The following is a 46,163-nucleotide window of genomic DNA, read 5'->3' on the forward strand; positions in this document are numbered from 1 at the left end:
AGCGTGCTTTGCCCACGATCCAGCCCCTCAACGAAGCGCTTCATCCGATTCCCCCGCAAATCGCGTGAGAATCATACTCCGAGAATCACTTCAATCCGCGCGTTTTCACACAGCCAGGGTCATTCGCTGACATCGACGGTTGTCCGAGCCATGTCTGCTCTACCCCCGAAAGCGGCCATTCCATAACCGCTCAGTGCGTGAAGGAGCGCGCCTGAGCTGTCTTGGCGCCATCATCAAGCGCACAAGAAATCGTAAGGGCTCGAACCTGGAACCCGCTGATTAAGAGACACTCTCTTCGCATTGATATCTCACGGAAATTTTCCAACTGAGTCAAATGCGATCACGCGGGCGAAGGGCTCCTACAGGTAACGGAAGAATTCGCCGTGCAGACCTGGCGCGGTAACGAGTTGCGGAAATTTCTTCCCAGGCAAATGAAGGCTGAGCCCTACTCCGGCAGAAACGCCTGGTCGCCGCCGGCGTCGGTCAGGCGCTGAATCTTCGCGCCATAGAGCGCCGAGAGATTACCGAGCGTCAGCACGTCCTTTGCCGGGCCCTCGCCGATCACGGCGCCCTGGCGCAACAAGCATGCGCGGTCGGCAGCGCGCATGGCGTGGTTGGGATCGTGCGTGGTGAAGAGCACGCCATGGCCGGAGGCGCCGAGGGCGCGGATCTCGCGCATGACGCGGCCCTGGTTGCCGAAGTCGAGGCTCGCGGTCGGCTCGTCCAGCACAACGAATTGTGGCTCCTGCGCCAGCGCACGCGCCAAGAGCGCAAGCTGGCGCTCGCCGCCGGAAATCATGGTGTATGGACGGTCGGCGAGATGCGCGATGCCGAAGCGCTCGAGCATGCGCGCCACCACCGCGCGATCGGCCGCGGTCGGCCGGCTGAACAGGTTGCCATGCGCGCTGCGGCCCATCAGCACCACCGTCTCGACGGTGAAGGCAAAGGTCGCGGCATGCGATTGCGGTACATAGGCGATCAGCCGGGCGCGCTCGCGGCTGGAATAGCCCGCCAACGACCGGTCGCCGAGCCGAACGTCGCCGGCCTTGGGCGCAAGCAGACCGAGCAAGGTTTTCAGGAGCGTGGTCTTGCCGCCGCCATTGGGGCCGAGCAATGCCAGCACCTCGCCGGTGCGCAGACCCACGTTGAGCCCGCTGCCGACCAAGCGGTCGCGATAGCCGATGGTGAGACTGCGGCCTTCCAGCATCATGGCGCGGACCATTCTTTGGAGACGCTGGCGAGCAGCCAGATGAAGAAGGGCGTGCCGACGAATGCGGTGAGGATGCCGAGCGGGATCTCGATCGGCGCCATGGTGCGGGCCAGCGTGTCGATTGCGAGCAGAAAACCGCCGCCGATCAGCGCGGCGGCCGGGATCAGCCGGCCGAAATCCGGGCCCACCAAGGTGCGGGCGATATGCGGTACGACGAGGCCGACCCAGCCGATGATGCCGGCGGTCGCGACACTGGCGGAAGTAACGAGCGTTGCCGCCGCGACGATGGCAATGCGCAGCGGGCCGGTGGGCACGCCGAGCGCCTTCGCCTCCTCGTCCGGCAGCGACATCACGTTCATGCGCCAGCGCAGCGCCAGCAGCGCGATGGTGCCGAGCGCGACGGGCCCGAACAGCGGCACGAGGTCGGCAGGGCTGACGGCGGCGAGGCTGCCGAGCAGCCAGAACGTCATCGCCGGCAGCTGATTGTAGGGATCAGCCAGATATTTGAGTAGGCCAACGCCCGCACCAAGCAGCGCGCCGATCACGACGCCGGCGAGCACCAGCACCAGCACGGGATCGCGCGCCCGCGCCGCGGAGCCGATCATGTAGACGGCCGCGACGGCGACGAGGCCGCCGGCAAAGGCCAGCGCCTGAATGGCGAAGATGCCGAGCGAGAAGAAGATGCCGAGCACGGCGCCAAGCGAGGCGCCGGAGGACGCGCCCAAAATATCGGGCGACACCAACGGATTGCGGAACAGGCCCTGGAAGGCGGTGCCGGCCACCGCGAGCGCCGCGCCGATCAGCATGGCTGCCACGACGCGCGGGCCGCGCACCTGCCAGATCACGGTTTCGACGGCGGGCGCGACTTTCGCGGAAGTGCCCGTGAGCTTGGCCGCAATCACTGCAAAGACATCGCCGAGGGAGACGGCGAAGCGGCCGGCGGTGAAGGCGAGCAACAGCCCCGCAACGAGAATGAGAGCCGAGATCAGGAGGCCGGGGACGCTGGAGCGAGCCATCGCGAAAGCCTATCACTCCCTCCCCGCCAGCACACGGTCGAGATCGGCGTCCGAAGGCGTCACATGATAGAAGCGCGTGTAGAAGTCGCGCGTCAGCGTGCGGATGTCTTCCTGGAAATGATCGGGATAGAAGATCTGCGCCAGCCACCACAGCCCGATCAGGCGGTTCACCGAGGGTGGGAAATCGACCCAGCCGAACGGCAGCTTTGGTGACAGATGCACGCGGCCGGAGCGTACCGCGGCGACCTCCCTCCACAGGGCATCGCTACGCACATTGGCCGCGAAGTCGCGATCGATGGTGACGATGACATCGGGATTCCACAGCAGCACCTGCTCGATCGAGACCGTGGTGAGTCCGCCCTTTCGCTCGCCCGCGACGTTGCGCGCGCCCAGATATTCGATGGTTTCGACATTGATGGACCCACCGAGCCCGGTTTCCAGCCCGCGCGGCCCGCGGGCGTAGTAGGCGCGCGGCCGTTCATTTTCGGGAATGCGGTTCACGCGCGCCTGGATCTTGACGAGCGTTTCCTCCGTGTATGCCGCAAGCGGCTCGGCATCGCGGAGCGTGAGCTTGCCGAGAAGCCGGTAGGTCGCGGGCATCACCTCGAAGCGGCCGTCGAGCAGCGCATAGGGAATGCCGGTCTGCTCCTGCACGCGCGCGGCCAGGGAGACGAAGGTCGGCGCGGTCGAGCCGACGTCGAGGATCAAATCCGGCTTCAGCGCCAGCACGGATTCGAGATTGGCTGTGTTGCCGCGGCCGGTGAGACGGCCGACTTCCGGGCGCGTGCATACGTTCGGCAGCATCAGCGTGCATTCTTCCGCGCGGTTGGCGCGCGGCCAGCCGAGCAGCAGCTCCGGCGCCAGCGTATAGAGCATGATCGCGGCAGGCGGCCCGGCCGGAAACACCCGCGTGACGCGATCGGGTACCTCGATGCTGCGCCCGGCGGCGTCCTGGACCGTTCCGGCCGCCCGCGCGCGCGGCGCGGCCAGCGCCGCAAGCACCCCGCCCGTGAACGCGCGCCGGTCAAGCCCCGTCAATCGATCGCCACCATCACGTCGGAGGCCTTGATGACGGCATAGGCCTCCTGCCCCTTGGCGAGTTTGAGCGCATCGACCGCCTCGTTGGTGATCGCCGAGGTGACGATCTGCCCGCCGATGTCGATCTTCACATGCGCGGTCGTTGTGCCCTGGGTCACGTCGACGATCTTGCCCTTGAGCATGTTGCGCGCGCTGAGTTTCATCGCTGTTCTCCCTGGCTGAGGGCGGGCACGGAAAATCCGTGCTTCGCCAGTATCTGCTGTCCTTTAGCGGATACGATGAACAGCGCAAGGCGGTGCGCGGCAGGCGGGCTGTCATTCATGACGGTCATGCCGTAGTCGGCGCCGACGGCAAGCGGCTCCGGCAGACTCACAATCTGTTGCCCGGGACTTTCCCGCTGCGCCACCAGCCCCCCGGTGCAGTAGGTGAGGAAGATATCGGCGCGGCCTTCCGCCACGTGCCAGCCATAGACGCTGCGGCCGGCAGGTCCGGGGGCGCTCGACGGCCCGCCGGTGAGTTGCTGGGCCTTCTGCTCGAGGGCCTTGCGACTTCCGGCCTTTAACGCTTCTGCCTTGGCGAACACGCCGAACGCATAGTCGCCGGACGGATCGGCCTTCGGTGTGGAGGTACCGAGCTTCACATCTTCGCGCAGCATGATCTCGAGCAGTGTCTCCGGCGTAACGGACAGACCCGGCTTCACCAGCGCGCAGAGCCGGTTGCGTGCGAACAGCACGACCGGGCTGCTGCGGCCAGCGGTGGCCAGAGACTGCGGATGTTCCATGTTGGCGGACGCAAACACCTGCGCGCGGCTGCCGGCGGCGATCTCGTCGCGCAGCGTTCCCGACGGTCCGTATTTCGCTTCGACCTTGGTGCCGGTATCCGCGGCGAAGGCTTCAGCGACCTCGGTGAGCGCCCCGCGCAACGAGCCTGCCGCATGCAACAGCGCCGGCTCGTTGGCATCAGCCGATGTCATGGCCATGCCGATGATCGCAGCCGCTATCGCGCATGCCCGCCGCGAACTCGACGCCATCACGCGCCCGGCACGTCAGCGTTCGGGAAGAACAGCTGCTGGCCGTTGATCTTGTGCTCCGCGATGGCCTTCTGGCCTTCCGAGGAGACCAGCCAGTCGATGAACGCCTGGCCCAGCTCCTTCTTCACATGGGCATGCTTGTCCGGGCTGACCAGCATGACGCCATACTGGTTGAACAACCGCTTGTCTCCCTGAACGGCAATGTCGAGCTCGCCGCGGTTCTTGAACGACAGCCATGTGCCACGGTCGGCCAGCACATAGCCGTTCATGGCGGACGCCGTGTTGAGCGCCGCGCCCATGCCCTGCCCGATCTCGCGATACCACGGGCCCTTGTCAGCGCCGGCGATATCGATGGCGGCCGCCCTCCACAGCGCAAGCTCCGCCGCATGGGTGCCGGACTTGTCGCCGCGCGACACGAAAGGCGCGGCCTTGTTCCTGATCGCGGTCAGTGCGGCGACGATGTCCTTGCCGCCCTTGACGCCGGCCGGATCGCTGTTCGGGCCAACCAGGATGAAGTCGTTATACATCACCGCGAAGCGCTTCACGCCAAAGCCGTCGGCGACGAATTTCTCCTCCTGCGGCCGGGCGTGCACGAACACGACGTCGGCATCGCCGCGCCGGCCGGTATCGAGCGCTTGCCCCGTGCCCTGAGAGATCACCTTCACGCCAATGCCAGTCTTGGCCTTGAACAGCGGCAGGATGTGATCGAACAGGCCGGAGTCCTGGGTGGATGTGGTCGACGCCACAATGATCGATTTTTCTTGGGCAAGCGCGGGCGCGGCGAAGGCCAGAAGGATCGCGAGAAGGAAAATGCGTCGGTTCATGCAGAGTTTCCTTGTTTGGGCCGGGATCGCGCAAATCTTTGTCATAAGTGGACAAATCCGCAAGGTGGCAATGGCGCCCTCCCTAAAAATATAGCCTGAGGCTATAGCAATGAGTCCCAAATGGCTTCCTTCTATTCTAACTGCGCCGTAACCGCAAAGATGTAACGCTCATTCCGGTTTCGCATCGCCTGATCATATGCGCTTATTGATCGCTCTTCCGTATCGCAACATGAGACAGCTTTATTGATATCTGGAAGATTTCCACGTCTCATCAGGACGAAACAACCTCTGAATGAGAACGCGGATGACACCGGTTTACGAACCATGGGATTCAAAGCGCGCCGCCGAAATCATCGCTGAGCATGACGGCATCGAAGGCGCGACGTTGGTGATCCTGCATGCGTTGCAGGAAGCGTTCGGATATGTGCCGGAGCCGGCGATCCCGATGGTCGCCGAAGCGCTCAACCTGTCGCGCGCCGAGGTGCATGGTGTCTTCACCTTCTATCATGACTTCCGCAAGGAGCCGGCCGGCCGGCACGTGCTGAAATTGTGCCGCGCCGAGGCCTGTCAGGCCGCCGGCGGCGACGCACTCGCCGCGCGCGCGGAAGCCAAGCTCGGCATTTCACTCGGCCACACAACGGCAGACGAGCGCGTTACGCTGGAGCCGATCTATTGCCTCGGTCTGTGCGCCACCGCGCCGTCGGCGATGCTCGACGGCCGCGTGGTGGGACGGCTGGATGAGGCGCGCCTCGATGCGCTGGTCGCGGAGGCGCAGCGATGACGATGCGTATCTTTGTCCCGCGCGATGCCGGCGCGGTTGCCGTCGGTGCCGACGACGTCGCACTGGCGCTGGCGCAGGCCGCCAAGGCGCGCAACATCGCGGTCGAGATCGTCAGGACCGGCTCGCGCGGCCTGTATTGGCTGGAGCCGATGGTCGAGGTCGCAACACCGCGCGGACGCGTTGCGTTCGGTCCGGTCAGTCCTGCGGACGCAGCTTCCGTGCTCGAAGCGATGGCGACCGACGCGCCGCATCCCCTGCGACTCGGTATTGCGGAAGATATCCCATGGCTGAAGCGGCAGACCCGACTGACTTTTGCACGCTGCGGCGTGATCGATCCGCGCTCGGTCGAAGACTACTGCGCCCATGACGGCTACAAGGGCCTGGAGCGCGCGCTGACGCTGGGCACAGATGGCATCCTCGCCGACGTCACCGCCTCGGGGCTGCGCGGCCGCGGCGGCGCCGGCTTTCCGACCGGCATCAAGTGGAAGACGGTGGCGCAGGCCTCGGCCGACCGCAAATTCATCGTCTGCAACGCCGACGAAGGCGACAGCGGCACGTTTGCGGATCGGATGATCATGGAAGGCGATCCCCTCGTGGTGATCGAAGGCATGACCATTGCCGGCATCGCCGTCGGCGCCACCAAGGGCTACATCTACATCCGCTCGGAATATCCCCATGCCGTCATCGCGATGAGTGAGGCGATCGCCGCGGCGAAGCACGCCGGCTATCTCGGCGAACGCATCGGCGGCTCCGCGCACGGCTTCGATCTGGAGGTTCGCGTCGGCGCCGGCGCCTATGTCTGCGGCGAAGAGACCTCGCTGCTGGAAAGCCTCGAAGGCCGCCGCGGCATCGTGCGCGCAAAACCGCCGCTGCCGGCGCACAAGGGCCTGTTCGGCAAGCCGACCGTGATCAACAACGTGCTGTCCTTCGCGGCGATCCCTTTCATTCTCGACAACGGCGCCAAGACCTATGCCGATTACGGAATGGGACGCTCGCGCGGCACCATGCCGATCCAGCTTGCCGGCAACATCAAATACGGCGGCCTGTTCGAAACAGCCTTCGGCATCACGCTTGGGGAACTCATCGACGACATCGGCGGCGGTACATTTACCGGCCGTCCCGTTCGCGCCGTGCAGGTCGGCGGTCCGTTGGGGGCCTATTTCCCGCGCGCACTATTCGATACGCCGTTCGACTATGAGGCCTTTGCGGCGCGCGACGGCCTGATCGGCCACGCCGGCGTCGTGGTATTCGACGACAACGTCGACATGGCAAAACAGGCGCGCTTTGCGATGGAGTTCTGCGCCGTTGAATCCTGCGGCAAGTGCACGCCGTGCCGGATCGGCTCCACCCGCGGTGTTGAGACCATCAACAAGATCATCAGCGGCGAGCGCGTCCCGGAAAACCTCGCCGTGGTCGAAGACCTCTGCAACACCATGAAGTTCGGCTCGCTCTGCGCGCTTGGCGGCTTTACGCCCTATCCCGTGCTGAGCGCGCTCAAACACTTCCGGGAAGACTTTGGCCCGGCACCGGCTCATCTCGAAGCCGCGGAATAAGGAGAACACGATGTCGCTGATCCAGGAAACCGATTTTGGAACCCCGCGGTCCAAATCCGAAAACATGGTCACGCTGACCATCGACGGCCAAAGCGTCACCGTGCCCGAAGGCACCTCGATCATGCGCGCGGCGATGGAAGCCGGCACGCAGATCCCAAAGCTCTGCGCCACCGACATGGTCGACGCCTTCGGCTCCTGCCGGCTCTGCCTAATCGAGATCGAAGGCCGCGCCGGCACGCCGGCCTCATGCACCACGCCTGTCATGAACGGACTTGTGGTGCATACCCAGACCGAGCGGCTGAAGAAGCTGCGCAAGGGCGTGATGGAGCTCTATATCTCCGACCATCCACTGGACTGCCTGACCTGCGCGGCGAACGGCGATTGCGAGCTGCAGGACATGGCAGGCGCCGTCGGCCTTCGCGACGTCCGCTACGGCTATGAGGGCGAGAATCATGTGTTCGCCAAATCCAACGGCGTACCCAATGCTGCCTGGCTGCCGAAGGACGAATCCAATCCCTATTTCACCTACGATCCCTCAAAGTGCATCGTCTGCTCGCGCTGCGTCCGCGCCTGCGAGCAAGTGCAGGGAACATTTGCGCTGACGATTTCCGGCCGCGGTTTTGACAGCCGCGTTTCGCCCGGCATGAACGAGAATTTTCTCGGCTCCGAATGCGTGTCCTGCGGCGCCTGCGTACAGGCCTGCCCGACCGCGACGCTGACGGAAAAATCCGTGATCGAGATCGGCCAGCCTGAACATTCCGTGGTGACGACGTGTGCTTACTGCGGCGTCGGCTGCGCCTTCAAGGCGGAAATGCGCGGCGAGGAAGTCGTGCGCATGGTGCCCTACAAGGACGGCAAGGCCAATCGCGGCCATTCCTGCGTCAAGGGGCGCTTCGCCTGGGGCTATACCACACACAAGGAGCGCATCCTCAAACCGATGATCCGCGAGCGGATCGAGGATCCCTGGCGCGAGGTCTCGTGGGACGAGGCATTCAGCTTCGCCGCGGCGAAATTCAAGGGCATACAGAAGAAGTATGGCCGCGATGCGGTCGGCGGCATCACCTCCTCCCGCTGCACCAATGAAGAAACCTATCTGGTGCAGAAGCTGATCCGCGGCGGATTCGGCAACAACAATGTCGACACCTGCGCCCGCGTCTGCCATTCGCCGACCGGCTACGGCCTGTCGACGACGTTCGGTACCTCGGCCGGCACGCAGGATTTCGATTCCGTCGAGCATACCGACGTCGTCATGGTGATCGGCGCCAATCCCGCCTCCGCCCACCCCGTATTCGCCTCGCGGCTGAAGAAGCGGCTGCGCGAGGGCGCCAAGCTCATCGTGGTTGATCCGCGCCGTACGGAGATGGTGGAAGCCCCTCACCTCAAGGCGTTGCATCTGCCGCTGATGCCCGGCACCAACGTTGCCGTGCTCACGGCGTTGGCGCACGTCATCGTTACCGAAGGCCTCGTCGATGAAGCCTTCGTGCGCGAGCGCTGCGACTGGAGCGAGTTCGAGGAGTGGGCCGCCTTCGTGGCGCTGTCGAAGAACAGCCCGGAAGCGACCGCGATCATGACCGGCGTCGATCCGAAGGTGTTGCGCGAAGCCGCGCGGCTGTTCGCCACCGGCGGTAATGGCGCGATCTATTACGGCCTTGGCGTGACCGAGCACAGCCAGGGGTCGACCACAGTGATTGCGATCGCCAACCTCGCGATGGCGACCGGCAATATCGGCCGTCCCGGCGTCGGCGTGAACCCGCTGCGCGGCCAGAACAACGTGCAGGGCTCCTGCGACATGGGCTCGTTCCCGCATGAACTCCCCGGCTACCGGCATATCTCGGGCGACGCCGTGCGCGACCAGTTCGAGGCGATGTGGAACGTCAAGCTCAATCCGGAACCGGGCCTGCGCATTCCCAACATGTTCGACGCTGCGATCGAAGGCACGTTCATGGGCCTCTACGTGCAGGGCGAAGACATCCTGCAGTCCGACCCCAACACCAAGCATGTGGTGGCGGCGCTGTCGTCGATGGAATGCGTGATCGTGCATGACCTCTTCCTCAACGAGACCGCCAACTATGCCCACGTCTTCCTGCCGGGATCGACCTTCCTGGAGAAGGACGGCACCTTCACCAATGCCGAGCGGCGCATCCAGCGCGTCCGCAAGGTGATGACGCCGCGTAATGGACTTGCCGACTGGGAAGTCACCATCGGGCTTGCCAAGGCGATGGGCTTTGAGATGCGCTACACCCACCCCTCCGAGATCATGGACGAGATCGCGGCGCTGACGCCGACTTTTGCCGCCGTCTCCTATGCCAGGCTGGAAGAGCTCGGTTCGGTGCAGTGGCCCTGCAACGACAAGGCGCCGGAAGGCACGCCTGTCATGCATATCGACGGCTTCGTGCGCGGCAAGGGCAAGTTCGTGGTCACCGAATATATCCCGACCGACGAGCGCACCGGGCCACGATTCCCGCTGCTACTGACGACCGGCCGCATCCTCAGCCAGTACAATGTCGGCGCACAGACCCGCCGCACCGACAACGTCGTCTGGCATGCCGAGGACCGGCTGGAAATCCATCCGCACGACGCCGAGCAGCGCGGCGTGCGCGACGGCGACTGGGTGCGGCTGGCGAGCCGCGCCGGCGAAACAACGTTGCGCGCGGAGATCACCGACCGCGTGGCGCCGGGCGTGGTCTACACCACCTTCCACCACCCGGACACGCAGGCCAACGTCATCACGACGGAGTATTCGGACTGGGCTACCAATTGTCCGGAATACAAGGTCACGGCGGTGCAGATTTCCCCGTCCAATGGTCCAAGTGACTGGCAGAAGGCCTATGACGAGCAGGCTCGCCACTCCCGCCGCATCGCGCCGGCGGAAGCCGCGGAGTGACGATGCGCGATCCCGTCTACAACGCTGAGCGCAAGGTCTGGCGCGACGGCAATTTGAGCAATGGCGTGCGCCTGATCCCAGAGGAGACGGCGCTGGCGCTGACCTATAATGGCGGCACCTATGCCGTGATGATGGGGACGCCCGAGGACCTCAGCGACTTTGCCATCGGCTTCTCCTTGAGCGAAGGCATCGTGCAGTCGGCGGACGAGATCGAGACGCTCGAGATCGTCGAGCTCGATGACGGCATCGAACTGAGGATGTGGCTGGCGCCGGCGAAAGCGCAGTCGATCGGCGAACGGCGGCGGCATATCGCTGGCCCCACCGGCTGCGGCATCTGCGGGGTCGAGTCGATTGCCGAGGCCGTCAGGCCGGCGGCAATCGTGCCTGATGGACGCGCCTTCTCGCCGCATGAGATCATGAAGGCGATGGCTGTGCTCACGCCGCTGCAGGAGATCAACCACCAGACCCACGCGGTGCATGCCGCCGCGTTCTGGACGCCAGGACGCGGCATTATCGCGCTGCGCGAGGATGTCGGCCGTCACAACGCACTGGACAAGCTCGCCGGCGCGCTGGCGCGGGACAAGGTCGCGGCCGGCGACGGTGTGGTGCTGCTCACCAGCCGTGTTTCGGTCGAGATGGTGCAAAAGACCGCCGCGATCGGCGCGCCGCTGATGGTGGCGGTGTCGGCGCCGACCGCGCTCGCGGTGCGGATAGCGGATGCCGCCGGCATCACGCTCGCGGCGATCGCGCGTTCGGACGGGTTCGAAATATTCACGCATCCGGAACGGATTGCGGCCCCTATCGAGGTTAAGGAAGCTGCCTATGTCGTCGTCGCCTGACAGACTGGTCTACATGGCCAACCAGATCGGGAAATTCTTCCAGAGCCAGGGCCATGACAAGGCGGTGCCTGGAATCGCCGAGCACATCAAAAAATTCTGGGACCCGCGGATGCGGAAGCAGATCTTTGCTCATCTCGACGCCGGCGGCGCGGGGCTTGATCCGTTCGTGCGCGATGCGATCGAAAAGCTGCGGAACAGCTAATCCGAATGCTGATGGTTATGAACGGAGAACCATGGTCTTCCAATCGTATGTCCGCTCGGGGTCACAGGCAGAAGTCGGCGCCTGAAAAAGCTTGGTCTGCTTTGCATCTAACACCTGACCAGCTGAGCCGGGGACTGATAGCCAGTGTCAGGCATTCTGTAACGGGCTCATTGCGCGAAGACTGGTCGACGAACGGGAAGCGTCTTGCCTACGGAACGGTCCGAGAGCGCTACCACCAACCCTTGATAATCGTAGTCGAGCGTAGGAAAGAGTGGGAAGGCGTAGAGGGGGAGCGCTACCGACCCACACCGGCCAAGGTCCCACCTCCTCTAATCTTCAACGTGAAGTTAGCGGCGCGCTCAAACCGATCAGGATCGCAGCTGCAGCTACAACACTCCGTGGTGGCCGAAAGCAGCATGAAGCCTGATATCATGCGCTAGGGAGCGCTCATGAATGGAGCAGTACTACATTTGGTACGGCATGGTGGATCGAGCGTGGGCTTAAGTGCTGATTGTGCTTGGCTTCTCGAGAAGGTTCAATCCATCATGAGGAAGCTTGAGCTAGGTCCAGCCAATGAGAGATGGCCAGGTCGAATATCTTCCAACGTCCGCTGTGCGCCAAAAGCGGCCGATCGCGAGCACACTGGTGGGCAACGCTTGAATGCTCAGTCAGCACTAAAGTCATTCGCTCGCGATAGAGCGACGCGGAGGGCGGGATGGCGGAGGATCCCGTATGCCCGCACGCCCCGTCGGTCGACGCCAACGGCCTTGGAACAAAGGATTGCTCGTCGGCCAGAAGAAACCTCTTGAGCCCAAGCATGTATGGTCAATTCGAGTCCGCCTAGAAATCGCGGGGTCAAAGCGTGACCTTGCGATCTTTAACTTAGCAATCGACAGTAAACTTCGCGCCTGTGACCTGGTCAAACTGCGACTGGAGGACATTTGCTTGGGAACAAATGTGCGGCGTCGAGCGACTATTGTCCAAAAGAAGACAGGACGACCGGTTCAGTTTGAGATCTCGGAGCAGTCGAGGAATTCAGTTGAAGCCTGGCTGCCAACGCTGCGGGCCACTGGCTCCCGATACCTCTTCCCAACTCGAATTCATGCTAGTCCTCACATTTCAACCCGCCAATATTCCCGGCTGGTGCATCGCTGGGTTAAAAGCATCGGCTTAGAGTCAGCATCTTACGGCACGCACTCGATGCGCCGCACGAAGGCTGCCCAGATTTATCGGAAAACTGGTAACCTGCGTGCAGTCCAACTTCTCCTCGGTCATACCAAGTTAGAAAGCACCGTCCGATATCTCGGAATTGAGGTAGACGACGCCTTGAATATGGCAGAACAGATTGAGCTCTGATCGTCGACCACCGGCTTCCACGCCCGGTGGTCGCTTTCGCGCCAGAAGCGGACTACCCAGGGTCAGCTTTTACTAAGCTTTGGCCGGCGGAAGCTTAAATGAGAACACGGCTCCGCGGGTACGGTTCTCAGCCCAGAGCTCGCCGCCGTAGCTTTCGAGGATCGTTCTCGCGATTGGGAGTCCCAGCCCCGTCCCTTGCGGTTTCGTCGTGACGAATGCATTGAAAATGCTGGCCAGCTTGTCGTTGGGGATACCCGTGCCGGAGTCGGATATTCGGGCCTCGACGTCGCCGGTATCAGCCAGATTTGTTCGGATCGTCAGATTATGCGGGTTGGCCACCTCTTCCATCGCGTCAACGCCATTCATCACGAGGTTGATGATGACTTGCTGCAGATGAATCGGATCGCAGCGCACCCGTAATGGCTCCGTGGCAAGAATGGTACGTAAAATCACTCCCCGCCTTGTGACTTCAGGAGACACAATCTTGACGACGTCGCGCACGGTATCGTTCAAATCGAGCGTCTGCAGATCGGATTCCGTTCTGTTGTTGAGCAGATTCCGCAGGCCGCTGATGATCTCGCTCGCACGTTGCTCATCCCGGACGATATCGGAAAGGATCTCGCCGAGCTGCGCCATGTCGAGCGGATGGGCCTTGAGCAACATCTGCGCGGCCTCGGTATTGCTCAAGATAGCTCCGAGCGGCTGATTGAGTTCATGCGCGATCGATGACGACAGAACGCTTGCGGTCGTGACCCGATTCAGACGAACGACCTCGTGACGACGACTGGTCGCCTCCGCTTGGGCGACAAGGCGTCGCCGCCGCTCGACGAGCAGCAATGCAATGATGCCTGCCTGCAGCAGGATTGCCGCCATAACAGCCGTTAGTTGCGGGCGATACTGCTCCCAGAGGCTGGGCACGCGAAAGACAACTTCGCTGCCTGGCGGCAACTGGCTTTCGCTGATATTCCAGCGCTTCAGCTCCCTCCAGTCATATCTTGGCGACGCCGCTGGGATTGGAGGCGTCTTGATGCTGCCCGGCGACTCTCCGCCCAGAATGCGCACGGCAACTGCGGCGGTCTGGCGGCTGACGTCGGATATGTTCGTCATCCGGCCGCCGACGATCCCTCGGCCGAAGAACGTGTCCTGCTCCGAAAAGATAGGCGCATTGGCGACCGCGTGAATCCGGTCTATGGCTCGACCGCCTTCGTGCACGACGCCGGCGGCGTCCACCAACATCTGCGCGTACACGATGAAGGTCCCGGGTGGCAGAACAGCCACTCGCTTGAGTATCTCTTCCAGCGACAGTTCATTGGAATAAGTGATCTCGAGCCGGTTTGTCAGCGGTTGGAACAGCTTGCGCATCTCCTCCAGCCATCGCTTCTCGATCGGAGAACTTCCGACCACGACGAATACCTTGGTCGTCTCCGGAATCAACTTCAGTATCTGGTCGAGAGTGCCTAACACGTCGATGGATACGGAAACCATCGCATCGGTCGCCGGAGCGTTCGGAGAAATCCGCTGCTCGAGGGCCGCGTACAAGGTTGGGATCGACGGAAAAATCCGCTGACGGTTTTGCTGAAAGAATCGCGCCGCGGGACCGCCAATCGTCATGATCAGGTCGAGCTTGCGTTCGGAAAACACTGCATTCAAATAGTCGACAAAGGCGTCCTCGTTCCCGTCAGGGAAGCGAGCCGTCGACAGCGAAGCCTCAAAAATATCGATGGGATCTTTCGACTGAAGCCTCAACTCTTCGCGAATCTTTCTTGCGTAGTCATCCCAAGGCGAAAAATCGCGACCGACGGAATGAACAATTAGCACCCGCTTCGGCTGGGAGAACGCCGCGGCGGTCATGGCGAAAAGCAGGACGACTGCGCTGAGAAGTATGCGGGATACCATGCTTTTGCTTAGCTGTTGGCGCGTTCATTTTGAGCGTCGCCCACTACTGAGAGTTTCTTCCTGTGTCCGGTATCCGACTCTACCCGAATTGTGGGCGACGCGGGAGATTTATTGTCCGTTGCACGCAGTGGCTGTGTCGTGATTTCGGGCGGATTTAGTTAGGTTACTGGGTTAGTTGCGGGATGCAGTCACGCAATGCCATTGATTGCGTCAATGAGCAACTTTGACAGAAAGGGCTTCTTCAGATAGGCGATGCAGCCCGCATCAAAAGCCTGCTGGCGGGTCGCTTCATTATCGATCGCGGTCATGAAAATCACAGGCAGATCGATCCCCAACGCCGTCAGCCGCCGCTGGAGATCGATGCCCGACATTCCACCGAGATGAATATCGAGTAGCAGGCAGTCAGGCTCGCATTTGGCAATACCAACGAGAAATGCTTCCGCCGACGTAAATGTCAGGACGTAAAAACCGTGCGCCGACAAAAGGCGGTTGATACCCTGCAACATACTCGGGTTATCATCAATGACAACTATGGTGCGCATGCGCATCGCTCATCCATGTCGGCCCGGCCGGAAACACCTTTGAGCAATGGCAAACGATCATTTTCGATTTGTGAGCACATAACTCCGCTAGAACAGCTGCGTTCCAATCCTGCCTGCGGCGCTTCCGGCACTTCAGACTTCGCCAAAGGCGAAGTTCGATCACTGCTTCATTTTGATGCCCTTCTCGGCCCTGTACTCCTTGAAGACTACGTCGATGGCTTCAATTACTTTCTTCCCGGGATTTGCCTTGCAGTGGACGATGACCTCGTGCTCAAGGGATTTCGCGCGGTCGACCTGCATCATGTGCTTCTTGGCGAGGCCGTTGTACCAGCCGCTGTACCAGACGGTGAGGTAATCAGCGTCTTCCTGGAATGTGTTCGCCAATTGGGCGCAGGTCAGTTTCTGGACATCGACATACCCGTCGCGGTCCGCATAGGTCTTCAGTTCGACCTGGGCCAACGCTGGTCCCGCCATAATAGCCGTCGCGCAACACAGGATGAGTTTCTTTGCGATCATTTGGATGGTTCCCTTGCTGTTCTGACTTCGCAACGATCGATCATGGCGAGCCACAGAAGCAGGCGGCTGCGCGCGTTCCCTTGAACATGATCGTCGCTCCGAAATGTTGATTGAAATGATGGAGCGCGACGCTACCGCGCTCCGAAGCGGCATTCCCGGCAAGCGGTGGTCAAAGTGACCTCGACAATTCTATCGCCTGCCAACTCGATTGACCGGACCACCACGATTCATCGGTGTTCCCGGTCGCACACCCACACCCGGGGCGCCGACGCCGGGGGTCACCACGGCGCGCGCGACCGGCCGCGGCCGCAGCACGACACCGGGCCTGACGACGCAACCAGCAGGATACGAAATGTACTGACAGTAAACTACGGCGCTGGCCTGTTCACTGCTGGCCGTCACGAATCCAGCCGTCAGCAGGGCTGATAGTACAATCGAACGCTTCATGATTGCCTCTCCACTTGATTGATCGTCAGAACTCGTCGCTCGGCCGCTGAATTGAAGCGGGGGAAGCCTGCTTCTCCCGTCTCCTCTCTATCTCAGTAACAGGGCGGATAGGGGTAGTAGCCGCACACAGGCCGCGCGTACGGATACGGCGCGACGTAAGGCGCAGCGTACGCGGCCGCGCCATAGGCGGCGGCACCAACGGCACCGGCATACATCGCGCCCCGGAATGCCGAACGCCGTGCGACGCCGGCAAACGACATTGGCGTGAACGGCCGGCCGATGATGTCAATGAACAGCGCCGCCCCACCGTCCGCGCCGGCGATATCCCCTTCGAGGGTCTGAACGGCAAACGTCAGCTTATCGCCCTCGAGCTTCGGGTTCTTCAGCACCACGACTGCGTCCTTCACGGCGCCGTCCTTGCCGAACACGGACAAGGTCGCATTCGGAGGATTCTTGGTAAAGCTATCGTCGCCCGATCCCCATTCCGCGATGACGTCGGCGGTGGGCTGATGGCCAGCGGATCGCACCGGGCGGTCGGCAAATATGATGGAGTTTGGGGCAACGCCCATCAGCACCAACGTGTCACCCTGCAACGTCGCCGCACGGGAATTGAGCACGAACAGCGAGGGGACAATCTCAGGCTTGGCTGCTGCGGCCGGAGCACCAATCGTTTTCAACGCGGACGGGGCCTGTGCGGTTTGGGCACTGGCCGTTGCCATGCTGCCCAGTATCGCCGTTACGGCGAGCAGTCCGGCCATCTGAACAAGTCTTGCACTCGTCATGTCTACTTCTCCGTTGGGATTCGGGTTATCGCTAATATGCCGTTGGTCGCGGGGACTATGGGTGCCTGATGAAGGGTGGACTATGCAAAAACGAACCGACCGATAAACATAAAGCGAGTCGCCGTCAGTACCGGACGACGCATTCGAAATCCGACATGGCTTGTCAGCATATCGACAGCTTCGATATGCCTGCGGCATGCAAATGTCCGCGTTGCCGAACCACAACGATTTTCACGACTGGTGCTTGAGCTCGGGCGTGACTCATCACGCGTAGCCGGCTTTTGATTGTGCGAGTTTGAGGAACGTCAGATAGTTGGCTGCGAGCTTGTCCCACCGGGCAGCGTACTCACGCTCTGTGGTATCGCTCACGATACCCCTTGCCGATTGCTGCTTCAAAACCTGTGAATCACGCCCGAACTCGCGTCGGCCAAAAAGAGGTCGGCATGAGTTCGAGCGCTAAGTTACTTTCCAGGCAGCATGATCGGTCCAAGTACCATCAAACCCGCTTGATACCGGGCGGCTGCCATGTCCCTTCGCCCGCGGGCAGAATCGACGGCGGTGTGGGCTTCGGCCAATACAGACGCATCACGAGATAGATCTTGTCATCTGGCGCCGGAAGCCAATTGGCTTCCTTGTCGGCGCCGGGGCTGTCTTTTTGAATGTACAGGGTCAGCGAGCCGTCTGCGTCCTTTTTCATCGCCGGCAACATCGGAGAGTTGATGAGGTAGCGATTGATCGGGTTCTTGACCAGGAGCTGGCTCTTGCCGTCGTACATCGTCACGGACCAAAACGCATTCACTGGCGGCAATTGGCCGGGCGGGAATGTGATTGTATACTTGTGCTTGCTGCCGTCGAGCGGCTCACCGGTCGCGTCCGTTCGGGTATAGGGGTACATGGCTTCTACGGCATCGTTGCCCAAGAGACCGCCCTTGGCAGATCCGGCCCGCATCACCCAATCACCGTTGTAGAAGGCCTCGTCGCCAAAGAACGAGCCGACGTTCCAGCCGTTGATGTTTTTGTTTCCGCCGGCCAGCCATTTGTCGACCTTGGCGTCGCCCTGCTTCATGCCCACCAGGATTTCGGCTTTATGTTCGAGCGATAGATCCTTGAACACGAAGGTCTTGCCGGGACCGATACCAATCTTGGCAAGTTTCGCGCGGATCGCCTTGTCCCTTGACGTCTCAGGGACGAATTGCAGGGCTGCGTCGAGATATTGAAAGAAGTTATCCTTAATCCCGGCCGTGGTGGCGGGCAGGAAATCGATCTTCGGCGCGGCAGGCGGGGCCGGACGCTTAAGAAAGCCGGAAAGCGGCTGCGCCTTGTAGCCGGCCTGAATTTTCTCGACGTTCGGCATGTCGCCGGGATTGAAAAGTTGAGTACGGATTAGAGCAAGCGAGAACGGCGTCGTAGATCGAAAGACCTTCTTGATTCCGGGAGGCGTTTCACCTTTCCAGTCAGGAGCGACCACCAGATAGTCGCCCGACTCGGCCCCCGTGGCGCGGGTACCGATGTAGCCATAATTATAGGTATTGCCGTCGATGAGCTGGACCGCGTAGTAGCGGGCCCTATCTATCATCGGCACCGAGACAACCATCGGTTCAGCGCGCAAATCCAGCCACAGTATTGAGTACGGGGTGTCGCTGTTCGGCGTGATGACTGCCGTATCCGCGGGGGTGGCGACATGGTGGTCATTGTGAATCACGTTGAACGGCGCCTTGAACTGGCTGCCCTTTGTGTCCACAGCGAACTCATTCATGACAGCGTAGTTCATCACCAGCGGTAAGCCGTAGATGAAGCCTTCTTCGGCAATGTCCTTGGCCTCAAGCAGATTGGGCCATTCGGCCTTGTACTGCGCCATCACCGGGGTGTACTTCGCCGTCGTGACGGCGAGCGCGGCGATGGCCGCGGTGGAGCGAAGTAACTCTCGCTTCGTAAACATCAGAAAATTCCTTCCGGTTCGTGCCTGTCATCAAGTGAGTTTCGTAGCCTGTGCGATGGTTGGCTATACGAAATCCGCCTATTCAGTCCGTCTGGATCTAGACAGAGGTCCTGCAGCCAGATCTCATGATCTCGCAGCGCGCGGCAGATCTCATTCACCGCGCATTGCCGGTCCTAATAACAGCGCGTGTAAATGCGCCCGTAGGGATCGACCGCCTGAACGCAACGCGCCGGAGCAACCGGCGCAGGCGCCACCACGACCGGCGCCGCATAGGCAGCTCCCGCCGCCACTGCGCCCACGGCAACGGCGCGTCGTGTCGTGCGGCGGGCCACGCCGGCATAGCTCATTGGCGTAAGCGGTCGCCCGATCCTCGCCTCAGCCGACGAAACCAGAGCTGCGTTCGGATCCAACGGTGATTGCCCGTTCCACAACAGCGCCGCGACGCCAGCGATCGTGACAGTCGAGAGACGAATGAGAGTTTTCGATATGCAGATCATTTCTTGGCTCCTGCATTGGTGATGCCGTGCGGCACTTCGTCGATGTCGCCGAGTTCAGCCAGCGACAGCTTCTTGGCGGACTGTTCCGGCTTGAATGCAAACGCATCCGCCGGCAGATCGGTCTTCCATTCCTTGATGCGCAGGATGTACTGCGGCGCTTCGCCTACGCCCTTGCTGGTGATCACATACTTGCGCGGGATTGGCCTGGCGCCGGACTCGATCCAGATCTGCCAATCAGTTTCAATGTTGCGGAATGCGAGATGATCGCACTCGACGCCGTCGATGACGCCTTTGCCGATCACGGTGCCTTCGACAACGTCCGCTATAATCACGTCGAAGACGTTCGGCAGGAGCAGGTCCGCCCCGGGGGCCACGATGCCGTTCTTCTCGCGCAGCACGTCGATCAGTTGATCGGCAGTCCCCTCGGCTTCGATCTGTGCGTAGTTCTTGCTATCCTTGTCATTCACGGTGACCAGCTTGCCATCGAACACGACTTCGACATCTCGATAGCCGCCGGTGCGCGTGGCGCGGAGCTTGTCCGGACGGCTCAGTTGCACCTGCCCGGAGCTGGTGAACTGAATCTTCTGCAAGGTGGAGGTGATGACTTCGATGTCGGAGTCGTAGGTGACCGATATGGTCTTCTGGCTCGCCACATAGTCCGACATTGCCTTGAGAAGTTTTCCCGCGCCATCCTCCTGAGCGCGTGCCTGTGGTATGCTCGAAACAAACATGGCCAACGCCAGCCCGGCCACGCCGAGGCTAAACGCCCCGGCTTTGCATATCGACGCCTGGCTCATAACGCTCTCCTTGTTGATCACGATGATTGCGGCGAATGGTCTCGCTCGCCGGCCACCATGGAGAAGTCACGCTGCATCGACTATGCAAAAACCGAACGGCGACTGTTTGGTACGAAGATTTTTCACACGGATTTTGCATAGCGCGCATTGATAGATTGCCGGCTAATGGCGATCTCGTACCCGAACGATGGGGAGCTCCGCCGTGGTCATTATCCTGAGCCTTTATATCGCTGCGATGTGGGCGGTATTCTCCAAGTTCAAACTTGTGCGCTGGGGCTGGTTGTCGGGTACCATTTCGCTCCTCATCGGCGGGTTTATCCTCGCAACATTTCTTGCGTTTTTTAACTATCTGACGCCCTCGGGGCGCGTGACGGTGACCGGCCGCGTGGTGGAAGTGACGCCGAACGTGACGGGGCAGATCGTCGCAATCCCGGTCAAGCCGAACGTGCCAGTGAAGCAGAATGACGTGCTGTTCCAGATTGACCCGGCGCCTTTTCAGTACAAGGTCACGCAGTTGCAGGCGTCGCTCGCCGCCGCAAAGCAGAACGCCGAAATATTGAAATCGAATTACGATCAGGCGACGGCGAATGTCGCGGGGCTCACCGCGCAGGCCGCCTACAACAAGAAGCGTCTCGCGGACATCGAGACGCTTGCCGCCGACGAAGCCAACACGCAATTCCAGGCGCAGGACAAGCAGGTCCAGTACGAGACGGTGTCGGCGCAACTCGTCGCGGCCAAGGCTGCGCAGCAAAGCGCCAGACTCGCGCTGGATTCCGAGATCGGAGGCGTCAATACCACGGTCGCGCAGCTCCAGGCGCAACTCGATAACGCGGCTTGGGAATTGTCGCAGACGGACGTTCGTGCGCCCGCCGACGGCTATGTTACCGGGGTCGCATTGACGGTCGGCGACCGGGCGTTGCAGGCGCGTTCGGCGATGTCGTTAATTGTCGAGAAGGAGATCACGCTGGTCGGCATGTTCTCGCAAAACGGCTTTCAGACCATCAAGGAAGGTGCGGCCGTCGATATCGTTTTCGACAATGTGCCGGGCCGCATTTATCGCGCAAAGATCATCGGAATTCCGAAAGGCATAGGTCAGGGGCAGATCGCCGCGTCGGGGACGCTGGCGCGCACGAGCGCGCTTGGTGGCGCGTCGGCTTTCCCGGCGGTGATTTCCATTCCGGACGAAATGAGCCGCGACTCGCTCCGGCTGGGCATGTCCGGAAGCGCCACCGCGTTCGCCGCAAATGCAGGGGTTATTGGCCTGCTTGCGTCCATTCTGGTCTGGGTCAGCTCGTATACGGCTTACCTCTGACCAACCCGGCAAATACAAATAAAGGTGCTTAGGTAGGGGCACCTTGGCACAAATTGCCATATTGCGGGACCGCACAGCGACGGAGCCTTAGCGTTGACCGCTTCGGCGCGCCCCGGTAAATCTTCCGACACCCAAACGTTGAATGGCTTCAGCCTGCCCGCGCCTGATGTTGTCCAATAGGCTCCTACGCGGAGTGGAAGATTAGTGCTGGAATGACGGCAGCGCCTGTAGTTCACATCGTTGACGACGACGCATCGTTTCGCGGTGCGATCTCGCGCGTGCTGGAACTATCGGGCTATGCGGTGGCGGACTATGATTCCGCAAGTTGCTTTCTGCGTTCGATTGAGAACGCCAAGCCAGGTTGCATCCTGCTCGACGTGAACATGCCATCGGTTAATGGGTTACAGCTCCAGGAAGAACTCGCGAAGCTGTCGATGCGTTGGCCGATCGTTTTCATGTCGGGCCGGGGTGACGTTCCCACCAGCGTGCGGGCGATCAAGGCCGGCGCCGAAGATTTCCTGCTGAAACCTGTAGCCAGAGAGACCTTGCTGGATACGATAGGTCGCGCGCTGGCCAGCTTTGCCGCGACGAAGCAGCAACAGGACCAGATCAATTCGCTCAGATCCCTGATTGTGACCCTGACGCCCCGGGAAAGCGAGGTCTTTGCGCTGATGGTTCGCGGCAAAATGAACAAGCAGATTGCCTTTGAGCTCGGCACCTCCGAGCGAACCATCAAGGCGCATCGACGTATGGTGATGGAAAAGCTGCAGGTTCAGACGTTTGCGGAGGCCGTCTCCGTCGCCGAGAGGATCGGACTGTTGGCGCCGTCGGCCGCCACGAATGCCGAAAATCCCCGATAGGGAATTTTCGAGCAAGCCCGCCAAACCATCATCGCGAGACGAATCATCGTCCATGTCGGTCTCAAAAGCGGCGGCTGCCCGATTTTGCATAGGCAGTGCGCCATCGCCCTCCTAGGGTTCTCGCTCAAGATGAAACCTCAATTGAGGCTGACGGCATGACGCTTGCCAGCCAAGGAATAAGATTTTGAAGCCGAACTGGATAACAACGCTACTTGTTCTCGCCGCTATCCAATGCCCGGCAAGCGCATATGCGCAGGTTTCGACCCGATTCCCGTTCTGCCTGCAAGGTGATGATTATCCGGGCTGGAGCAACTGTAGCTTCATCAGCTATCAGCAATGCCAAGCCTCGGCGTCCGGCACGTTCGACGAATGTCTGGCAAACCCGTGGTACCAACCTGGCGACAACGCCACGCCGGCGCCCGATCAAAACGCGGGCGGCCCAGGTATATCTCCCCTGCCCATCGGCCCCCCACCCAACTGACGCACCAACTTCAGTGGTGTTGGAATGCTTGCTCCGGAATCGGCCAAGACGAGGCCAGCGGCGTGCCATTCTGAAACGGCCGCGCTGCCGCGACGTTGCCCTCAAGGACAATATGCGGGGATATCGAGCTGTGGTGTTTTGGCGCCGGGCAGAACTTTCTGCCGTGTTCTAGCGAAATGCGGGGCCACGATGAGAATTTATCCCTCTGCCAATACAGGGACGCAAACTCCCGGCGCCGTGCCCGTCAGCTCCAGCCGGGATCTCGTCGAGCGGGCTGAGGTTCTGGTGCTCGCCGAAGTTGACCAGCCCCTCCCGATCTCGGCTCTTTGCGCCGCTCTTTCGGTGAGCGAGTGCAGGCTTCGCAAGGCATTTCGCAGGGTCCGTGGCCTTCCGCCCTGCCGGCATCTTCGAATGCTGCGATTGTCACAGGCCAGACGCGCGCTGATGGACACAGACAGCGGCCTCTCGACTGTGACAGAAATTGCTACCGGCTTTGGGTTCCTGGAATTGGGACGCTTCTCGGTTGAGTACCGAAGAGCGTTTGGCGAAAGCCCCTCTCAAACTCTGCAACGCGCATCGAGTGCAAGTGCGGACTTGGTCCGGACCGCTGCGCAACAAGACCGCGTCGAATTTTATGCGTGAAAATTCGCACGGCGCATCTCGCGCCCAAGGCGCGACAACCTGAGCGTGACATTAGAGCCACAGCCAGGAATCGACGTGGATAAACAACCGATTTTGCATAGTCATTGCCAGCACTCGGATGCTCAATTGCGACCCTGGGCACGGTGATATTGAGGATGACATTGCAGATGGCGAGCTATCTCCCCAAACAAGCGTCGACCCATCGGCTCGCGCACTCCACCGGCCTGGCCATGTTGTTATTCGGCTCGCTGTCTGGCGCGGCCTACGCGGACGAAAGCGGTGTGTCGTACTGGCTGCCCGGGCGGTTCGGCAGTCTGGCTGCCACTCCCCAGGTGCCGGGCTGGTCTTGGGCCGAAGTCTACTATCATACCTCGGTCGGAGCATCCGGAGGCGTGGCGGCCGCAAAGCAGATCCAGATCGGAAGGATCCCCGCGAACGTCAACGTCAGCCTGAATGCAAGTCTTAATGCCCAGGCCGACCTCGTGCTGCTTAACCCGACATACACGTTCGCTACACCCGTGCTGGGTGGACAACTGGCCATAGGTGTTATCGGCCTGTTCGGTCGAGCCAGCACCGGCATCGACGGCACGCTCACGACAGCGGTTGGTCCCCTCGTGACGACCCGGACGGGAAGCATCTCAGATTCGCTTACGTCGGTTGGAGACCTGTATCCGCAAGCCACACTGAAGTGGAATGCCGGCGTGCATAATTTCATGACCTACGTGACCGGAGACATCCCGGTTGGCGCCTACGATCCCAATCGTCTCTCCAATCTCGGTATCGGTCACGGCGCAATCGACGGCGGTGGCGGCTACACCTTTTTCAATCCAGCGGCAGGACAAGAGTTTTCGGCCGTCGCGGGCTTTACCTACAACTTCAAGAACCAGGACACGCAATATCAGAACGGCATTGATTTCCACCTTGACTGGGGCGTCTCCCAATTCCTCTCGAAGCAGGTTTTCGTCGGGTTTGTCGGGTACGCCTATCAGCAGATCACCGACGACTTCGGTCAACACCCCATCCTTGGCGGATTCCGGTCCCGCGTTGCCGGAATTGGACCGCAAATCGGGATTCTTTTTCCGGTTGGAGACATGCAGGGATATCTCAACCTGAAAGGATATGGCGAATTCGCTGCCGAGAACCGGCCGTCGGGATGGAATACCTGGGTGACGTTCTCGATCTCGCCGATGGCGCCGACCAGCACCGTGACGCCGACGCGGCGGATGGTGAACAAGTGAGCCAACCCGGGCAGCTCCGCGGGACTGCGGAGTTGTCGTGTCCCTGTGCACTTAATTCAATTTGCGCAGCATGGTCCGGCGATGGCTCATCAAGTATTGAAGCCTGTGGGCTGTCAGACTTAGCGCGGCCATAGCGGGGCTGTCGGCCCCCTCGCCATTCGCGTTCCTGGCGAGTTCAGACTTCAGGATATCGTCGATACGCTTTTCTATTTCTTCCAGTTCGGCTTCGCTCTTGGCACCCTTGATCTCGTTGCCGCACTCATAGAGCGGTTCGAGCATGCTTTGCGGGGTATTCCCAGAACCTGCGAAGCGCCAAGCTGCAACAATGATCGAGATCAACGATCCCAGCAGCAATGACCCATAGTACAGCTTGTCGTCATACTTATCGAGAAAGCTCTGCTGGTTTCCGTTGTAGTACGTAGCAGCTCCCGGATGGATAGGGATCAGCGCGTCGGCGTCGGTGCTCGGTGCGGCAGCTTGCGCCAGTATCGGATATTGGGACAGCAAGTCTCTTCGGACGTCGACCAGCGATTGCGTTAGGTCGGTGATGGTGCCGTTATTCACCGACTTGTTGGCAACAAGAAAATATGAAACGCGAAGCGAGGTAAGATCATCGGATGGAACAGGTGGCGCGCCCCGCAAGGTTCCCTTTGGAATGTCGTAACTCTCGTAATACTGCGCGACGTTCGCCACCGCTCCGGCCGATTCGATTGCGATCAGTTTCGGAGCCGAACCTCTTGGGTGCTCCTGCTGAAAGAACTGTCTGACCTTGGCCAGGTACTTCTCGGTAAGAGGAACGACAGCAAGAAGGGCGTGAACCCGTCCGGATGAAATCGCGGTCGCGCCGTCGGCAATTGAGACATCCTGGAAAATGACCTTGGCGCGATCAAGCTGGTAAACTTGCTTCAGCGCGTCTACTGTGGGCCTGTTGATCGCACCTCCGATAACGCCGATCGTTGTATTGCGAAGATCGCCGAGACTATCGCCGCTCACCGTCGAAGGTGCCATGAGCAGAACCACGCCATGGGTCAGAAGGAGCACGCTCCTCGCATCTGCCAGCCCACCGGTATCGCCGCGAACGACGGCGAGGTCTGCCTTGTGCGCAGCCAGCAGTTCCGATGCCTTCGCTGATGTATTGGCATCCACTATCTTCAATCGGACGTGGGCGTTCGACGTCGTCAGGCGCGCCGCGACTGCGGAAATCAACGACAAGGCCTCTCCGTCAATCGAGCCGACCGCCACTGTCAAAACGACTGGCTTGGCGAAGTAGCGATACGACAACCACGCGCCGCTTATGATAGCCGCGGCAGCAGCCCCCACTATCGTTAACCTCAGCCATCGCGGCCACAGGCTGGTCGCTGGGCTGGCCATCGGTTCAGGGCGCCAAAGCCAGCGTGAGGCCCGACACGCCCAGCGACACGTTCAAACCCGCCTGCCCCTCGACCGATAATGGTTGCAGGGCAATCGTCCGGTTTGAGCCGCCAAACAAGACGTTGGCTCCGACCCCTACCCCGACCGCGATGTCGCCGCTGGCGCCCACATACTCGCCCGCCAGCGCCCCGATCGGCGCCCCCTGAGTTGGAGCAAACACGCCCCACGCCATTACCCCGCCCGCGGTGATCCCGAGTTCGAGGCCAACGGTATTCATCACACCGTTATAGTTCTGAGGGGGATACGGCCCGTTGGGTGCATACCTGCAAGTCATCCGCTGGCTCTCGGCGACGATCAGACCGATGCTCGGAGCAAGGTTACAGGTCAGCATGCCGGCCTGGACGCCCGGAGGCGGCTGCTGAGCCGACGCGAACGCGGGAGCCAGAAGTATCGTCGCGGCGAGGCTCATTACCCGAACGAAACAGTAGCTGGGCATGATCGTTCACTCCCTGCGAGGCTCACACCGCTCGCTGTTATAGATGAGCCCACTCGGGCTGATGTGCGGAGTAGCTATACGAACCGGCGGAGTCATCTGCCTATGCAAAATCGGACCGTAATCGACGCGCAACGCTGATTATCTGTCCCAATGAATTGGCGGCTTAATGCCGATGACGCCGATTTCGCATAGTCGATCCATCGGATGGTGCGTTACGTGACGGCGAACAAATCGGGCGGCCTAAGCGACGCGGCCTGATCGTGAACCGGAAGCCCGCTCAATGTTGACAGATACGCCATCAGTAACTCAGCTATCTCACGTCATCTCGCAGTCAGCGGCCCCCGCCTTCCTGCTGGGCGCACTGGGCGCCTTCATCGCTATCCTGATCTCCCGCCTGAACCGGATCGTTGACCGGACGGTGATCCTGAACGGGATCCTCGATGACGATACGGTCCGATGCCGGCTGAAGGCCGATCTGCCGCGTCTGATGCAGCGCGCGGCGATGATGAACCGGGCGATCTTCTGGGCAGTGATCGCAAGCATCTCGGTGACGCTTCTCGTGATCGTTGCTTTTGTAACGGCGTTCTTTCAGATACAGCACGAACGCGGAGTCGCCATCTTCTTCATGATTTCGCTCGGCGCGTTCACCATCTCGCTGGTAGATTTTGCCCGTGAAGTCCGGATCGCGCTGAGCGAATATGATCACTACGGCTGAGCTTGCTACCGCAGCCACTGCCCCATTTGGAGGCAGGTCTGCAAACTGACGTAACTTGGCGTGCCGCCAATGCTCTCTTGCGAGACACAGCTTGCCCGGCTTGGCGCAGGAAATTTCGACCACCGGCCGGCCAGCTGCCGCCTGGCCTTCTGTTCGTCGTTGATACAGCTCCTTAGCGACTGATCAACGGAGAGGCTGGCGGTAGCAGCGACATCGAGCTTGCAACTCCGCGCGATATCGAACTTCGGCACACCGCCAGCCACCGGCATGACCAACTGCGAACTCAGAACAATCATTGAAATTGAGATGGGCATCTCCTGGCCCCTCATTCGTATTTTGGCTCAACGGTCACAACGAAACCGCTTTCGCAAATCATGTCTATTTAGGCACGGCGCCGTATATGCAAAATCCGCCTACAGGAAAACGACTCCTGGGATACTCAAGACATAGCCGCATGCACGGGTAACATCCTGTTCGGCATTGATGTCAAGGTCGCCAGAGCGGGCTGTTCAAATTCTACCTCGTGTTCGCGATTGCCTACTGCAAAACCTGGTCCGGATTGCAGCTCCGGACGTATCGGTTGCCCAAGTTCATGCGAAGCGGGCGAGCATGGGCGCGCGGCGCGAGGTTGGCATGGGCGATGACGGAGCGTTATCGGTCGGCGAAACGGGCCGAGAAGCGGCGCGGGGGACGCGGTGCGAACAGCACAGGGCACAGGGCTACACAATTACATCGCATGACAATCGGCTCGCCGGCAAATTCCTCTCGCCTGAAGTCAGGATCAATGCTGCTGGCAGGCCGGGCTTATGATGCCGATTGGATCAGACGGCTTGTCGCTGAAAAAGGCGCTTGGGCTAACATCTCGCAACGAACCGATCTGTATCTCTATCGAGCGCGCAAACTGATCGAAACATTCTTCAATGAGATCAAGCAGCGTCGTCGAGTCGCCACTTGTTACGGCAAGTTGGCGACCAACTATCGGGGCCTTCATCCATCTCGCATCAAAACGGCTGTGGCTGCGCGTTGATGGTACACGCCCTAGCTAGTTCAATTAACAGGAACTGGCGAGATCTCACATCACACCTCAACGGCCGCTTTGCGCCACGAGCGGTCGTTCCATGATCGTTCATTTCGCGAATTGGACTTTCGGGAATTGGTCGGCGCATATCTGTGGATTGCCTATGCGAGATCATTCCCGTTCCGAAACACCGCTCGCACTGACGCTGTAGCGCGTTCAGTTCAGCCTGTTCACGCTAGCTGTCTCTAGATTTTCTTTGATCTCCCGGTGCACACATCGTGCACACGGCGCCCACTAAGAAGCCCCAGCGATGATCGACCTCGTCTTGAAGCCCGGCCCTCCCGGTATCGGCACCCGGCTGCTCAAGGATGATCGATCGCCCGTTCCGCATGATTAGGCGTGTCCAGACCAAGAGGGCGCGCGACTAGCTGTCGTAGATTCCGATCAGCCGCGCTCCCTGAGGGATTAGCCGCGAGCGATCACGCGCGATGGGCGGTGACCGAAGCGGCACCGCGTCGGCACGGCCAAGCGCCACGGAGCGGCCCGACAACGAGCGAGCATACGATCGCAGATGACGGGAGAGGCAATGCAACCCTCCAGTCCTTGCGCTAGACAGTTTTACTTGCGGCATAACATCGGACCTGAATACTAGACTAAAGGCAAGGCTTAGTTCGGGTAAGGCGATTTTTCTCGCTCAATTCAGGTGCAGGCATTCCCGAGAACGCCCTCGTTGGTATAAGCGCCGGCTGCCGCAGCAGAGCACAGGCTGCGCCCTGCTCTGATCACGTGATGCTTGCCCGTCTGTAAATCGCTTTCGCCGGATGCTCGCAATGGGCGCGATGTTCACGACAAGGTGCAGTCGCCACGCATAACGTAACGCGAAGTCGCTTATCCGACGATCTGAGAGAAGCGTGCGCTCCTCGGGCGACACGCGGTCCGGATGGCGCCTCCGTCATCGCCTGCCGGACGCCGGCGGCAGGGCACGGATCGGCCCAATAAAAAACACAACCTGCCGACGAAATCACCCGATTCCAAATATCATATGGATGCTCCTGCATTTTCAGAGCACCATGGTCGCGAATGGCCGACGAACAAGACCACAGATATTTATCTCTCCGCAATCAATCTGCAACGATCCCCCTTCAACACCTCCGATATGCGGTTGTTTCCGCGGAGTATGGAAGCTTCCGGCGGGCTGCAGAAGCGTTGTTGACGCAGCAGTCAACTCTGAGCCGCTGCATTCGAGAACTCGAGGAATCAATAGGCGTGATTGTGTTCGAGCGATCGAGCGGCGGCGTCTGCGCCACGTCGGCTGGCCGGGATTTTCTCCGAACGGCGCGGTCGATTCTCGAACAAATGGATGCGCTGGTTACGTCAGCCAAGTCTAACGGACGCGGCGAGGCTGGGCGGCTGTCTGTGGGATTCTATACGTCGCTGTCGGCCGGCAATTTACGGGCGACGTTGGTAGATTTCAGGCAGCGGTGCCCACAGGTCGCACTTGGCATGGTCGAAAGGTCGCGGATGCGCCTCGTCACCGCCTTACGCAATGGTGCAATCGACGTTGTCATCGCGACCGACGGGGGACACGTCTTTGACAGCAACGCCTTGCCGCTGTGGAGCGAGCGCGTCCTGGTGGCCTTGCCTGAGAGACACCAACTGGCTGGGAAGAAGGCGATCTACTGGACCGACCTGCGGAATGAGACGGTCCTTCTCAGCCACTATGACCCGGGACGAGAACTTGAGGATCTCTTGTTGGCGAAGCTGATCTCGACAGCAGACCGTCCCAAGATCGAACGCCATGACGTTAGCAGAGGTATCATCAAGACCCTCATATCCATAGGATTCGGTGTCAGTTTGGTGGCCGAGTCCGACATCGGCGTCACTTTTGCGGGCCTGACTTATCGAGAGGTACGAGACGGCACGGGGCCGAGTCAGGTCAATTATTCAGCACATTGGCGCAAGGACAATGACAATCCGGCGCTGGCAAACTTCCTCAAATTGTTGAGCGAGCGCTATCCCTTGCCTTGCGCAGGCTGACCCTTGCGGCGGGTCTTTGCAAAGGCTCGGTCGGTTGCCATGAATCGCGCCAGCATTGGTGCGACCAGCTTTGCCGGATCCGAGATCGACTGCCCGGTTTCGCGGGCAAGCATGTCGGTGTAGGCCGCGAGGTCGCGATGGACATCGGCCGGCAGTTCTACGGTGAGCTTTACCGGCTTGTCGTCGGCGATGGCGCCGAGTTTCAGCTTTGCCATTTTTTCAGCCTCTGTATGGTTCGAGCACGAGGTCGCGATTGACGATTACCCGCACCGGAAAACCCGGCCGGATTGTCAGGGTCGGCTGGATGTTGAGATTGCGCCGAACGATCTGCTGACCGGTTTGGTTCAGGGAATCCCCTGCCCCACGGCGAAGGGCCTGCAGAATGGCGCTGTTTCCGTTGCCAGCATCCGAGCCGGACCCAAGTTCGGCTCCGACACCAAGCAAAGTCGACAGCAACGCCGCCTTGAACAGCTCGCCCCAGTGATGATCGACCTCGTCGTGAAGCCCAGCATAGCCTGCGGTATCGGCACCCGGCTGGCGCTCAAGGACGATCGATCGGCCGTTCGGCATGATCAGGCGTGTCCAGACCAGGAGCACGCGTGACTGTCCATGTGAAACGTGGCTATCGTAGATCCCTATCAGCCGCGCACCCTGGGGCACCAACAAAGTTTGACCGGACAGCGTATCAAATAGCGGTTCGGTCACATGCGCCATGATCTGCCCGGGCAGATCGGAGCGGATCCCCGTAATAAGGGCCGCCGAAATCACAGACCCTGCCTGGACGACATAACGCGAGGCTGGCTTCGCCACACGGTCAGGGCTCGTAATCCGCCGATCAACGGCAGCGCTAACAAAAGCGAGCTTGCGGTCCTGTCCATTCTGGGCAAACGCCTCATCGGACGGTGATGCGGCATTTGAGGTCGTCTCGGGAGTCACTGCCGCCGGTGCCCGAACATTCGTCGACGCAAATACTTTGCTGGTGCGCGCGGCCTCGCTTTCCTGGCTCATCCGCTGTTGCTCGGGATCGACCGCAAGCGGGCCAGACTGGGCCTGGGCCGCTACAATGGGACGACCGAGATCGCCGGGCAATGGCGATCCGAGGCGAGGCACGTCGCGCGGAATACCCGCATAGTCGCGCGGCAGCCCGGCAAGGCCGTCGGCCACATTGTGGTGATCGGTGCTGTACAGCTCTTCGGAAGCTGGAGCACGCGTGCGATTTTGCTGCAGGGCCCACAGCACGACTCCGGAAACCAGAACGAGCGCGAGTGCCGTGCCCCCGGCCAATACCTTACGCGACAGGCGAGTCACGGGCGGACGTTCTGGACGCAGGCGCAGTGAGCTGGCTATCTCCGCAGCACTCTTCGACGAGGTAGAATCAGGACCACCGGCGCCGGTCGTTTGCTTATCAGTCACGACGGTCTCCCGTCGCTTCTGATGATTCGGACCTTTTGCTGAGAGTCGCCACCAAGTCGCAGCTCAGCCGCGGCAAACAGCCGATCGACGATCAGCACGTTACGATAGGTTCGGTAGTTGACAATCTCGGAATTGCCGTCCGGACCGATGACAAACAGTGGAGGCATTTCTCCCTGAACGATGCCGGGTGAGAACTCGATATAGACCTTGCGGCCATCGTCATAGACGCCGACCGGCCGCCAAGGCGGATTGTCGCCCTCGAGGGTGTAGCGATAGCGCCGCTGAGACGAGTCAGGAAGAACTGGCGTCGGGGAAACAGCTCGGGCACGGCCGGGCCTGTCCTCGGGATAGAACCAGGCGACTGATGGCATGTAGGGTTTTTCACGCGAGCGCAGCTCGATGAGATAGGTGCGCCGGTCGGTGTTGACCACGAGGTTGGTCTCAATCGAAGGCCGCGTCGGCTTGACCATGATGTGGACACGTCTGGTATCGCCGCTTCCGCTTTCGGTGTCGCCAACGACCCAGCGCACGGTGTCGCCAGCCGATACGGGCCCCGAACCCGTGAGCTGCTCGCCGGGCTCGAGTGCGATATCGGTGATCTGTCCGGGGCTCGCGTAGATCTGATAGAGGGCGCCGGGACTAAAAGGGAAGACCTGCACAGCATTGAAGTAGCCGGCGCTACGCGGCTCGACGCGCGCAGCGTCATTGGCGGTCTCGATCCGCGCAATAGGTTCCTTTGCCTCAACGTTTCCCTTCTTGCCTCCCTTCGCCGGCGTCCAGGACGGCGGAACGTGAAGGGATCGCGGACGATCGTCCGCCAGCGACGGCGGACTGGGAAGTGGCGGGATATCGTCGTCGTAGCTGATCTGCGGCGGTTTGGAGGTGGCACAGCCGCCGAGTGCAAACATGCAAGCAAATAGAAACGGGCGCATGACCTTGCGCACACTCGGGCTAGCGAGTCCAGGAATCTGCATATTCACTGCCCAAGCTCCTTCGACCAGTTGATGGCGTTGACATAGACCCCGAGCGGGTTCTTGCGCAGACGATCGGCATCGCGCGGAGTTTCGATCACGATGGTGAGGATGGCGGTCCAGCGCTCGGTGGCGGTAAGCTGCCCATTGTCGTAGCGGCGCTCGATCCAGGCGACCCGAAAGCTTTCCGGCGAGGCACGGATGACGCTGGATATTTCCACTGAGATCTGCAGCTTGCCGAGTTTGGCAAAGGGATCGTTGACGCGGGCGTGGTCATTGAGGGCGGCGGCGCCGCGATCGGTCGTAAAGTCGTAGGCGCGCAGCCAGTCCTGACGCAGCACGATGGCATCAGCCGACAGCCCGCGCACATTCTCGATGAAGCGTGCCAAATGAAAGGCAATCTGCGGATCGGTTGGCTGATAGAAGGGATTGGCTGGGCCGACCGCCTCTGCCTGGCCGAGACGATCGACCTCAATGACCCAGGGCGTAATGCTTCCCTGTGTGGATTGCCAGACGAGACCTGATGCAAGTCCTGCCGACAGGATCAGAGAACCGAAGGCTATAAGTCGCCAGTTTTTGGCCTGCACCCGCGCCGAGCCGATGCGCTCGTCCCACACTTGCGCCGCTTTCTGGTAGGGCGTTACGGGCGCGGGCGTGCGGCCATAATGAACGGATGGTCGTTTGAACATCAGTTCCCTCCTTCGGAGAGATCGACGGAGGCGCCTCCTCCACCATGGTCGGCAGTGCGAACGACGTTAGTAGCGGCCGACGCGCCCTGACTCATGGTCTGCATCCGCTTCATGCGTCTGGCCGAGCTGGACTGACTGTCCGGAGGTGAGGAACTTGCCGGCGGCTGAGCTGCGCCGGCTTCACCGGCTGCAGTGCCACCAGTTGAAGCCGAGCCGCTTGCAGCCGCGGCGCGACGAAGCGGGCTCGTCATCGCGGACGCGGCGGCATCCGCGACGCCGGACAAACCACCAGCCCTGAACGCCCCGCTCGCGCTACCCGCTAGCGCCGCAGTCCCGCGCGCCGCGCCGGCGAGTGCACCGACGCTTCCGGCAGCGAGGCCCGCTCCGGCCACCACGACCCCGCCGGCAGCTAACCCCGTGCCCGCGGCGGCTCCGGCGCCAAGTTGCGGACCGCCGGACACGATGCCATTGGCGATGCCGGGCCCAAAGATTCCCAGGCCCAGCAGCGCTAACGCGGCGAGCACCAGGGCCATGGCATCTTCAATGCCGATCTGTGCGCCGGCCGAGCTAACGGTAAACTGTGAAAACAGCGTCGAGCCGATGCCGACGATCACGGCGAGCACCATGACTTTGACGCCTGACGAGATGACGTTGCCGAGCACGCGTTCGGCGGCGAAGGCTGTCTTGCCGAACAGCCCAAACGGAATCAGGATGAAGCCCGCGAGGGTCGTCAGCTTGAATTCAATCAGGCTTACAAAGAGCTGGATCGCCAGAATGAAGAAGGCGAGCAGCACGATCACCCATGCGAGCAGCAGCACCGCGATCTGGATGAAATTCTCGAAGAAGCTGACGTAGCCCATCAGTCCCGAGATCGAATCCAGGATCGGCCGTCCCGCGTCGACACCGACCTGCGCGATCCGCCCCGGACGCAGGAAATCAGTCGCGGACAATCCAGTTCCTGAGGCTCTCAACCCGAGACCGGCAAAGCTCTCGAAAACGATGCGGGCGAGATTGTTCCAGTTGCCGATCAGGTAAGCGAACACGCCGACAAAGAGCGTCTTCTTCACAAGGCGCGCGATGATGTCCTCGTCGGTACCCCAGGCCCAGAACAGAGCGGCCAGCGTGACATCGATCGCGGCGAGCGTGGTTGCGAGGAAGGCGACTTCGTTGCCAAGCAACCCAAAGCCAGAGTCGATATAGCGGGTAAACGTTTCCAGAAATCGGTCGATGACGCCGGTGCCACCCATGGAATCACTCGCGTTCGGGTGTTGCAACGGGCGGCCAGCCCTGGGGGAGACGATCGGGATGCTTGGGCTGCGCCAACGAGGGTGCCGGGCTGCCTGGTTGAGCATCGGCGGAAGTAGCGCCCGGTGTTTTCTTAAGGAAGCGACGGCGATTCTCCGCCCAAATCAGACGGCACTCCTGGAGTTCTGCAACCTGCTCGGAGGTGACCTTCCGGCAGCGTTCGAGTTCGCCGCCAAGCGGATTGGTTGCCCGGGATGCCGACAATCTAGCCGGTGGACCGTCGCCGTCGCCGCGGAGCTGGATTGTGCACGCTGCGACAAGGATAACGGCAGCCGCCGTCATCACAAGCATCACCCGCTTAAGTCCACCACGTCCGCTCATTGGTGAAACATCCGAACTGTCGAAGGCTGATAGCCTCGACCGGGTGCAAGAAAGCGACGAAGCTGCTCCCTGCCCTGATCCTGGGCGGCGGTACGCTGGGCAGTTTCAAGATTTTGCGCCCGTCCCTGCGCGGCAACTGCGGCCGTAAGGTCGGCGAGCTGCTGCGCCTGCAGGCCAAGAAGCTGATTGCCGGCCTGGCTGGCCTGCAGCGCGCCGGTCGCGCCCTGGCTTGAGCTGACGAGGGCCGACATCTCTTTGCGGTGGGTGTCGAGATTGCCGACCACGATCGCCTGAACGCGTAGAGCGTCCTGCAAGCCCGCCACAGAATTCTGCCAGCGTGTTTGCGCATTCGCGATCAGCGCTTGATCTGATTCGTTTGTCGAGGCGGGCGCATAGGTCGTCGAGAACGCTTGATCGATCTGCTTGATGTCGTAGGCAATGCGCTGGGCCTGGGCGAGAAGCTGTTGGGTTCGCTGGATCGACTGCTCGAGCTGCTGCAGAGAGGAATACGGCAGGCTGGCGAGATTCTTGGCCTGATTGATCAACATCTGCGCCTGATTCTGCAGCGACGTAATCTGGTTATTGATCTGCTGCAGCTCACGTGCAGCCGTGAGCACGTTCTGCGCATAGTTATTAGGATCGAACACGATCAACTGGCCGGATGTTGGCGAAGCGGTACATACAATCGCAATTGCGAGCGCACCCACCGCTGAGAGGTGACGGCGGCGCTTCATGACAAGCCTTCCTGCTTGATGAGACCGGGTATGAGATCGGCGGCCCAACCCAGGCCACGTGCGGCGAGCCAGCCGGTGACAAACCCCTCACGGCCATGTTCGGCCAGCACGCGCTCGATCATGGCCTGATCGGACTTTGATGAAGCGGCCGTAAAGGCGAGCGCGAACTCTTCAAGACCGAGTTCGAACAGACGATTCCCGCGCCGGGACTGGCAGTAATAGTCCCGCTTTGGCGTGGCGCACGCGAGGATCTCGATCTGTCGGTCGTTGAGACCGAAGCGCTGATAGATAGCCGAGATCTGGGGCTCGATAGCGCGCTCGTTCGGAAGGAACAGCCGCGTCGGGCAGCTCTCGATGATGGCGGGCGCAATCGGAGAGCCATCGATATCCGAGAGCGACTGGGTGGCGAAGATGACGGAGGCATTCTTCTTGCGCAGCGTCTTCAGCCATTCGCGGACCTGGCCGGCAAACCCTTCATCCTCGAGCGCGAGCCAACCTTCGTCGATAATGAGTAGCGTCGGCCTCCCGTCGAGCTGACCCTCAATCCGGTGATAGAGATAGGATAGGACCGCCGGTGCGGCGCCGGTGCCGATCAGCCCCTCGGTTTCGAACACCTGGACCGGAGCAGAGCCCAACCGCTCGGCTTCAGCATCGAGCAACCGACCAAAGGGGCCGCCGAGGCAATAGGGTTGAAGCGCCCGCTTCAGGCTCTGGGACTGGAGTAGCACGGACAGACCGGTCAGCGTCCGTTCGCCAATAGGTGCCGACGCCAACGAAGACAGCGCCGACCAAAGATGCTCCTTGGCTTCAGGCGTCATGTCGATCTTTTCGCGGGCGAGAATGGCTGCGATCCATTCCGCCGCCCAGCCGCGCTCGGCCGCATCGTCAATCATGGCTAGCGGCTTCAGGGCAACCGGTTCGGAGGCGCTATCGGACAGCGCACCGCCAAGATCGTGCCAATCGCCCTTCATGGCGAGCGCCGCGGCCCGGATCGACCCGCCGAAATCGAAGGCAAAGATCTGGGAGCTTGGATAGCGACGGAACTGCAGCGCCATCAGCGCAAGCAGCACGGACTTGCCCGCACCGGTCGGACCGACCACCAGCGTGTGCCCGACGTCCCCGACATGGAGGGAAAAACGAAACGGCGTGGATCCCTCCGTGCGTGCAAAGAACAGCGGCGGCGCGCCGAGATGAGTGTCCCTCGCCGGCCCTGCCCAAACCGCGGACAACGGGATCATATGGGCGATGTTCAGGGTCGAAACCGGGGGCTGGCGGACGTTGGCATAGACGTGGCCGGGCAACGAGCCCAGCCAGGCATCGACGGCATTGATGGTCTCCACCATGCAAGTGAAGTCGCGTCCCTGAATGACCTTCTCGACCAAGCGCAACCGTTCGTCCGCGATGCGCGGATTCTCGTCCCAGACCGTGATCGTGGCGGTGACAAAGGCCTCTCCGATCAGATCGGAGCCGAGCTCCTGCAACGCAGCGTCGGCGTCGATAGCCTTGTTGCTAGCGTCGGTATCGATGAGAGACGAAGTCTCATTGGTCATCACCTCCTTCAGGATTGCGGCAACGGATTTCCGTTTGGCGAACCATTGCCGCCGGATCCTGGTCAGGAGCTTCGTTGCGTCTGCCTTGTCGAGCATGATTGCCCGGGTCGACCAACGATAAGGGAAGGCAAGCCGATTGAGATCGTCCAGGATCCCCGGCGTGGTTGCCGTCGGGAACCCAACAATCGTGAGCACCCGCAGGTGTTGGTCGCCCAGCATCGGCTCGAGCCCGCCCGTCAGCGGCTGGTCGGCCAGCAACGTGTCGAGATACATCGGGATCTCGGGGACACGGACGCGGTGTAGCCTGGTCGAGACGCAAGCATGCAGGTAGGTCAGGGTCTCACCGTCATCGAGCCATTGGCACTCCGGCATGAACCCTTCGACCAGTTGCAGCACGCGGTCGGTCCGGTCGACAAAGCCGCGCAACGCTTCGTGAGCGTCGGCAGCTTCTCCGCGCTCCCGGCCCTCATAGAGGAGGCGTTCGGCGCGCGCCGCATCCTCGGCCGGCGGCAGATACAGGAAGGTGAGGAAATAGGCGGACTCGTAGTGAGCCCCTTCTTCCTCGAATTGGGCTCGGCGTTCAGCATCCACCAGGGCCGATGCCACATCCGGGCAACTGCTCGGCGGATAGGCATTCGATGGATATCTCTGCGCCTCCACAAACACCGCCCAGCCTGAACCGAGGCGACGCAGTGCATTATTGAGGCGGCCGGCAACCGCAACAAGTTCTGCTGGAACAGAGGAATCAAGATCGGGCCCGCGAAAGCGCGCGGTCCTCTGAAACGATCCGTCCTTGTTGAGGACGATGCCTTCGTCGACCAGTGCGGCCCATGGCAGGAAATCCGCAAGACGTGTAGTGGAGCGGCGGTATTCGGCAAGGTTCATCATTGGTTGCTCACACATTCAGATGGATTGGGATGCGCAGATGGCGTCTTGCAGTCTCGACAAAGAGCGGATCGCGCTTCGCGGCCCAGACGGCAGCGGCATGACCGATGGCCCAGATCAGGAGGCCCGCGATCCACAGCCGCAGGCCGAGGCCGAGCGCAGCGGCAACGGTGCCGTTGACGATGGCGATCGCACGCGGCGCGCCACCGAGCAGGATCGGTTCCGTCAGCGCGCGGTGCACCGGAATTGCAAAACCTTCAACCGGCCCGTCCATCAGATCAGCACTCCGCCGCCGAATGAGAAAAATGCCAGGAAGAAGCTCGAGGCTGCGAACGCGATCGACAGACCGAACACGATCTGGATCAGGCGGCGGAAGCCGCCGGAGGTGTCGCCGAAGGCGAGCGTAAGGCCCGTGACGATGATGATGATCACGGCCAGAATCTTGGCGACGGGCCCCTCGACCGACTGCAGGATCTGGTTAAGCGGCTGCTCCCACGGCATGTTGGAGCCAGCGGCCTCTGCAGTGGGCGAGATCGCCACGGAGCTGAGAGCTACCGGAACAGCTATCATCGCGCTTCTCAATGTGACGCCGTTCATGATGGGTCTCCTGCGGGTGAAATGAGGTAGTCGCCCTCGGTCGTCAGGCCATCGACACGCGCGAGTTCTGTCAGCCGACGGTCTGCGCCGCGGCCGGAGAGAACCGTAATCACGTCGATGGTCTCCGCGATCAGCGCGCGCGGCACAGTGATGACGGCTTCCTGGATAAGCTGTTCGAGGCGGCGAAGGGCGCCAAGCGCCGTGCCGGCGTGAATGGTGCCGACGCCACCGGGATGGCCGGTGCCCCAGGCCTTGAGAAGGTCGAGCGCCTCGGCCCCTCGCACCTCACCGATCGGGATTCGGTCGGGGCGTAACCGGAGCGAGGAGCGCACGAGGTCGGACAGCGAGGCGACACCATCCTTGGTGCGCAGCGCCACGAGGTTAGCCGACTTGCATTGGAGTTCGCGCGTATCCTCGATCAGCACGACGCGATCTGCAGTTTTTGCAATCTCGGCCAGCAGCGCATTAGTCAGCGTGGTCTTGCCGGTCGAAGTACCGCCGGCCACGAGGATGTTTTGACGGTCCCGGACAGCGTTCCGCAGCCCTTCAGCCTGAGCGGCTGTCAGGATGCCGGCGGCGACATAATCGTCGAGCGTGAAGACGGCCACCGCCGGCTTGCGAATGGCAAAGGCTGGAGCGGTCACCACGGGCGGCAGCAACCCCTAAAAACGCTCTCCCGTTTCGGGCAACTCGGCCGAGACGCGGGGACTTGCCGGATGCACCTCGGCGCCGACGTGATGGGCAACGAGCCGCACGATGCGCTCGCCGTCGGCTGCGGCGAGACGCTCGCCGGTATCTGTCATGCCCCCCGACAACCGATCGACCCAGAGCCGGCCATCGGGATTGAGCATGACCTCGACGATCCCAGCGTCTTCGAGCCAGGCCGCTATCGCCGGTCCGAGCGCGGTGCGCAACATGCGTGCACCACGCGAGACCGCCTCGGACTGAAAGGAATGAACTGCCATGCTTGCCCCCAAGGTCGCCGAGATATGAGCTCGGCGGTGGGGATCAGTAGAAAAGGCAGGTTACGCGCTCGTGCAACAAGCTCAAATCAGTCGGCGTGCCGTGGCGTAGCAAAAGAAAAGATCGCGGGATCACTTATGAGGAACGGTTTGCGACGTTTGCGCCGGATCGATGTCGAGCGAGATCTCCTGGGCCAGGGTCTGGCCCCTGGCCAGCCGGCGCCCGAGGGCTTCGACAAACCCCTCATACCGCTCCCGGCCCTTGGCCTGCGCAGCGGGCTGCGCCGTATCAGGCAGCGGCGGCGTTGCCGTCAGCCAGAACCGCACGAACAAGGCCAGCGCTTCATTTGAAATGGTGATATGACGCTCCAGCCGCTCGACGTGCCGGGTCAGCCGGTCAAGGCGACGGCCGAGCGCCGCTTCCATCCGCTCCGAATTATCCGGCGACAGGAATGAGGCCAGCGCAGTTTCGACGATGAGCGCCTGAGGTACTCTCTTGCGGTTGGCATGATCGGCGAGCTGGCCCGCAAGGTCCGGAGGCAAACGAAACGTGTGCTTGGTTCGCATTATCTCATCCTAGAGGTCGAGGCCGTCGCCTGGATCCATCGCGGCCTGACGCGCCAGACCGGGAACGTTCATGCGCAGCACACGCGCCCGTATGGCGTCACTGTCGCCCTCATCTTCCGTGAAGTCGAACTCCGGTGGAGGCTTCAAGGCCTCTGGCGCGATATTTTCATGCTCGGGAAGCTCCGGCTCAGGGCGAATGCCGGAGTTTGCGGTAGATTGCCGAGCACCCGACAAGCTTGCCGGCTCGGCAACGTTTGAATTCTGCGGAGCTGGCTGCCGGCTCCAATCGTCTGTCGCTGCCCTACCGTCGCGGTCGAGGGAGCTTGAGTTTGGCGGTGGTAGCACGCGCTCGGTCAAACGTGGATCCTCAAAATACCTCGCCTTCTTGGCGCGGATCGGTGGCACGCCGGAAACCAGCACCAGCTCGTCCTCGGGCGGAAGCTGCATCACCTCGCCGGGCGTTAGCAATGGCCGCGCGGTCTCCTGTCGCGAAACCATGAGATGGCCGAGCCACGGGCTAAGCCTGTGACCGGCATAGTTCTTCATCGCCCTTAATTCCGTGGCGGTCCCAAGCGCATCCGAAACCCGTCTGGCCGTACGCTCGTCATTGGTCGCAAAGGAAACGCGCACATGACAATTATCGAGGATCGCGTTATTCGGCCCGTATGCTCTTTCGATCTGATTGAGCGACTGCGCAATAAGGAAACTCTTGAGCCCATAGCCCGCCATGAAGGCGAGCGCCGATTCGAAGAAATCAAGCCTTCCCAACGCCGGAAACTCGTCGAGCATGAGCAGCAATCGATGCCGGCGGCCCTTGGCCTGGAGTTCCTCGGTGAGACGACGACCGATCTGGTTGAGGATCAGCCGCACCAGCGGCTTGGTGCGGCTGATGTCGGACGGAGGTACAACGAGATAGAGCGTCGTCGGCCGATCGTCTTCAACGAGATCGCGGATACACCAATCACAGCGGCGCGTCACCTCGGCAACAACAGGGTCGCGGTAGAGGCCGAGGAAAGACATCGCGGTCGAAAGCACGCCGGACCGTTCGTTCTCGCTCTTGTTCAATAGCTCCCTCGCCGCGGACGCGATCACTGGATGGGTCCCGGCTTCACCGAGATGCAGCGTGGTCATCATCGCGCGGAGCGTGGTTTCGATTGGCCGTTTCGGATCGGACAGCAAACTCGCAACACCGGCGAGCGTCTTGTCCTGCTCCGCATAGAGGACGTGAAGGATGGCTCCGACCAGTAGCGCGTGGCTGGTCTTCTCCCAGTGATTGCGCCGTTCCAGCGAGCCTTCGGGATCGACCAATACATCGGCCACATTTTGCACGTCACGAACTTCCCACTCCCCTCGCCTCACTTCCAAGAGAGGGTTGTAGGCTGCACTCCTTGAGTTGGTTGGATCAAACAACAGCACCCGGCCGTGTTGGGCGCGAAAACCGGACGTCAGGGTCCAGTTTTCACCCTTGATGTCATGAACGATGCAACTTCCCGGCCAAGTCAGGAGCGTGGGGACAACAAGGCCGACACCCTTGCCGGATCTGGTCGGCGCGAAACACAGCACATGCTCCGGTCCATCATGCCGGAGATATTGTCCCGCCACACGCCCGAGGATCACGCCGTCTACCCCGGCGAGGCCGGCACCTCGAATGTCAGTCAGGTCCGCCCAACGCGCAGAGCCGTATGTGGCCGCCGTCTCCGCCTCCCGAGCTCGCCAGACCGACATCGCAAAAGCAACGACGATCGACATGATTCCGCCGGAGGCCGCGACACATGCCCCTTCGACGAACACTCCAGGTGCATAGGCATCATAGGCGTACCACCACCAGAAGAAGGCTGGAGGCAGATAGATGGGAACGCCCGGCGCGAGCTCAAACCAGGGCTGTCCGAGTTGCGACTGAAAGCCGAGCCGCCATGCTGTCCACTGCGTCGCGGCCCACATCGTGATCAGCACGATAGTCAAGACCAGGGCGACCTGGCCCCAAAGTATTCTGGTTGCGGACATGGGATGGAGTATCAAATGAGTCCGCGATCCTCAGGCAAGCCATCCTGCCGTTTGCGAGTATTTTCGGATATCCGGGCGAGCAGATTGGTGCGTCAGTCGCCGAGCGTCGTAGGAATCGCAGCCCGCACGTATCGCGAAAGGTGTGAAAGCGGACTTAGCCCTGGCATCGGACGAGATAGTTGTCCCCCTTTCGCCTGCCGGTGGCCTGGGACGCAGCGCTTAGCCTCCTTGCGGTCGGCAGGTTGATCGGGCGGCTCCAACAGACTGGCGGCCTGAAGCAAAGCTCGCCGGTAATCGAAGAGCTGATGTCGGCTTCACTTCCGATACTGTTGCAAAAGTCTTTTCGCGGGATGGGACTCAAATTCTCCGAGCCGTAGGCGCGGCGATTGAAAAATGATGTGGGGGACCACGCCTCCATGCGCCAAACTCACAGGCGATTCCGGTAGCGTTTGAGGCCGCATTGATCGGCGACTATCGCTTGTTTCGTGCTTTGGCGGAAAATTAGCAGCAGCGCCTTTTGGGACTTTTGCAACACTATCCTTCCAGTAGCGGACAGTCCAACAGGGTGTTGGAATGTCCGCTTCGTGCCAAGAAGCGGTGCTGTGAGCACATGCGAGAGCTAGCGTCGCGGCGTTCGTCCGCGTATACGGTCGAAGCCCTGCTTGATCTCTGCGAAGCGCTTGTCGATGAACGGTTCGTGCTCAGTATCGGTGAAAATGTAGGGCCAGTCATTTTCGATGGCCTCGCGAACCAGTTCGCCCACATAGAGCGGATCAATGCCGTTGTTGATCCGTTCCTGCAATGCCTTGATGAACTCGGCGCGGGGTCCTTCTGTCGGCGGAGGGTTGCCGACAGCCCCAGCAAATCGCTGCGGCACGTTGCGCCGAGAGTTCATGATCTGCGTGCGGATGACGCCCGGACACAGAACGGATACCCCAATCTTCCTCGGCGCGAGCACGTTACGCATCCCCTCGGACAGCGCCACCACTCCATATTTGCTCACATCGTACGCCAGACTTGGTCCCGCAATCAGTCCGGCGACGGACGCCGTGGAAACAACCTGCCCTCCTTCGCCGTGCGCTTCGATCAGCGGACCGAAAATCTCGAAGCCCCAGATCACCGACATCAGGTTGACGCCGAGAACCCAGTTCCAGCCTGCATCAGTCCACTCACCATAGGTGCCGCCGCCGCCCACGCCCGCATTGTTGACCAATATGTGGATTCTGCCATACCGCGCGACGGTCGCGTCCGCTGCCGCCTGAAGTTCGCCTTTGAGCGAGACGTCAGCTTTCACGCCATCGACATCGACGTTGGTCCGTGTCTTCAGGTCCGCGACCGCTGACCTTCACCCCCGCCTGAGACAGCGCGGTCGCGATCCCCAGTCCGATCCCCGAGGCAGCGCCTGTCACGAATGCGGTCTGTCCAGCCAAGTCTCTCATGCGCTTTCCACCTTGCTTTCACTCAACAAATTCGCCCGCCAGACTGCGCCGCAGAGTGCCGCAATGAACTCGCGTTATCTCATGTCCCACGCCCCAGCGCCAAGCCTAGAAATAACCGATCGCTAGTTTCAAACTAGCACATTGGAAACCGGTTGGATAACGAGGGACAGGGTCGGTTTTCGGGAGCGCTGGCTCCACGCCGACGATGACCGCTCAGGGTCAAACTGAGAAGTCCGGGCGTTCAACCGGGAGGTCGGCTTTACCCCCAACTCCGGACGTGGCCTTACACTGCGCAAATTGACGCTTTGTGCCAAAACCGGAAGTGACAAGCCTTATTCGATCACCTCGTCAGCACCGGCGAGAATGGACGCCGGAATCTCGATACCGAGCAGTTTCGCTGTCTTGAGATTAATGAGAAGCAGGAATTTGGTGGGCTGCTCAATAGGAAGCTCGGCCGGTTTAGCGCCTTTGAGAATTCGATCGACATAGTGGGCGCCGCGCCGCGCCAAGGCGGCGTAGTCTGGGCCGAAAGAAATTAATCCACCGGCTTCCACCCTCTCTCGGGAGCCCGCCAAGTAGATCGACGGCAGCCTAGCTTGCGCCGCAAGTTCGGACACGCGGCTCGTTGGGGAGTTAAGCATCGGGTCACCCGCTATGTATAAAGCTTCCGCCCCTCGCGCTTTAGCGGCGGCAATTGCGCCAGGAATTTCCTCAGCTTCGCGCATCTCGATAATGTCGAGCTGAAAGCCGAGCTTGTCGGCCGCAGGTAGGTGTTCCCTTGGGAAAGTCAGCCGATGGATGTCGTTTGAAGGATTGATAAAAGCTGCCACGCGCTTCGCTTGTGGCAAGAGCTCCCGAAGAAAGCCAAGGGCCTTCCCGCCGAAACCGCCCGGGACCAGCGTGGCGACACCAGTCAGGTTTCCGCCAGGGCGAGCCAGGCTTGACGCAAGTCCCAAACCGACCGGATCGGCGACGAAGAGCATCACAATTGGTATCTCGGAGGTCGCATCCTTAGCGGCGCGCACGGGCTGAGGAGCGAAGGCGACCAAGAGATCGGGTTTCGATCGCACAAGATCGGCGGCAAGCGCCGGTAGCTGATCGAAGCGACCACCCGCACCCTTACGCTCGATGACGATGGTGCTACCCTCGACCCAGCCGAGCTTACGAAGCTCGTCCAAAAAAGCGTCATTAATGTTGCCGCTGCACGAGTGGGTGCACAGCATTCCGAAACGCGGCACCCTCGGCGCTGCTTGGGTTTCGGCAGCCGACGCGAAAACAAGCAGCACAACTAGAAGGACCAGCACCGTGGTGGTAGATCGTCTCATTCGATCACCGTGTCTTCGCAAAGATGACGCGATCGCGAGGCCGAGCGCCTTGGCCCCGGGAAGTCTAAATGATAGCAGCTTCAGGCCGACCGGCGGATCACAATTGTCCGTTAATGGAATGGTCCGGCCGTGCTCCGGCCCTGCCAGTACGAGAAACTGGCAAGGGGCGCTCAAGACGAGGAGCACGCCATGTCTCAGAAACTCAACGCAGCGATCGCCGTGATCGGCATCGATATCGGCAAGAACTCGTTCCACCTCGTGGGTCATGATGACCGCGGCGCCATCGTGCTGCGGCAGAGGTGGTCACGCGGCCAGGTGGAAACGCGGCTCGCCAACCTGCCGCCGTGCCTGATCGGTATGGAGGCCTGCGTCGGCGCGCATCATCTCAGTCGAAAACTCCAAATGCTTGGCCACGACGCCCGCCTGATGCCGGCGAAATACGTGCGCCCCTATTCGAAGGGACAGAAGAATGACTTCCGAGATGCAGAAGCCATCGCCGAGGCGGTGCAACGCCCGACCATGAAGTTCGTCGCGACCAAGACCGCCGATCAGCTCGATCTTCAGGCGCTGCACCGCGTCCGCGAGCGGTTGGTCGGTCAGCGTACTGGCGTCATCAATCAGATCCGTGCGTTCCTGCTGGAGCGGGGCATCGCCGTGCGGCAAGGCCTGCATTCCCTGCGGTCCGAGTTGCCGCGTATCCTCGCGACGCGCACCGATGTGCTCTCGCCTCGCATGTTGCGCATCATCGAGGATCTGGCGGGAGACTGGCGCCGGCTGGATGCGCGGATCGAGGGGCTATCTAGCGAGATCGAAACGCTGGCCCGTCAAGATCAGGCCTGCGAGCGACTGATGACGGTGCCCGGCATTGGCCCGCTTATCTCGAGCGCAATGGTGGCCGCGATCGGCACCGGAGAGGTGTTCTCGAAAGGCCGCGACTTCGGCGCCTGGCTTGGACTGGTGCCGAAGCAGATCTCGACCGGCGACCGCACGATCCTCGGCAAGATATCAAGGCGCGGCAATCGCTACCTGCGCGCGCTGTTCGTGCAAGCCGCGTGGGTCGTGCTGGTCAAGGTCAAGTGTTG

45 protein-coding genes and 3 pseudogenes are annotated in these 46,163 nt (G+C 61.2%); 15 read left to right on the forward strand and 33 right to left on the reverse strand.

Annotated features, from left to right (window positions below):
- Nucleotides 1–445: 445 nt before the first annotated feature.
- From C7G61_RS37065 to C7G61_RS37090, 6 genes are read right to left on the reverse strand one after another with little or no spacing between them, the layout of a single operon-like run.
- Nucleotides 446–1,210, reverse strand: coding sequence for an ABC transporter ATP-binding protein (locus tag C7G61_RS37065; RefSeq protein WP_108522665.1), 765 nt, complete (start codon nucleotides 1,208–1,210; stop codon nucleotides 446–448).
- Complete coding sequence (locus C7G61_RS37070) at nucleotides 1,207–2,226, reverse strand: FecCD family ABC transporter permease (protein WP_108522628.1); 1,020 nt, start codon at nucleotides 2,224–2,226, stop codon at nucleotides 1,207–1,209. Before C7G61_RS37070 ends, C7G61_RS37065 begins: the two co-directional genes overlap by 4 nt.
- Before the next feature lie 12 nt (nucleotides 2,227–2,238).
- A complete protein-coding gene (locus C7G61_RS37075) occupies nucleotides 2,239–3,264 on the reverse strand; it encodes an iron ABC transporter substrate-binding protein (RefSeq protein WP_244608641.1) in 1,026 nt (341 codons plus the stop codon).
- Nucleotides 3,261–3,467 carry a TOBE domain-containing protein gene (locus C7G61_RS37080; protein ID WP_108522629.1) on the reverse strand — a complete coding sequence of 69 codons (207 nt, stop codon included), beginning with the start codon at nucleotides 3,465–3,467 and terminating at the stop codon, nucleotides 3,261–3,263. The genes C7G61_RS37075 and C7G61_RS37080 overlap by 4 nt, the downstream gene beginning before the upstream one ends.
- A complete protein-coding gene (locus tag C7G61_RS37085) occupies nucleotides 3,464–4,294 on the reverse strand; it encodes a molybdate ABC transporter substrate-binding protein (RefSeq protein ID WP_108522630.1) in 831 nt (276 codons plus the stop codon). The genes C7G61_RS37080 and C7G61_RS37085 overlap by 4 nt, the downstream gene beginning before the upstream one ends.
- Nucleotides 4,294–5,118, reverse strand: a complete 825-nt coding sequence (locus C7G61_RS37090; protein ID WP_108522631.1) for an ABC transporter substrate-binding protein — start codon at nucleotides 5,116–5,118, stop codon at nucleotides 4,294–4,296. The genes C7G61_RS37085 and C7G61_RS37090 overlap by 1 nt, the downstream gene beginning before the upstream one ends.
- A gap of 304 nt (nucleotides 5,119–5,422) precedes the next feature.
- On the opposite strand from C7G61_RS37090, the gene C7G61_RS37095 reads away from it, so the two are divergent.
- The 6 genes from C7G61_RS37095 to C7G61_RS37120 all read left to right on the forward strand — a co-directional run bounded on the left by C7G61_RS37095 (nucleotide 5,423) and on the right by C7G61_RS37120 (nucleotide 12,733).
- Complete coding sequence (locus tag C7G61_RS37095; protein WP_108522632.1) at nucleotides 5,423–5,899, forward strand: formate dehydrogenase subunit gamma; 477 nt, start codon at nucleotides 5,423–5,425, stop codon at nucleotides 5,897–5,899.
- Nucleotides 5,896–7,452: a formate dehydrogenase beta subunit gene (locus tag C7G61_RS37100; protein ID WP_108522633.1), complete on the forward strand. Its 1,557-nt coding sequence runs from the start codon at nucleotides 5,896–5,898 to the stop codon at nucleotides 7,450–7,452. The genes C7G61_RS37095 and C7G61_RS37100 overlap by 4 nt, the downstream gene beginning before the upstream one ends.
- 10 nt (nucleotides 7,453–7,462) lie before the next feature.
- On the forward strand, nucleotides 7,463–10,336 hold the full coding sequence (gene fdhF / locus C7G61_RS37105) for a formate dehydrogenase subunit alpha (protein ID WP_108522634.1): 2,874 nt from the start codon (nucleotides 7,463–7,465) through the stop codon (nucleotides 10,334–10,336).
- Nucleotides 10,337–10,338: 2 nt separating this feature from the next.
- The gene (gene fdhD / locus C7G61_RS37110) at nucleotides 10,339–11,175 is read left to right on the forward strand and encodes a formate dehydrogenase accessory sulfurtransferase FdhD (RefSeq protein ID WP_108522635.1); all 837 of its coding nucleotides are present in this window, start codon (nucleotides 10,339–10,341) and stop codon (nucleotides 11,173–11,175) included.
- Nucleotides 11,159–11,377: a formate dehydrogenase subunit delta gene (locus C7G61_RS37115; protein WP_108522636.1), complete on the forward strand. Its 219-nt coding sequence runs from the start codon at nucleotides 11,159–11,161 to the stop codon at nucleotides 11,375–11,377. The genes fdhD and C7G61_RS37115 overlap by 17 nt, the downstream gene beginning before the upstream one ends.
- A gap of 732 nt (nucleotides 11,378–12,109) precedes the next feature.
- Nucleotides 12,110–12,733 (forward strand): tyrosine-type recombinase/integrase, encoded by a 624-nt coding sequence (locus C7G61_RS37120; protein ID WP_108522637.1) that lies wholly within the window; start codon nucleotides 12,110–12,112, stop codon nucleotides 12,731–12,733.
- Nucleotides 12,734–12,805: 72 nt separating this feature from the next.
- On the opposite strand, the gene C7G61_RS37125 is transcribed toward C7G61_RS37120, so the two are convergent.
- The 8 genes from C7G61_RS37125 to C7G61_RS37160 form a co-directional block, all read right to left on the reverse strand.
- The gene (locus tag C7G61_RS37125) at nucleotides 12,806–14,584 is read right to left on the reverse strand and encodes a sensor histidine kinase (RefSeq protein WP_190242144.1); all 1,779 of its coding nucleotides are present in this window, start codon (nucleotides 14,582–14,584) and stop codon (nucleotides 12,806–12,808) included.
- A gap of 233 nt (nucleotides 14,585–14,817) precedes the next feature.
- Nucleotides 14,818–15,171, reverse strand: coding sequence for a response regulator transcription factor (locus C7G61_RS37130; protein WP_108522667.1), 354 nt, complete (start codon nucleotides 15,169–15,171; stop codon nucleotides 14,818–14,820).
- Nucleotides 15,172–15,330: 159 nt separating this feature from the next.
- Nucleotides 15,331–15,687 (reverse strand): HdeA/HdeB family chaperone, encoded by a 357-nt coding sequence (locus C7G61_RS37135; RefSeq protein ID WP_108522639.1) that lies wholly within the window; start codon nucleotides 15,685–15,687, stop codon nucleotides 15,331–15,333.
- Nucleotides 15,688–15,876: 189 nt separating this feature from the next.
- A complete protein-coding gene (locus C7G61_RS46415) occupies nucleotides 15,877–16,134 on the reverse strand; it encodes a hypothetical protein (protein WP_108522640.1) in 258 nt (85 codons plus the stop codon).
- A gap of 92 nt (nucleotides 16,135–16,226) precedes the next feature.
- Nucleotides 16,227–16,892, reverse strand: a complete 666-nt coding sequence (locus C7G61_RS37145; RefSeq protein WP_244608642.1) for a hypothetical protein — start codon at nucleotides 16,890–16,892, stop codon at nucleotides 16,227–16,229.
- 520 nt (nucleotides 16,893–17,412) lie between these two features.
- Nucleotides 17,413–18,855 (reverse strand): DUF1254 domain-containing protein, encoded by a 1,443-nt coding sequence (locus C7G61_RS37150; protein ID WP_108522641.1) that lies wholly within the window; start codon nucleotides 18,853–18,855, stop codon nucleotides 17,413–17,415.
- 173 nt (nucleotides 18,856–19,028) lie between these two features.
- Complete coding sequence (locus C7G61_RS37155) at nucleotides 19,029–19,352, reverse strand: hypothetical protein (protein WP_108522642.1); 324 nt, start codon at nucleotides 19,350–19,352, stop codon at nucleotides 19,029–19,031.
- Entirely contained in the window at nucleotides 19,349–20,149 is an 801-nt protein-coding gene (locus C7G61_RS37160) for a DUF2092 domain-containing protein (protein ID WP_108522643.1), read from the reverse strand. The genes C7G61_RS37155 and C7G61_RS37160 overlap by 4 nt, the downstream gene beginning before the upstream one ends.
- Nucleotides 20,150–20,351: 202 nt before the next feature.
- Here C7G61_RS37160 and C7G61_RS37165 point away from each other — a divergent pair, with 202 nt between their 5' ends.
- The 5 genes from C7G61_RS37165 to C7G61_RS37185 all read left to right on the forward strand — a co-directional run bounded on the left by C7G61_RS37165 (nucleotide 20,352) and on the right by C7G61_RS37185 (nucleotide 24,682).
- Nucleotides 20,352–21,461, forward strand: coding sequence for an HlyD family secretion protein (locus tag C7G61_RS37165; RefSeq protein WP_108522644.1), 1,110 nt, complete (start codon nucleotides 20,352–20,354; stop codon nucleotides 21,459–21,461).
- 212 nt (nucleotides 21,462–21,673) lie between these two features.
- Nucleotides 21,674–22,321: a response regulator transcription factor gene (locus C7G61_RS37170; RefSeq protein WP_108522645.1), complete on the forward strand. Its 648-nt coding sequence runs from the start codon at nucleotides 21,674–21,676 to the stop codon at nucleotides 22,319–22,321.
- A gap of 184 nt (nucleotides 22,322–22,505) precedes the next feature.
- Entirely contained in the window at nucleotides 22,506–22,802 is a 297-nt protein-coding gene (locus C7G61_RS47295; RefSeq protein ID WP_108522646.1) for a DUF3551 domain-containing protein, read from the forward strand.
- A gap of 189 nt (nucleotides 22,803–22,991) precedes the next feature.
- Nucleotides 22,992–23,444 (forward strand): helix-turn-helix transcriptional regulator, encoded by a 453-nt coding sequence (locus C7G61_RS47635; RefSeq protein ID WP_190242146.1) that lies wholly within the window; start codon nucleotides 22,992–22,994, stop codon nucleotides 23,442–23,444.
- Between the two features lie 230 nt (nucleotides 23,445–23,674).
- Nucleotides 23,675–24,682, forward strand: a complete 1,008-nt coding sequence (locus C7G61_RS37185) for a SphA family protein (protein ID WP_244608645.1) — start codon at nucleotides 23,675–23,677, stop codon at nucleotides 24,680–24,682.
- 51 nt (nucleotides 24,683–24,733) lie between these two features.
- On the opposite strand, the gene C7G61_RS37190 is transcribed toward C7G61_RS37185, so the two are convergent.
- Both C7G61_RS37190 and C7G61_RS37195 read right to left on the reverse strand, forming a co-directional pair.
- Nucleotides 24,734–26,002, reverse strand: coding sequence for a TAXI family TRAP transporter solute-binding subunit (locus C7G61_RS37190; RefSeq protein WP_190242147.1), 1,269 nt, complete (start codon nucleotides 26,000–26,002; stop codon nucleotides 24,734–24,736).
- A 55-nt stretch (nucleotides 26,003–26,057) separates the two neighbouring features.
- The gene (locus C7G61_RS37195) at nucleotides 26,058–26,549 is read right to left on the reverse strand and encodes a DUF992 domain-containing protein (protein ID WP_108522649.1); all 492 of its coding nucleotides are present in this window, start codon (nucleotides 26,547–26,549) and stop codon (nucleotides 26,058–26,060) included.
- A gap of 280 nt (nucleotides 26,550–26,829) precedes the next feature.
- On the opposite strand from C7G61_RS37195, the gene C7G61_RS37200 reads away from it, so the two are divergent.
- Entirely contained in the window at nucleotides 26,830–27,264 is a 435-nt protein-coding gene (locus tag C7G61_RS37200) for a DUF2721 domain-containing protein (RefSeq protein WP_108522650.1), read from the forward strand.
- 5 nt (nucleotides 27,265–27,269) lie between these two features.
- On the opposite strand, the gene C7G61_RS37205 is transcribed toward C7G61_RS37200, so the two are convergent.
- A complete protein-coding gene (locus C7G61_RS37205) occupies nucleotides 27,270–27,578 on the reverse strand; it encodes a hypothetical protein (protein WP_145963757.1) in 309 nt (102 codons plus the stop codon).
- A 421-nt stretch (nucleotides 27,579–27,999) separates the two neighbouring features.
- On the opposite strand from C7G61_RS37205, the pseudogene C7G61_RS37210 reads away from it, so the two are divergent.
- Nucleotides 28,000–28,310: pseudogene (locus C7G61_RS37210) on the forward strand (IS5/IS1182 family transposase); the annotation flags it as partial.
- 228 nt (nucleotides 28,311–28,538) lie between these two features.
- Here the strand turns inward: C7G61_RS37210 and C7G61_RS37215 are convergent.
- Nucleotides 28,539–28,760: pseudogene (locus C7G61_RS37215) on the reverse strand (TrbI/VirB10 family protein); the annotation flags it as partial.
- 602 nt (nucleotides 28,761–29,362) lie between these two features.
- Between C7G61_RS37215 and C7G61_RS37220 the strand changes: the two are divergent.
- Nucleotides 29,363–30,319 carry a LysR family transcriptional regulator gene (locus tag C7G61_RS37220; RefSeq protein WP_108522652.1) on the forward strand — a complete coding sequence of 319 codons (957 nt, stop codon included), beginning with the start codon at nucleotides 29,363–29,365 and terminating at the stop codon, nucleotides 30,317–30,319.
- Here the strand turns inward: C7G61_RS37220 and C7G61_RS37225 are convergent.
- From C7G61_RS37225 to C7G61_RS37295, 15 genes and pseudogenes are all read right to left on the reverse strand, one after another.
- The gene (locus C7G61_RS37225) at nucleotides 30,295–30,534 is read right to left on the reverse strand and encodes a DUF2274 domain-containing protein (protein WP_025589931.1); all 240 of its coding nucleotides are present in this window, start codon (nucleotides 30,532–30,534) and stop codon (nucleotides 30,295–30,297) included. The genes C7G61_RS37220 and C7G61_RS37225 overlap by 25 nt on opposite strands.
- A 4-nt stretch (nucleotides 30,535–30,538) precedes the next feature.
- On the reverse strand, nucleotides 30,539–31,732 hold the full coding sequence (locus C7G61_RS37230) for a TraB/TrbI/VirB10 family type IV secretion system protein (RefSeq protein ID WP_108522653.1): 1,194 nt from the start codon (nucleotides 31,730–31,732) through the stop codon (nucleotides 30,539–30,541).
- Nucleotides 31,729–32,664, reverse strand: coding sequence for a P-type conjugative transfer protein TrbG (gene trbG, locus C7G61_RS37235; protein ID WP_244608647.1), 936 nt, complete (start codon nucleotides 32,662–32,664; stop codon nucleotides 31,729–31,731). The genes C7G61_RS37230 and trbG overlap by 4 nt, the downstream gene beginning before the upstream one ends.
- A 44-nt stretch (nucleotides 32,665–32,708) precedes the next feature.
- Nucleotides 32,709–33,392, reverse strand: a complete 684-nt coding sequence (gene trbF, locus C7G61_RS37240) for a conjugal transfer protein TrbF (protein ID WP_108522655.1) — start codon at nucleotides 33,390–33,392, stop codon at nucleotides 32,709–32,711.
- A complete protein-coding gene (gene trbL / locus C7G61_RS37245; RefSeq protein ID WP_108522656.1) occupies nucleotides 33,392–34,639 on the reverse strand; it encodes a P-type conjugative transfer protein TrbL in 1,248 nt (415 codons plus the stop codon). The genes trbF and trbL overlap by 1 nt, the downstream gene beginning before the upstream one ends.
- A gap of 4 nt (nucleotides 34,640–34,643) precedes the next feature.
- Nucleotides 34,644–35,018: a putative entry exclusion protein TrbK-alt gene (gene trbK-alt / locus C7G61_RS37250; RefSeq protein ID WP_338026164.1), complete on the reverse strand. Its 375-nt coding sequence runs from the start codon at nucleotides 35,016–35,018 to the stop codon at nucleotides 34,644–34,646.
- Nucleotides 35,015–35,752: a P-type conjugative transfer protein TrbJ gene (gene trbJ / locus C7G61_RS37255; protein ID WP_108522657.1), complete on the reverse strand. Its 738-nt coding sequence runs from the start codon at nucleotides 35,750–35,752 to the stop codon at nucleotides 35,015–35,017. Before trbJ ends, trbK-alt begins: the two co-directional genes overlap by 4 nt.
- Entirely contained in the window at nucleotides 35,749–38,190 is a 2,442-nt protein-coding gene (gene trbE / locus C7G61_RS37260; RefSeq protein WP_108522658.1) for a conjugal transfer protein TrbE, read from the reverse strand. The genes trbJ and trbE overlap by 4 nt, the downstream gene beginning before the upstream one ends.
- Before the next feature lie 7 nt (nucleotides 38,191–38,197).
- Nucleotides 38,198–38,461: a VirB3 family type IV secretion system protein gene (locus C7G61_RS37265; protein WP_108522659.1), complete on the reverse strand. Its 264-nt coding sequence runs from the start codon at nucleotides 38,459–38,461 to the stop codon at nucleotides 38,198–38,200.
- A complete protein-coding gene (locus tag C7G61_RS37270) occupies nucleotides 38,461–38,757 on the reverse strand; it encodes a TrbC/VirB2 family type IV secretion system protein (RefSeq protein WP_244608648.1) in 297 nt (98 codons plus the stop codon). The genes C7G61_RS37265 and C7G61_RS37270 overlap by 1 nt, the downstream gene beginning before the upstream one ends.
- 23 nt (nucleotides 38,758–38,780) lie before the next feature.
- A pseudogene (trbB, locus tag C7G61_RS37275) lies at nucleotides 38,781–39,749 on the reverse strand (P-type conjugative transfer ATPase TrbB).
- Nucleotides 39,750–39,878: 129 nt separating this feature from the next.
- Entirely contained in the window at nucleotides 39,879–40,313 is a 435-nt protein-coding gene (locus tag C7G61_RS37280) for a CopG family transcriptional regulator (protein ID WP_108522661.1), read from the reverse strand.
- Nucleotides 40,314–40,322: 9 nt separating this feature from the next.
- On the reverse strand, nucleotides 40,323–42,317 hold the full coding sequence (locus C7G61_RS37285) for a conjugal transfer protein TraG (RefSeq protein WP_108522662.1): 1,995 nt from the start codon (nucleotides 42,315–42,317) through the stop codon (nucleotides 40,323–40,325).
- 619 nt (nucleotides 42,318–42,936) lie between these two features.
- The gene (locus C7G61_RS37290) at nucleotides 42,937–43,611 is read right to left on the reverse strand and encodes an SDR family NAD(P)-dependent oxidoreductase (protein ID WP_244608644.1); all 675 of its coding nucleotides are present in this window, start codon (nucleotides 43,609–43,611) and stop codon (nucleotides 42,937–42,939) included.
- Nucleotides 43,612–44,088: 477 nt separating this feature from the next.
- Nucleotides 44,089–45,267 (reverse strand): ABC transporter substrate-binding protein, encoded by a 1,179-nt coding sequence (locus C7G61_RS37295; RefSeq protein WP_145963758.1) that lies wholly within the window; start codon nucleotides 45,265–45,267, stop codon nucleotides 44,089–44,091.
- A gap of 3 nt (nucleotides 45,268–45,270) precedes the next feature.
- On the opposite strand from C7G61_RS37295, the gene C7G61_RS37300 reads away from it, so the two are divergent.
- Nucleotides 45,271–46,163, forward strand: an 893-nt coding sequence (locus C7G61_RS37300) for an IS110 family RNA-guided transposase (RefSeq protein ID WP_108522664.1), incomplete at its 3' end; no start/stop codon positions are given.

It is taken from the genome of Bradyrhizobium algeriense (assembly GCF_003062295.1).
GTDB classification, from domain to species: Bacteria; Pseudomonadota; Alphaproteobacteria; order Rhizobiales; family Xanthobacteraceae; genus Bradyrhizobium; species Bradyrhizobium algeriense.

Bases quoted from the DNA above. Each gene is read 5' to 3' on its own strand.
- C7G61_RS37065 (WP_108522665.1), bottom strand. From the start codon at position 1,210: ATGATGCTGGAAGGCCGCAGTCTCACCATCGGCTATCGCGACCGCTTG.
- C7G61_RS37070 (WP_108522628.1), bottom strand. From the start codon at position 2,226: ATGGCTCGCTCCAGCGTCCCCGGCCTCCTGATCTCGGCTCTCATTCTC.
- C7G61_RS37080 (WP_108522629.1), bottom strand. From the start codon at position 3,467: ATGAAACTCAGCGCGCGCAACATGCTCAAGGGCAAGATCGTCGACGTG.
- C7G61_RS37085 (WP_108522630.1), bottom strand. From the start codon at position 4,294: ATGGCGTCGAGTTCGCGGCGGGCATGCGCGATAGCGGCTGCGATCATC.
- C7G61_RS37090 (WP_108522631.1), bottom strand. From the start codon at position 5,118: ATGAACCGACGCATTTTCCTTCTCGCGATCCTTCTGGCCTTCGCCGCG.
- C7G61_RS37095 (WP_108522632.1), top strand. From the start codon at position 5,423: ATGACACCGGTTTACGAACCATGGGATTCAAAGCGCGCCGCCGAAATC.
- C7G61_RS37100 (WP_108522633.1), top strand. From the start codon at position 5,896: ATGACGATGCGTATCTTTGTCCCGCGCGATGCCGGCGCGGTTGCCGTC.
- fdhF (WP_108522634.1), top strand. From the start codon at position 7,463: ATGTCGCTGATCCAGGAAACCGATTTTGGAACCCCGCGGTCCAAATCC.
- fdhD (WP_108522635.1), top strand. From the start codon at position 10,339: ATGCGCGATCCCGTCTACAACGCTGAGCGCAAGGTCTGGCGCGACGGC.
- C7G61_RS37115 (WP_108522636.1), top strand. From the start codon at position 11,159: ATGTCGTCGTCGCCTGACAGACTGGTCTACATGGCCAACCAGATCGGG.
- C7G61_RS37120 (WP_108522637.1), top strand. From the start codon at position 12,110: ATGCCCGCACGCCCCGTCGGTCGACGCCAACGGCCTTGGAACAAAGGA.
- C7G61_RS37125 (WP_190242144.1), bottom strand. From the start codon at position 14,584: ATGACCGCCGCGGCGTTCTCCCAGCCGAAGCGGGTGCTAATTGTTCAT.
- C7G61_RS37130 (WP_108522667.1), bottom strand. From the start codon at position 15,171: ATGCGCACCATAGTTGTCATTGATGATAACCCGAGTATGTTGCAGGGT.
- C7G61_RS37135 (WP_108522639.1), bottom strand. From the start codon at position 15,687: ATGATCGCAAAGAAACTCATCCTGTGTTGCGCGACGGCTATTATGGCG.
- C7G61_RS46415 (WP_108522640.1), bottom strand. From the start codon at position 16,134: ATGAAGCGTTCGATTGTACTATCAGCCCTGCTGACGGCTGGATTCGTG.
- C7G61_RS37145 (WP_244608642.1), bottom strand. From the start codon at position 16,892: ATGGCCGGACTGCTCGCCGTAACGGCGATACTGGGCAGCATGGCAACG.
- C7G61_RS37150 (WP_108522641.1), bottom strand. From the start codon at position 18,855: ATGTTTACGAAGCGAGAGTTACTTCGCTCCACCGCGGCCATCGCCGCG.
- C7G61_RS37155 (WP_108522642.1), bottom strand. From the start codon at position 19,352: ATGATCTGCATATCGAAAACTCTCATTCGTCTCTCGACTGTCACGATC.
- C7G61_RS37160 (WP_108522643.1), bottom strand. From the start codon at position 20,149: ATGAGCCAGGCGTCGATATGCAAAGCCGGGGCGTTTAGCCTCGGCGTG.
- C7G61_RS37170 (WP_108522645.1), top strand. From the start codon at position 21,674: ATGACGGCAGCGCCTGTAGTTCACATCGTTGACGACGACGCATCGTTT.
- C7G61_RS47635 (WP_190242146.1), top strand. From the start codon at position 22,992: ATGAGAATTTATCCCTCTGCCAATACAGGGACGCAAACTCCCGGCGCC.
- C7G61_RS37185 (WP_244608645.1), top strand. From the start codon at position 23,675: ATGTTGTTATTCGGCTCGCTGTCTGGCGCGGCCTACGCGGACGAAAGC.
- C7G61_RS37195 (WP_108522649.1), bottom strand. From the start codon at position 26,549: ATGCCCAGCTACTGTTTCGTTCGGGTAATGAGCCTCGCCGCGACGATA.
- C7G61_RS37200 (WP_108522650.1), top strand. From the start codon at position 26,830: ATGTTGACAGATACGCCATCAGTAACTCAGCTATCTCACGTCATCTCG.
- C7G61_RS37205 (WP_145963757.1), bottom strand. From the start codon at position 27,578: ATGCCCATCTCAATTTCAATGATTGTTCTGAGTTCGCAGTTGGTCATG.
- C7G61_RS37220 (WP_108522652.1), top strand. From the start codon at position 29,363: ATGGCCGACGAACAAGACCACAGATATTTATCTCTCCGCAATCAATCT.
- C7G61_RS37225 (WP_025589931.1), bottom strand. From the start codon at position 30,534: ATGGCAAAGCTGAAACTCGGCGCCATCGCCGACGACAAGCCGGTAAAG.
- trbG (WP_244608647.1), bottom strand. From the start codon at position 32,664: ATGCGCCCGTTTCTATTTGCTTGCATGTTTGCACTCGGCGGCTGTGCC.
- trbF (WP_108522655.1), bottom strand. From the start codon at position 33,392: ATGTTCAAACGACCATCCGTTCATTATGGCCGCACGCCCGCGCCCGTA.
- trbL (WP_108522656.1), bottom strand. From the start codon at position 34,639: ATGGGTGGCACCGGCGTCATCGACCGATTTCTGGAAACGTTTACCCGC.
- trbK-alt (WP_338026164.1), bottom strand. From the start codon at position 35,018: ATGAGCGGACGTGGTGGACTTAAGCGGGTGATGCTTGTGATGACGGCG.
- trbJ (WP_108522657.1), bottom strand. From the start codon at position 35,752: ATGAAGCGCCGCCGTCACCTCTCAGCGGTGGGTGCGCTCGCAATTGCG.
- trbE (WP_108522658.1), bottom strand. From the start codon at position 38,190: ATGATGAACCTTGCCGAATACCGCCGCTCCACTACACGTCTTGCGGAT.
- C7G61_RS37265 (WP_108522659.1), bottom strand. From the start codon at position 38,461: ATGGACGGGCCGGTTGAAGGTTTTGCAATTCCGGTGCACCGCGCGCTG.
- C7G61_RS37270 (WP_244608648.1), bottom strand. From the start codon at position 38,757: ATGATAGCTGTTCCGGTAGCTCTCAGCTCCGTGGCGATCTCGCCCACT.
- C7G61_RS37280 (WP_108522661.1), bottom strand. From the start codon at position 40,313: ATGCGAACCAAGCACACGTTTCGTTTGCCTCCGGACCTTGCGGGCCAG.
- C7G61_RS37285 (WP_108522662.1), bottom strand. From the start codon at position 42,317: ATGTCCGCAACCAGAATACTTTGGGGCCAGGTCGCCCTGGTCTTGACT.